This window comes from Microcoleus sp. Pol14D4, assembly GCF_036701245.1.
Taxonomy (GTDB): domain Bacteria; phylum Cyanobacteriota; class Cyanobacteriia; order Cyanobacteriales; family Microcoleaceae; genus Microcoleus.
Genome location: NZ_JAUBQM010000005.1, coordinates 1 through 57,671 on the forward strand (window position 1 = coordinate 1; position 57,671 = coordinate 57,671).

Here is a 57,671-nt window from a genome sequence, read left to right on the forward strand (position 1 = left end):
TATAATGGAATTGCTCTTCGCTCCCAGATTAAGCTAACCATGAACAAATTAATACAGCCCCATTGACTGCGATCGATGGATCTTGATAAGCGAGTACCAACACGGCAATAAGTGGTCAACCAATAAGTAATTAATGGGAACCAAATTAATTCGATTGTTAAGTTCGGCAAATCTAAAAATCTTTGTAATTTACGTCGCCGACTTTCGGCTGTAATTAGACAGGGAAATACTCGGGAAAGCCGCTCTAATCTCACTTGTTTTTCTGATTGCATCAAGGAGAGCAAAATTGTCATCACCAAAAACTGAGATGGCGTCAGGTGTTTTTGTAAATGAGTCTGGTAGAATCTTGGTATCATTATTTTTTTGGATAGGCAAGCGTGTAACAACTCTGCTGCCTATCTTTTTTTACCACAAGTTGGCTCAATCCTTACTAACTATGGGTTTGGGGCGGGTCGTCACCCCCCCAGGGACTAAAGTCCTCACGACAAACCGCGACTCTTATCGGAAATGCGATCGCACTTTAGGATTGTTCGATCGGTTGTTCGATCGGCAATTCTATGATAAACTCTGCTCCGTGGCCGAGTGCAGACACGCAGCTAAGTTTACCACCGTGTTCTTGGACAACTTTGTAGGAAATTGACAAGCCTAAACCGGTGCCTTTGTCGGCGGGTTTGGTGGTAAAAAAAGCCTCGAATAACTGCTGGGAAACTTCTTCTGGCATACCGGGGCCGTTGTCAGAAATCCTAATTACAGCGTTGGAGTTTTGGACTTCTGTCCTAATTTTAATCTTGCTGCGGTTAGCTTTGACTTCGGCAACTGAACGCCCTTCATTGTATTCCTCGATCGCGTCGATCGCATTTCCGATCAAATTCATAAATACCTGATTGATTTTGCCGGCATAACACTCAACCAAAGGCAAATTTCCATAGTCCTTAATTACCGCAATTTCGGGATAGTTGCCTCTGGCTTTCAGGCGACTTTGCAGAATCAGCAACGTTCCTTCAATCCCTTCGTGCAGGTTAACTTTGCTCATTTGAGAATCGTCTTTGCGGGAGAAATTTCTGAGCGATCGCACGATTTCCCGAATGCGATCGGCCCCAACCTGCATCGAAGACATCGCTTTCGGCAAATCTTCTAACAGAAACTCTAATTCGATATCCTTAATTTTATTTTGAATTGCTGCAGGCGGCTGCGGGCAGTGCTGCTGGTACATATCGAGCAAATTCAGCAAATCTTCCGTATAGTGGCCGACGTGAACGAGATTGCCGCAAACGCTGCTAACGGGATTGTTAATTTCGTGAGCGACACCGGCTACCATTTGACCCAGAGTAGACATTTTCTCAGTGTGAATCAATTGAGCTTGAGTTTGCTGCAATTCGTGCAAAGTATTTTCGAGTTGAAGTTTTTGTTGGGTTAACTCGGTTTGCGATCGCCGCAAAGCTTCTTCACTGCGTTTCTGCTCGGAAATATCAGTAATTAACCCTTCCAAAGCTATCAATTCTCCGGACTCGGAAAACACTCCCAAACCTTGCTCCCAAACCCATTTTAATTCGCCATTTTTAGACGTAATTCGGTAATTTAGCTGATAGGGTCGATTTTCTTGCAACGCAACTTGTACGGCATTCCACAAATTCTCGCGATCGTCCGGGTGAGTCAGTTCCGAGAGAGAAATTTGCCGAGTGCCGATAAATTCTTCAGGAGAATAGCCGGCTAACTGATAGCAACCTTCGCTGACAAACTCCATACTGCGATCGGCATCGTTGCGAAAACGGTAGGCCATCCCCGGCAAATTGCTCATTAGCGTCGCCAGGGCCCGCTGGCTTTCCCGTAGGGCTTCTTCGGCGTGTTTGCGATCGGTAATATCCGTCATCACCGCCAGCATACAGAGTTCGCCGTCCAAATTAATCAACTCTGCTGACAGCAAACACACCACCACCGATCCCGACTTCATCCGAAACTCGCATTCCTGATTGCGAACAACACCTTGTTCGTGCAAACTTTGCCTAAAATCAAGTCGGTCTTGAGACCTTACCCAAATATTTAACCCCGGTACTGTATTGGAGGTCGTTTCTTCTAAAGCGTAACCAGTCATCAACAAAAAACTATCATTAACTTCAATAAAACGACCCTCTGCAAAAGTAGTAATAATCATCGGATCTGGACTTGAGCGAAAAGCCTTAGAAAACTTTTCTTCCGACAATCTCAACTTTTTAATAGCCTCTTCCAACTGACTTGTCCGCTCTTTAACCCGGCATTCCAGTACCTCATTAGCCTGCTTCAGGGCCTCCTCAGCCTGCACCCGATAAGTGATATCGCGCACCACGCCTTGCAGCCCTATTTTGCCGCCGATATCCATAGAAGTTAGCAGCACTTCCGCAGGAAACTCAGAACCATCCAAACGGCAGTGCCTCCAGTCAAAACGGCAATTTCCCGATCGCAGAGCCGTATTAATTCGCTCTTGAGAAAGACTCATAGAATCTTGTCCGTCCGGTTGCAACGGCGGGCTGAACTCCGAAGGATGCTTGCCGCAAAACTCCGACTCAGTGCTGCATCCAAATAACTTTAAAGTCGCCGGATTGCAATCCAAAAAACCCTCTTCGTCTAACAGCATTACCGCATCAGTCGTCGATTCGTACAAAGTGCGAAACTTTTTTTCCGATGCCTGCAAAGAAGCAATCAACTGCATCTTTTCTTCAGCCGCCCGCTTTTGTTCAGTAATATCCTGCATTACTTGAGAAAAGCCTTGCAACTTTCCCCTTTCATCGCGCAAAGGAGTAACAATAATATTCGCCCAAAATCGCGATCCGTCTTTGCGAAGCCGCCAGCCTTCATTTTCGTATCGACCTTCTGCCACCGCCCGGATTAATTTTTCTTTGTGCTTGCCGATTTCAAGATCTTCTTTAGTGAAAAAACACTCCGAATTATTGCCTACTATCTCATGAGCTCTGTATCCCAAAATGCGTTCTGCACCAGAATTCCAGCTAGCTACATACCCATCAGGATCTAACATAAATATAGCATAATCCTTAACGCCTTCAATTATTAAGCGCAGTCGTTCTTCGCTTTCTCGAAGTGCAGATTCTGCTTGCTTGCGCTGGGTGATATCTTCTACAAAACCTTCGTAGTAGAGCAATTTCCCTGCTTCATCGCAGACAGCCCGCGCATTCTCAGCAATCCAAATTATTGTTCCGTCCCGCCGATAAATCTGCGACTCAAAATCGGATACGATGCCCTGTTCTTGCAAAGCAGAAACAAACTGATCGCGGCGATCGGGATTGACGTAAAGCTGATCGCTAATATCAGTCAGACAGGTCATCAGTTCGGCAGCGGAATTGTATCCGTAGATGCGAGCCAAAGCTGGATTAGCGCTGATGTAGCGACCGGACTGGGTTGTTTGAAAAATACCCGACACAGCATTTTCAAACATACTATAATATTTTGCTTCCATTTGGTGCAGTGCCTCCGCGACATTCAGGCATTCTATCGCTTTATTTCCTAATTTTTGATTTCCCACTTGTCAATACCCTGCTCTTGTGTGTGAGTTGAATATTTTGGTCTACCGCCTGTTAAATTTGAGCCATTAGTTAGGCTAAAAGATGGTGTGTCGCAGCCGGAGACGAGTGTGTTTATTCATCTGTCCTACTGGGTTGTTAGTTGTTAGTAGTTGCTGCCGAAAGTTTAGCTGCTCCGGTATTTAGTTGAGGCTTGAGTGGCTGTTACGCTCGCATTGGCATATCGATCGGCCCGGGGTGCAGGTGTTCGAGCAAAACCCGCTCCTTGAAATCTTCCTGAATATATTAGCAGTTGAATACCCTGAAATAAGTTAGTAGCAAGGATGTTGTTACAATAAAAGGCAGCGACTTCTACAACGGCAAGAGCCTATTTTTAGGATTTGGGTGAGAGTGCGATCGACTCTTACCCTAGGCAACTAACCCGCCTGCAAGAGCTAAACGCTCGCTGTCCTTGCTGTCAGTCGATTTGAGATTTTAGATTAAAGAATTGACTCCACAGATGAATCTGGGGTTCTCCTAATGTCTAAAATTTTTGCTCTCCACAACTCCTGTCGGAAACTTTTATCGGTCTTTGGCTGCTCTGAGTTACTGTTAAGTATTATTGCTGATAGATAATACAGCAGACTGCTGGCAGTTGTACGATATGGAGTTTCTATGTAAAGTTGGCACAACAATAGGGTAATTGTTGTATCAAAAAATTCATATCCTGCTGCTGCGGGGGGAAAAATTCTGTAGCGGTGCTGGCATTTGGGCAAAAATCTGGGTCCGATCGCGCAAAATGTGGTCAGCCAGTCTGGTAAAATCCCGATCGATTCTCGGTTTTGCCGCAAAGCTCGATCGGGCTAAATTTGACTAGAACTAATAAATGACAGATTCTCCTCTCCTAGCAACGCCAGAGTTATCCCCAGCTTCAACCCAGGTGGCGGAATCTCCTGTGTGGCCAGTCCTCCTGCAACAACTATTAGACAGACAATCTCTCTCACGCGCCCAAGCAGCCGACTTGATGCAGGGATGGCTAGCAGAAGCTATTCCCCCCGTCCTCTCAGGAGCAATTTTAGCGGCCATCCAAGCCAAAGGCATCTCTGCACAAGAATTGGCAGGAATGGCTCAGGTATTGCATTCTCAGTCGCTTGCAGGCGAGTCGGAGAGCGTTTTCGATCCCAAATCCTCACTCTCCAATCTCAAATTAATTGATACTTGCGGCACCGGGGGCGACGGCGCTTCTACGTTTAACATTTCCACTGCTGTAGCTTTTGTGGCCGCCGCCGGCAAAGTTCGAGTCGCGAAACACGGAAATCGCTCCGCATCAAGCAAAGTGGGTTCTGCTGACGTGTTGGAAGCACTCGGAGTCAACCTCAACGCCGATCCCGCGAAGGTGAGATCTGCCGTAGACGCAGTAGGCATCACCTTTTTATTTGCGCCTGGGTGGCATCCGGCACTTAAGGCTGTAGCGTCGCTCCGGCGCACGTTGAAGGTGCGGACTGTTTTTAACCTTTTAGGGCCCCTTGTCAATCCGATGCGCCCTACAGGGCAGGTAATTGGGGTGTTCGATCCTAGTCTGGTATCAACTATTGCCCAAGCTTTGGGCGAGTTGGGAACTGAATTAGCTGTAGTCGTTCACGGCAGAGAAAAATTGGACGAGGCGGGTTTGGGTGATGTGACTGATTTGGCCTTTTTGTCGGATGGCAAAGTGGAACTCACTACTTTAGACCCGGAAAAGGTAGGATTGACACCAAGTGCGATCGGCTCATTAAAAGGCGGAAATGTTGAGGAAAACGCCGAGATTTTGCGGAACGTTTTGCAAGGCAAAGGTACGCCCGCACAAATGGATGTTGTAGCTTTGAATGCCTCTTTGGCTTTTCAGGTGGGAGGTGCAATTCCTATGGGTTCCCACGCCGCAGGAGTTTCTATGGCTAAGGACATTTTATTGAGCGGCGAATCTTGGTTGAAGTTGCAGCAGTTGATTGAGTTTTTGAAATGAAGTCAGTTGTCAGTTGGGAGTTGGCAGTTGGGAGTTGGCAGTTGGGAGTTAACAGTTGTTATATCATCTTCGGTCGATTGACCATAATTCCTGTAGGGACGGGTTCACCAGCAATAGTCGCCTAAAACCGACAATCTCAAAAACCCGCCCCGACTATGTATGATAGACGATCGCTCGGACATGATATTAGTTGTTAGTTGACCCGAAAGCAGTTGGTAGTTGTTAGGAAACCAGTTGCTACAAATAACCAGTAACCAATAACCAATAACAACTAACTGCTGACTTATTGTTAAGAGCGCGATCGAAATTCAATGACATCTTGCTTAATAGTCACATCTTTATTACCAAAAAAGTCGTGACCCAACAGTCCGATATCTAGGGATGGCGAGACTGCCACAACTACATTGTTAACTGCCAGACCACCTGCTTCAATAGAAGTCAAGCGACCGAGGGGAAAAGTAGCAACTCCGTTGGGAGTTTGTGCTTGCACTGTTCCCTGAAGAACAACGCCCAATGCTTTAGCCATTGCTGGTGTAATTACTGTGCCACTAGCTCCAGAATCTACCATCATCTCGAACTTTTGTTTGCCGTTAAACGTGACTTCTATGACGGGTATATTAGCCTCTCGGCGTTTGATTTTTGCCTGAAATACTCCCGACTTTGCCGCCGCCGAAGTGGTGGGAGTCAATTCTTTGGGGAGAAAACCGCAGACTGATTGGCTGAGGTTGATGGTTCGGCCTGACGAGCTCCTCATGAAGCATCCCTCACTTTCTTGAGCCACTGCTCGCGAGGAGTTGGCAACAGTCCCTACTAAAATTGAACTGCTCAGAGAAATAACCCCTGCTAAAACCAGTAAAGGTTGGTGCAGGTTGTTAGGGCTCAGAAGAGGCTTTTTTGAGTTTGAGAGTAAAGGCAAGGGAGATTTGCTGGGCATAGTTTGATTAAACGCTGTAGCTCGATCGTAACAGCGACAACTGCCTTTTGGTATAGATTTAGACTTTCGATCCTCATAAGCTGTTGGCAGATAAATTGCTGGCGCGGGGGGAGATGGAGAATTTGCACTTGTTGCAGCTTTTTGATTATCTGTTGCTTCTGCCTCCGGCATAAGTGCCTTGCTTTGCCGAACCCCTGCACAAATTCAAATAATATCTGTATATTGCCGACTAGCATCAAATCCCTGGCAGTGGTAAGAATGAAACCAAACGAAAGTAATTAAGGATGCCATGTCACTTTCAACTGCACAACCCGCTCTCCTAGTCCTGGCTGACGGTACTGCTTACCGCGGCTGGTCGTTTGGCGCTGACGCCACCGTCGTTGGCGAGGTAGTATTTAATACGGGAATGACGGGCTACCAAGAAGTATTGACAGATCCCAGCTATTGCGGTCAAATTGTAACTTTTACTTATCCAGAATTGGGCAATACCGGGGTAAATCTCGAAGACGAAGAATCCTCGCGCCCACAAATTCGGGGTGCGATCGCCCGGAACGTATGCAGCCGCCCCAGCAACTGGCGCTGCTCGCAATCTCTGCAAGACTACCTGAAACAGTACGATATCCCCGGCATTTACGGGATAGACACCCGCGCCCTCACGCGCAAAATTCGCACGGTGGGAGCGATCAACGGCGGCATTTCGACCACGATTCTCGACCAGGCGGAACTTTTGGAGCAAGTTCAAGATGCCCCCAGCATGGATGGGCTGAATCTAGTCCAGGAAGTCACCACTCGCGAGGTTTACGAGTGGTCTGAAGCCACGGACTCGGTTTGGGAGTTCAGTCCTACAGTCAAACCTGCTAAGGGCAAAATGTGGACGGTGGTAGCGCTAGACTTTGGGATCAAGCGCAACATCCTGCGGCGTCTGGCGAGTTACGGGTGTCGGGTAATTGTTGTCCCCGCTGACACGTCGCCGGAGGAAATCCTCAAATACAACCCGGATGGGATTTTTCTGTCCAACGGCCCCGGAGATCCGGCGGCGGTAACGGAAGGGATCGCTACTGCGAAAGCTTTGTTAAAGTCGGACAAACCCGTATTCGGCATCTGCATGGGACACCAAATTTTGGGACTTTCCTTGGGCGCAGAAACTTTTAAACTTAAGTTCGGCCATCGGGGATTGAATCATCCAGCGGGTTTAACTGAGCAAGTAGAAATTACTAGCCAAAATCACGGTTTTGCGATCGACCCCGATTCCCTAGCCCCCGAAGTAGAGATTACTCATCTCAATTTGAACGATCGCACCGTAGCCGGATTGAAGCATAAAACCCTGCCGCTGTTCTCAGTGCAGTACCACCCAGAAGCCAGTCCGGGCCCGCACGACGCCGATTATTTATTCGATCGATTCGTGCAGTCAATGCGAGACAATCAGAAAGTAGCCAGCAGTAAGTAGTCCTGAGTCAGCAGTCATTAGTCAGTAGTCATCAGAGGCTGTTTGTGTCGATCGCTTCTGACTAATAACTAATGACTAATGACTGCTGACTAAAAAACTGTAGACAAAAGACCAAAAAACTCCTATAATGAAGCCTCGACTTTAAGCCATATCTAGCTAGGAGGGTGTCATTCCTGAGTCATTGACCCTGACCGTTAGCCTCAGAGGCACTCGCGAAGTCAAGAATAACTATCAGTTATTTCGCCTGACTGGCCTGCTGGACGCTTTTTCTGAGGCAACTTTTCGGAAGGTAATAAGCAAATGTATTGACGAGGGCCCAAAACACGTAATTTTGGACTTGTCTCAGATAGACTTTGTGGATAGTTCAGGCTTGGGCGCACTTGTGCAACTTGTCAAAAAAGCCCAAACCTTGGAAGGGACATTGCAAATTGTCTCAAATCCCCGCGTAACTCAGACTGTTAAACTGGTTCGCTTAGAGAAATTTTTGTCTTTGCAGCCTTCGGTTGATGAGGCGGTAAAAAACGTCAAGGATGCTTGACGCCAAAGTGAATTAAATTAGCTATCCGGTTCTCAACGCTGGATAGCAAATTTTTATTTTTGTGTTGGTAAAACAATACCGATTTTCCCAGAAGCTGCGACACTCGCCAGCCGCTATTTCCCCGATGCTTAGAGTTTCGGTGGATGGGCAGTAAAATATGTGTGGCAAACACGCGGAAAAATGGTATAAGAAGTAGAGCATCCCGATGACTGTAAAAAGCCTTTTTTAGGAGTGCGATCGTCACGCCAACCTTTGCCTATATATCTCGCTTCGCGATCTGACAGCGAACACTCCTGGGAAAGCTATAATTGCTGAAGTAGCGAAAGACTCAATAAGTTAAGTGACTAGAAAAACCAAGCTGTGCGGAAGTTTTATTTAAAAAAGTATGTCGCCGATCGCAGATGACGGGCTCAAACTGAGTCTGACGGATATCAGTTTAAATCGAGTGCATCCTGCGAGGGCTACACCAGCAGAAATAGAAAGAATTTCGCCCGCAGCCTGGGCATATTTGGGAGATGCAGTGTACGAACTCTACGTTCGGAGTTCGTACTTAGTGCCACCCAAAAGATTGCAAGCTTATCACGAATTAGTGGTGGGGCAAGTACGAGCCGAAACTCAAGCGCGTCATTTGCGATCGCTCTCTCCTTACTTGAACAGTACAGAATTAGCAATTGTCAAGCGCGGCCGCAATGCTGCAGCGGGCCGTTCTAAGCGAGCAGATCCAGAGATATACCAACAAGCCAGCAGCTTAGAAACCTTGGTCGGATATTTGTATCTCACCGATCCCGAAAGATTGACTGAACTTCTGGCACTTTTAGATCTTGAGACTTAAAGGATGTAGCAGTTAAGAGTCGGGCATGGGGAGGGATTAATTAACCATCCTGGCACGGCTAACATAAAACCGCAAAAATCTCGATGGCAAAACAGGATTTATCAGTTATTAACTAGCTATTTGAACATAGCAAAATCCTTGCTCCCTCACTAGAATATCTAAAATCTAAAAGCCCAAAGATTGCTTCCTCACTCAAGAATCTCACATCTACAATCTACAACCGATTAGCCTTCAGCCAAAACGTTTTGACCACAAGAAACCAATGAGAAAATTTACCAGACCAAATTCCGACAGCAAGCCATTCAAAAGCGAAGGCCGCCGTCAGGACTCACAACCATCCTCTCCCCGCTTTGAACGCAAGCCCCGTCCCGACACTCGCGGAGTAGACGCGCCTCAAAAGCGATCGACCTTTGCCCCGCAATCGCGAGAAATGCCCGTGAGAGCAATTTTCAAACGGAGAGTTGATGCCGACGGCCAACCGGAGATTCGCAGAAATAATCATTTCAAAGACAGAGACAGCAGCCCGCAGGAATCCAGGGGCAATTATTACCAAGACAGAGACAGAGATAGCAGCCCGCAGCCGGCCCGTAACAATTTCCGAGACAGAGACAGAGATAGCAGCCCGCAGCCGGCCCGCAACAATTTCCGAGACAGAGACAGAGACAGAGACAGCAGCCCGCAGCCGGCCCGCAACAATTTCCGAGACAGAGACAGAGACAGAGACAGCAGCCCGCAGCCGGCCCGCAACAATTTCCGAGACAGAAACAGAGACAGCAGCCCGCAGGAATCCAGGGGCAATTATTACAAAGACAGAGACAAAGACAATAGCCCGCAGGAATTCCGGGGCAACCATTTCAGAGACAGAGACAAAGACAGAGACACTCGCCCTGTGGACACTGCCTCCAATACAGTCGTGCAACCAGACGCAGACACAGACGACATGATTTACGGCCGCCATGCGGTGCAAGCAGCTTTAGAAACAAACCAAGTCCTCAACCGGATCTGGGTTGTTCCCCACCTGCGCTACGATCCCCGCTTCCATAGCTTGCTAACCGAAGCCAAAGCCAACGGCAGCATCATTGACGAAGTTGACGATTTGCGCCTCGACTACATCACGCGCAAAGCAAACCACCAAGGCGTAGCCGCTCAAGTATCAGCCTACGAATACCTGGATTTGAGCGAACTGATCGCAAAGGCTAAGTCGGCTTGCGAAGATCCAGTAATTGTGGTAGCAGAAGGACTCAACGACCCGCACAATCTAGGGGCGATTATTCGCACCGCAGAAGCATTGGGATCTCAGGGCATGGTGATTCCACAGCGGCGGGCTGTTGGGATTACCTCGGCAGTGAGAAAAGTAGCAGCAGGGGCATTGGAAAGCCTGCCCGTGGCGAGGGTTGTCAATCTTAATCGGGCGCTGGAAGAACTCAAAGAGGCTGGATTTTGGATTTATGGCACTGCAGCAGGCGTCGGTCAATCTATAGAGACAGTCAAGTTCTCCGGGCCCACTGTTTTAGTGGTGGGTGGTGAAGCTGACGGTTTGAGCCTTTTGATACAGCGCGGATGTGACGGATTAGTTTCAATTCCTTTAAGGGGCCATACTCCTAGCCTGAATGTCTCGGTAGCAACGGGGATGGCTTTATACGAAATTTACCGCCAGCGCGGGCCCCAAAAGTTTCACGTACACGGATCGTAAAGGTGGTTGAAAAAAAGAGCACAACAGAGTAGCTTATTGTGAATGCCGCCCAGAATGGAGTGGCATCACACCTAGAGCAAGTAAGGATAGCCGATCGACTGTCGTTACTTGTTTAGGCGAAAGTAGAAGGGGCCTTGCCCCTAGGTTCAAACAGGAATTCGACACCCATCTATTTAAATATCACCTTTAAATAGTTTTGGATCGGTTCTTGGCAGCAGTTAGCCACGTGTAAATAACAAAAGCCTAGGCGTGTTCGCAGCACCCTGAAAACACCGTCAAATACATTAGAAAAGCAGATGAAAGAATTCTTGATTAGCTTGCTCAACTTTTTCGGATTGGCTTGGTGGGTTGAAGTTAAAACTTCAGCGCCGCGGTGCATTTACTATTTTGGCCCGTTCTTAACCGATGGCGAGGCGGAAGCTGCAAAAGCAGGATATGTAGAAGACATAGAAAATGAAGGGGCAGAAGGTGTTAGTGTTTCGATTCACCGCTGCAAACCACTTACTTTAACTGTTGCAGAAGATTTGGGAAAGCTTGGTGATGGAGGGCTCTGGCCGGTTTTGAGCGGTCAGTAGAAGCAGGGGGAATTTTAAGTTTTGAGATGGCTACGTTTCCCTCGCAACGCTGTGCGGTTTTGAGTTGTGAGTTGTTATAACTTCAAAACTCTTGAGTGTTGGGTAATAAATTACTTGTGACAAACTCAAAACTCAACACTCGCAATTGCCAACTGCTTCTGGGTGACTCTCAATCCAGCGATCGATGTCTGCGAGTACCCGATCGGGAATTTCCCAGGGGAACAAGTGGGCTGTATTGGGATAGCACTGCCACTGACAATCGTGGAGGTGGCGGGCGGTTTCTAAACTGGATGCTGAGGTGATGTGCCGATCGCCCTCTCCGGCCAACACCAAGCACGGACAATGAATGTCGCCGAGGTGCATCAGTCGATCGTATCCAGCCCTCAGAGCGGTATTTAACGCCTTGGTGGCCGTGTTGGAAGTCTTGAGGTAGGCGGGGGTACCTGCCTGTGCTAAGTAGCGGTAAGGGGTGGCTTTATGCTGCTGTATCAAGTAGCGAAAGAGCGATCGCCTAGCAAAAGTATCAATATTCCACTGCCAACCGGGTATCGCCCAATTGATAATTCCGGCTAAACCGGTGTAAAGGTTATCTTGCCAAGAGATGGGAGGATGGCTTCCTCGCGGTTTGGCTGCAGATGCAAGGAGAATCAAACCGGTGACTCGCTGGGGATATTTCATGGCTAATTCCAGCGCTAAAATCCCTCCCAAAGACCATCCGATCACCAAACACCGATCGACTCCTAATCTGTCTAATAGTGCTTCTAAATCGACCAGATGATCGGTCATTTCAAAGAAAGTTGAGGTGCGGCTGTTGCCGTATCCGCGCAAGTCAGGGGCAATAGTCTGGAACCGCTTTGATAGGTGTTGTGTGAATACCGACATACAATCGCCGGAACCTGGATGGCCGTGCAAGCAGAGAATTGGAAATCCTTTGCCTTTGACGGAAACACTGAGTTGTTGATGCGGCATTTTTTAAATGTTTGGGCGGTGCGTTCTCCCCCGCTATAAATTGCATATTCCAGCCGTTAAAAGCTGGGGTTTCGGACAATGTAATCGGCAATTTTAGAAATAGACTGGCGCATTGGTAGCTCGCCGCTGCGGCTGTCAATCACAGTAATCACATAAGCCTCGTCGTCAATGCTCATCGCTAAAGTTGTGCCGAGTACCAGGGAATTTTGGCCGGTTTTTTCGCCCAACCACTGAGCTTTAGTTCCTTGCAAGGCAGCAAATCCCAGAGCATGATCGTACTGGCGGTTGAGAGTTTCTATTAATAGTTTAGCACCGGGTGTTTCGCCGTTGTAAATTTGCACCATCATTTCGGTGAGTTCGTTAGCAGTCAGGCGGTTGCGACCAGAACCAGGGTTGGAGGGCATAATTCTTTCCCCCATTAATTTGAAGTTGACGCGGGTGACTTCGTAGCCGCTATTATCTAAATATTGATTGATGTAATCCGAACCCAAATAATCGATTAGTTGATTGGTGGCGATATTGCTGCTGCGATAGATCATTTCTTCTAACAGTAGCTTTAGCGGGTAATTGCGATTGGAGGTAATCTTTTCCGATGCGTCTTCGGTGAAATTACCGCGATTGACGAATACTTCCTGGTTCAGACTAATTTTTTCTTTTTCGACTTTTTGCATCAGGGCAACAGCAATCGGCAATTTAATTAAGCTGGCCGGACTGACAGGAGGCACATCGCCCCGGAGGTTTACGCATTCTCTAGAAAGGTTGCAAACACCGATCGAAGCTTCAGCCGACAAACCGCTTTCCCGGGCAAGCGCACCCAAAAAATCTGATTTTGCTTGCTGTACTTGAAAGGTTGCTGCGGTTAAATTTTCCCGGTATTCTTGAGTTTTTGAGGCAGTGAGCGAAGCTAAAAATGAATTTTGAGGAACTTCCTGCAAGTTGTTGAGTGCCTGATGCCATAAAAATTGAGTTTGCTGCGAAGATTCGATCGACTTATTTGGCTGCCGTTGAGTTTCTACAGCTCGGTTGGCTAAACGGACTGCTTGCTGTAAGTCGTCCTTAGCCCTCTGTTCTACTAATATTTGAGATTCCACCGCTTGCAACTGCTGTAGCAGTTGTTCTTGAGGATTGGCGGCAACAGGAACTAAGCGCGAGAGCAGGGTTGGTTCTGGGGAGGGAGAGGAGGGTTGTTCTAATTCGGTGATCAGCCGATCGCGAATTTTGTAGAGTTCGTCTAGCGAACGCGGGTTAGATGATTGAGAAAATGAACTTGCGATGGTTAACATCTGAACCAGTCCAATGCCGGCTACTACTGCCGCCATCTTGTTGGCGATCGACAAAAAACGCCTGATATCTCGCATATTTAACATCCTCAACACCACCACATTCAATATAAGCAGCTATTGTTACATCAGTCAAACAGTTTTAGATTTTAGATAAGAGAACAAATCTAAAATCTAAAATCTAAAATCTAAAATCTAAAATGGTTTTGATCGCGCTAATGTTGCAAAATATTACCAAAATAAAGGGAGCGATCGCACCAAAGCAATCAACCCCCTTTAAATATGGCGAACTATCTACTTTTTGCGCCGCCGTCGCCAGTCAGCACCCAACCGCTTGAGGTAATCCCAGCCGCGTTGGGGCCAGACATGATCGCTACCGATTTTTTCGGCAATCCAGCGAGCGACTTTGGGGCCTGTCCAGTCTCCGCCGTCGGGGGCAGGACCTTGCAGCGCTTGTCGCAGTTCTTCTTGCTGTTCAGGATTCAGCAAGGATTTCGCAGGAGGGGGCTGGCGGTCTCCGCTGCGATTTCTCACAGAGTTAGGCCCTTCTCGGTTGTAGCGCTGGACAATTTCTTTGGCGTAGTCATAGTTGAGGCCTACGACTTGGGCTGCTTGTTTGATAGTCCAATTTCGGGAAACTAAAAGCAGCAAGTGCCAGCGGCGCGACTCTGTGGTGTTTTGTGCCTGCCGGTAGCGAATTTTGAGTTCCTCTGCCGTCAGGTGGGATTCTAAGTGAGCTTTAGGTGGCATTCCTCCAACGGGGCATCGGGAACTTCTTACCATATATCTTTGGTTTTGGGGATAATTCCGGATGAAATTATTTTCCTGGGGATCGTTCGGACAAATAAGTAGCTTTTTTTACCCCAGATGCACGCAGCTAGTCGCACTTGAGGAAGGACTGCTGTTTTTTGCAGGTGCGCGCAACAAAAGACCTCGGCGTGGCGGTGAGCGTTTCAAGCTTTTTTGTCAACCCCAGATTTCTGACAGGCTTTTTGACCGAAAGCATCCAGGATACAAGCCCCGGATTCATCCGTGGAGAAATAAAAAATCTGTATCCGATGAAAATTGCTTCCCGAATTTATCTGTGGGGTGAAGGCTTCAATCTAAAATCTAAAATCTAAAATCTAAAATCGATTGACCTCTGGCACAAGGGGCGTGTATCGGAAAAGGTCGATCGCTATTTTCTTCGATCGCACAGCCCCCATTAATTCACTCGAATGACTGATAACTTTCAGTCATTTTTGACTGAAAAACTTTTCTTCATAATCTGACCCTAATTCTTAGGGTATCGACCCCCATCATCTAATCTTTTATTATCATATCTTTTTATTTCATTTTATGTACTTCGGGATTTACAGGAGGCGATAACTCTCCTAAATAATCAGCTTTAAATGCGATTATTTATGCTATGTTACAATAACTTAAATCTAATAATTATGTATGGGCAACAACTTTAATAGTCTGAATATTCCCTGGAATAAAGCAGTCATAATTTTGGATTAATTTATTTTTAATGCCATCGTTTTCAACCGTAATTCCTGGGTGGTGTCGAAGAGAAGCTGGGTTCTAATCTTTTATCATTTAGATTACATAATTGGGAATGACTGCTTTCCTAATGAGTGTGATGTTGCATACACATTCTTGGAGAGAAAACCTAATTATGTAGAGTCCGGATTGCCCACCTTACCCCTTACTCATATAATTCTCGCGTCCAACCACTTGTTGCATAAGTTTTGATACAGTTGCCTTCTTGGTTTGTTAAAAGATGAGGTAAAAAACTCGATCGCTATTTAGTGTTCGGTGGGATTTGGGCAATTTAATCAATTGTAGATAAAATGACCGATCGCGCGTTAGCGGAACCCTCTTCGAGGCTCGAACTTTCGCCACAAAAATAGCCGACTTTGCCTTCGGGCTGTAAGCAGGTACAATTGCCAGCTATATTAACTGTATTGTCTCAAAGTAGAAATGATAAAGGTACGAGCATGGCATCCATCCGCGAGTTGCACCGACAACTGGTCAATAAAGAACGCTCTGCTGTGGAAATTACTCAAGAAACATTAGACCGAATTACCCAGCTAGAGCCGAAGTTGAAAAGCTTTCTGTGCGTGACGGCAGACAGCGCATTGGCGCAGGCCCATAAAGTGGATGCCCAAATCGCAGCCGGAGAGCAAATTGGCCTATTGGCCGGCATCCCGATCGCCGTTAAAGATAATATGTGTACCGAGGGCGTTCCCACAACCTGCGCCTCTCGAATTTTGGAGAATTTTGTTCCTCCCTACGATGCCACTGTCGTCTCCAAACTCCAAGCAGCCGGTGCGGTGATTGTGGGTAAGGCGAATATGGACGAGTTTGCAATGGGGAGCTCGACAGAAACTTCTGCCTATCAAGTTACCGCGAATCCTTGGGACTTGGAGCGCGTGCCCGGAGGGTCTTCTGGCGGTTCTGCCGCAGCGGTAGCCGCCGAAGAATGTGTCGTGAGTTTGGGTTCGGATACAGGCGGCTCAATCCGCCAACCTGCTGCTTTTTGCGGTTTGGTGGGGCTGAAACCGACTTATGGATTGGTTTCTCGCTACGGTTTGGTCGCCTATGCTTCTTCTCTCGATCAAATCGGGCCCTTTGGCCGGACTGTTGAGGATGCGGCGATTTTGTTGGGGGCGATCGCGGGTTACGATCCGAGAGATTCCACGAGTCTGAATGTTCCAATTCCTGACTATGCCCAAGCTTTGAGACCCAGTTTGCGACCGAAGGGTCAGATTAGAATTGGTGTAATTAAAGAAACTTTTGGTGTAGGGCTGGACTCGGGGGTTAAAGAAGCGGTTACTAAGGCGATCGAACAATTTCAACAATTGGGAGCAGAAATTCAAGTAATTTCTTGTCCTCGGTTCCGCTACGGTTTGCCCACTTACTATATCATTGCTCCCTCGGAAGCTTCGGCGAATTTGGCGCGATATGATGGAGTCAAGTACGGTTTCCGGTCTCCAGACCCCGATAATCTTTTGGATATGTATGCCAAAACTCGCTCTCAAGGGTTCGGTGCAGAAGTTAAACGCCGGATTGCGATCGGCACTTACGTACTCTCGGCTGGATATTACGATGCCTATTATCTAAAAGCTCAAAAAGTTCGGACTTTGATTAAAGAAGACTTTGAAAAAGCTTTTTCTCAAGTTGATGTTTTAGTCTGTCCCACTGCTCCTACTACCGCATTTAAAGCAGGCGAAAAATTCAATGACCCCCTGAGTATGTATTTGTCAGATTTGATGACTATTCCCGTGAATCTTGCTGGTTTGCCAGCTTTGAGTTTGCCCTGCGGATTTGATGATAAAGGACTGCCAGTGGGTATACAACTGATTGGTAATGTTTTGCAAGAATCTCGGTTGTTTCAAGTAGCTCACGCTTACGAACAGTCTACGAATTGGCACTTATACCACCCGGAATTGGATTAATTTTTGAAAATCGGCGGAATGCTGCGGCGGAAGTTAGTAATCGATCTTGGCTAATTGTCTGAATTAATCATTTGCCATTAGCTTTTGAGCGATCTCTAATTTCCCGCGTGCTCTATCTATGAACAAGTTGCTAGTATTCCTTTTGTCTAAATCGCTAATAGCTTTTGGGATAGTTTTGGCCGTTGCTTATTCTGCTGCTTGTGTATTCCTATTTGTAGCACAAGGTAAGTTTATCTTTTTTCCCGCGCGGGCGATCGAAACTACGCCAGATGATTTTCAGTTGAAATATCAAGATGTCTGGTTGCCAATTCCAACTAAAACAGGCGCGGTGAACAGCGTGCACGGGTGGTGGATTCCTGCCTCGGGAAATCCCCCCAGCCCCCCCTTAGCAAGGGGTGGAGCAAGAAAGGGGGAGTCATTTCTGGCTACCCCCCAAAGTGACAAACGGGCCATCGCTACGGTTCCCGCCCTTAATAAGGGATTAGGGGGGGTAGTTTTGTACCTGCACGGCAATGCTTCAAATGTGGGAGCAAATGTCGAACACGCTTATCGATTTCATCGATTAGGTTTGTCGGTATTTGTGATGGATTATCGCGGTTATGGAAAAAGCCAGGGCGATTTTCCGAGTGAATCTCAGGTTTATGAGGATGCTCAACTTGCTTGGGATTATTTGGTGAAACAGCGGGGGATTAACCCGAATCAAATTTATCTCTACGGTCATTCTTTGGGAGGCGCGATCGCGATCGATCTAGCCGTGCGTCACCCGGAGGCGGCGGGGTTAATCGTAGAAGGCTCTTTTACTTCGACGCGGGCGATGGTTAATTTCCAAAAAGGGCTGTTTTGGATGTTTCCGATAGATTTGTTGCTGACACAGCGGTTTGATTCTCTTTCAAAAGTCGCTCGCCTGCAAATGCCCGTGCTTTTTATTCACGGGACTGCTGACCATGTAGTTCCAGTCGAAATGAGCAAAAAAATGTTTGAGGCAGCACCTGAGCCCAAACAGTTGTACATAGTTCCTGATGGAGGTCACACTAATGTGGCACAGATCGGGGGCGCAGAATATCTGCAAATACTGAGCCAATTTTTAGGTTCTTCAAAGTAGATAAAAGCTATTGGCGGTAACAGGTTTAGTTTAATATCTGTACCGCCTGCTCGCACTTCTGACAGTACATATCTGAAGCGGAGCAATTAGGGCGATTATACCGTTTAGTAAAATCTTAATACATTCAGCCACCAGTCATTCAAAGCATAGCAGTAATTGCAGTAATTGTTCGTGCTTATCGCTTGTTCTTTCTTAACTTCGCAGCCTCGCCGAGATATTTTTCTGTTCGGCATCCGGGCCCCGCAGAGATTGGCATCTGTGAGATTAGCTTTGTTCAATCTCGCATCCCTCAAGTCGGCAGATCTAAGGTCTGCACCGCTGAGATTTGCACCGCTTAAATCGGCTTCTTGGAGGTCTGCACCGCTGAGATTTGCACCGCTTAAATCGGCAGTTCTCAGGTCAGTTCTACTTAGTTTAGCGGCGCTCAAATTACTGCATTTTAAATTAGCCAACTGGAGGGATGCGTCTCGCAGAAAACTCTCGCTGAGGTTGGCATTTTCTAAGTTGGCTCCCCTGATGTCTGCCCTGCTCAGGTCGGCTTTGCGGAGGTCGGCGTCAGCTAAAAAGGCGTTTCTCATGTTGGCGTTGTTTAAATTAGCTTCCATTAAGTCAGCCGCAGTCAAGTCGGCATCAACTAAGTCGGCCCTGCTGAGAGTGGCGCGGCTCAAGGAAGCGCCAAACAAATCTGCACGGCTCAAGGAAGCGCCAAATAAGTCGCATCCGGGACATCCTCTGGTTTCTAGCAGCCGCTTGACTAGAGACAGATTTTGAGCTTCTAAGGGAAGTGCGGCGCAAAATGGGAGTAGCATTATAGCTGCCGTCAGAATTTTCTGTTTAATTTTGGTCATAGTCTGGGTAAGTCCTGTAACTGCCTTTCATCACCGATTTGTCTGCTGGACTTACGCGCGGGGGACCAAAAACCCGGTTTCCTCGTTAATTCCTGGCGGCCAAACCCAATATTCTGAGCAGAAACTGGGTTGTTTGCGTAAGTCCTAGTCTAGTGGATGGACGCGACTCAACGGTGTAAGGTTCGTAGGCGTAAGCCGGGCCGTAGCCATCGCGCTCACGCATATTACTTACGCGTTGGGGATGGAAGCCCGCACATCAAGGCTCCCTTGCAGCGAACGCCGATCGGCCGAAGGCGCTAAATGCCTGGGATTCTGGAGCTTGCGACGGCTGCGACAAGTGGCAGACTCGGACAACGGATAAGTATTTGTAAGCGATGCAGTTGGATTTTGCTGCCGAGGGCGATCGTTCTCCGTACAGGCGATAGGTAAATAAGCCAATTGGCTTAGAGTCTTAAGACATATTGCTGATGCGCTGCCTTCTCTAAAAAAGATAGCATTTTTGTACGATCCCCGAAATAATACCGAGCCAGCAAGTATAAAAAAAGTACCAAATGTCTCGGCGGGTGGGAAAATAGGGTACAGCTAATACTTTCAGACGAGGAAAATAGATGTCTAACAGCATAGATCAACTTGCAGAAGGCGGCAGGGGGATCAAACTCATGTGGCAGATTGCAGACGAGCTCAGTTACACCCGGACTCTCGACAATCGAAATTGTTTGTCGCTGAGTAAAACTTACGAAGTAGAAGGTCGCAATCGATCCCAAAATATAAAAAAAGCTAGCGTTTTAGATGGGTTAATGAATTTATTAAACACCTGGGATTGGCAGAATGAAACAGAGCAGGAAGAAGAGCTGCATGAAACTTGTGTTCAACATATTAGCCTGCAAGTCAAAACAGATGTCAATGCTTTAACTCAAGTTTTGTTGTGGTTTGAACTATTGTTGAAAGATTTATCGCTCCCCAATGAAGTTTGGTGGAACTTACAGTTGGCGTTGGCTGAAGGTTTCACTAATGCAGTTCGCCACGCTCACAAAAATCTGCCAGCAGAAACTCCTGTTCAACTGGAAATTAGGGTGTTCAACGGACGGTTGGAACTCAAAGTTTGGGATTGTGGCCCGTGTTTTGATTTCGATGCTAAGCTGAAAGAAATTCTGGCAGCAGATAGAAATAACGGCTTGGATTTAGAGGTTTTGAACGATGCTTGCTTGATGCCTAGCAGACAGAAAACTTTGGAACCGTCTCTATTTCTGATTGCTGGGTAGCGTGGGAGTGAGGGACAAGTAACAACTGGCACGGTAAAAAATGTGTTATGGTAAAAACGGTGTTAGGGGAAAAGTTACGGGTTTTGTCTCCGCGTGGGTAAGGGGGTTTTGAATACTGCCAACCTGCTGCGGATTGGGCTAAGAGCTATGGTCTTGGGTAATTCTATAGCGGTTTGATAGAAACGGGTGCATCTGTCTAATTAAATATTAAAAACTCAACATTAAAAGTTAAAAATTATTCACACTAATTTTTGATGTTTTAATTTATCATAGTATCTGGTCGCTCACCAATTACTAATGATTTCCAAAGAAACTTTATTTGTTCTGTCTCTATTTCCTTACTTGGGATTTCTCTGGTTTTTGACTCGATCGGGAAAAACGCCCCGTTTAGCTCTGATGGGATTTTACGGCACTCTCGTTTTTGTAGCGGTGACTATTCCCGCCGCAATTTACGCAAAAGTTGCCTACAACGAGTCACTAGCAAATGTCGATTGGCTGCACGGTTCTGCGGAACTATTCTTAACACTTGCCAATATTTTATTAGTTTTAGGCTTTAGAGAAGCAGTGATTAAAGCCAAAGCATCCTCACAGAAGGGTGGCGAGGAGCCAGAGGGTCTTTTAGATGGGGGAGAATAGCCGAGCTCATCTCAGTTTTGCATTTACTCTCCGCATAAATGCTCCAGAATAGCCGTAGTTAACAGTTAATTAACTGTTGACATACCAGTTTGTGAGCCGCCAACCGGCAAAATTTTAGGAAAGCATTAGAATATATGGAAACTCACATCAAGCACTTCTAGTGTCCTCACCTTGGTTTCTTGCCACGAGCTCAACTTGAGAGCGGAGATTTTGGGTTAAGAAAGCAAGTTTCTCAGGTATTATCGAGAATGGTGCTCTGGGCGTGAGTGGAAACAGACTACCATGTTGCTAAGTTTAGCTGTGGTGGGAATCTCCAGGCCGGAAAAAAGATGAGCTATTGCCTCAATCCCCATTGCCAAAAGCCGCAGAATGCTGACTCAACCAATTTTTGTCTGGCGTGCGGCTCTAAATTGCTACTGAAAGAGCGTTACCGCGCCATTCAACCTATCGGTGAAGGAACATTTGGCAGAACTTTTTTAGCTGTCGATGAAGATAGGTTGAAAACTCCCTGCGCCATCAAACAATTTTTCCCCCAAGTTCAAGAAAAAGCTGAATTAGAAAAGGCAACTGCACTGTTTAAACAAGAAGCTCACCGATTGCACGAACTCGGAGAGCACCCGCAGATTCCAAGTTTGCTGGCTTCTTTTGAACAAGCAAAACGTCTGTATCTTGTGGAAGAGTTAATCGAGGGAAATAATTTGTTTCAGGAGTTGCAGCAGCAGGGAGCTTTTAGTGAGGAACAGATTTGGGAATTGTTGATCAATTTGTTGCCTGTTTTGCAATTTGTTCACGAGCAGCAGGTGATTCATCGGGATATTAAGCCGGAAAATATTGTGCGGAGAACTCCACAAACCTTGTGGGCTGCGGCGGGATATAGCACCTCAATTCCTGGTAAAGGAAAAGCAGGGGCAAATTTACCTCAATCTTCTGCTGGTATGAAAGGGCTAATTGTCGCTGAATCTCCTGCTGTACAGGGGAAGCCCAGAGGCGGTCAGTTTGTGCTAGTAGATTTTGGAGTTGCTAAGCACATTACCGGCCTTTCTGAGGCTCAAACTGGGACGATAACTGGAACTGCTGGCTATGCGCCCATCGAACAAATTCGCAGCGGCAAGGCGTATCCGGCGAGCGACCTTTACAGTTTGGGCGTTACCTGCATTCACCTGCTAACTGGGGCGGTATTGAAGGATTTGTTCGATGCTTTGGAATGCAAATGGATTTGGCGATCGCACTTGGCGCAAAAAGGCATAAAAGTCAGCCAAAAATTAGCAACTATTTTGAATAAATTACTCAAAGATTCGGTACGAGAGCGATATCAATCCGCTGCTGAAGTGTTGCAAGACTTGGTAAATATTGGGCAATATCCCCGCTCTCAAATTTCTTATAATTATAGAACCAAAATCGCTATTAATTCGCCAGTAACTAACTCGCAGCCAAATACAGCAACCGCCGTCTCTGCCGCGCCGCCCCAGAAGATTCATGTTGTACCATCCGCTGGCAATCCGAGATTATTGTCGTCTAATAACTGGCGGTGCGAACGCATTCTCCAGGGTCATTCGGCCCCGGTTAATGCTGTGGTTATTAATCCTCAAGGTAATATTCTCGCTAGCGCCAGCGACGATAAAACAATTAAGCTGTGGAACCTGCAAACAGGTGAATTCATCCATACTTTTTTCGGACATTCCGCAACGGTTGATGCTGTGGCAATTAGCCCAGACGGGAGAATGCTGGTTAGCGGCAGTTTTGACAGAAAAGTTATTGAGTGGAAGCTGGATAAAAAGGCGATGATTCGCGAGTTTTACAGCGATTTTGGGTCGCCGTACAGTCATCGTTACGGCTCCGTGTACTCGGTGGCTTTTAGTTGCGACTCTGGAGCGATTGCTAGTGCTAGCGGCGACCAGAGTATTAAATTGTGGAACCAGCGCAACGGAGAATTGGTTCAAAAACTTTCGGGACATTCTGACAAGGTTTTATCTGTTAGTTTTCGTCCTCAAAGTATGATGCTTGCCAGCGGCAGTGCTGACACAACTATCAAGATGTGGCTTGTAGGTATTGGGGAGAGTGTACGGACTTTTGTCGGTCATTCAGATTGGGTTTATGCGATCGCATTTAGTCAAGACGGCAAAATGATTGTCAGTGGAAGTGCCGACGCTACTGTTAAATTGTGGAATGCCGATACAGGGGAATTGATTAATACTTTGAGGGGGCATTCTGATGCGGTGATTTCGGTGGCGATTAGTCCGGATCGCGAAACTATGGCTAGCGGCAGTCGAGACGGTACGGTTAAACTCTGGAACCTGGAAACAGGAGAATGTTTGTGCAGTCTGGCTGGGTGCAATCCGGTGGCTTTTAGTCCTGAGGGTCAAACTTTAGTCACCGGTGGAGATGGCGGCGAAGTGTTAATTTGGCGCGCGTCTGTTTAGTTGGGCGAGATAAGTGACATACTTGTGAAGGCGATCGGTGTCAGTATCAAGTAAACGACTGGCCCAAGAATGTACATTAAGTTGCGATCGCATTTCTCGAAATACCGCAGCATCCCCGCGATTGTCTAGAGGAAAAACCCAAGCGTCAAATTTAGCCGACTTGAGACGGCTAACAGTTCCCTCGCCATCTTGCACCCACAATTGACGGTTAATGCGAAAGGGTTGACAGGAATATTCACCGACAACAATTCCCCCCACAGAAACGCTAGCATCTTCTCCCCCATAGGAAAGTTCTTCCAAAAGGGCTTTGAGGTCATTGAGTTTTTCGCCGTCTTGTACTTGCTGCGGTGTAAACTTGACAATCACCATTTCTAAAACTTCCACAGGTTTTGTCGATCGTACAACGTTGACTGGTTCCGCCGCCCAAGAATTTTGTGTTTCCGGTGGCGCCCCCCAAGAGTTTTGTGTTTTCGGTTCCGTCGCCCAAGAGTTTTGTGTTTCCGGTTGAACCCTCTCGATTTCCTCTGCAACCTCTACTGTTTCTACTGGCTTGGCAGTGTCTACAATTATTTGAATTTCCTCGCCATCTTTCTCGATTTTTCCGCTAATCAGCAAGACAGCATTCTCTATAATATGCGGTTTCACTTGTTCGTAAGTCTTGGGAAAAACCACAGCTTTGATTTGATGTGTCAAATCTTCTAATTGCAAAATTGCCATCTGCTCGCCTTTCTTTGTCACCACAGGTTTGATAGCGCTGAGCATGACAATAACTGATACTTTTCCTTTTTTATCTATTAGCTGTTCGAGAGTCAGGACATCTGGGTCTTGATTGACTTGGAGCAGAATTTTCAAGGGATGTTCCGATACATAAAAGCCGAGCAATTCTTTTTCTAACTGCAACTTTTTCTGTGTATCAAAATCTTTTACAGTCTTTGATTTGGGGGCAGAATCATAGGTACTTGCAGACTTTCCGAAGCTCGTACCCAACAAGTCAAACAGATTACCTTGGCCGCTTTCTCTATCTTTCTTGCGGTCTTGCGCCCATTTCATCACCCCTTCGAGGTCGTTTACTAATTGATTGCGGTTCGGCTCAATTTTATCAAAAGCTCCGCATTGAATTAAAGCTTCCAAAGCGCGGCGGTTGACAGAATGGAGATTTACGCGATCGCACAAATCAGCCAGCGATTTAAACTTACCCCCTTCTTGCCGCGCCGCCAAAATATTTTCAATTGCCGCTTCTCCCACATTTTTAACAGCAGAAATTCCAAACAAAATTTTATCTTTTGCGCCTCCAGTCATCTGTTTGGGCAGCGGTGTAAAAGTAAGTTCAGAGCTATTAACATCTGGCGGCTCAACCTCAATACCCAGCTTGAGACAATTGGCAATATATTTCTGTACTTTATCCTGATCGCCCCTGTTAGCAGTCAGAAGTGCAGCCATGTATTCTAGAGGATAATTCGCCTTTAAATATGCCGTCTGATACGTGATATACGCATAGGCCATTGAATGGGATTTATTAAAACAGTATTCCGCAAATTGCAGCATCTGCGCGAACAGTTTATCAGCAATTCTTTGACTGACTCCATTCTTAGTTGCCCCGTCGATAAACGTTTCTTTTTGCTTCTGCATTTCATCAGCTTTCTTCTTGCCCATTGCGCGCCGCAGCAAGTCAGCTTGACCCAAAGAATAGCCCGCCAAATCTTGAGCCATCCGCATAATTTGCTCTTGAAAGCAAAGCGTTCCGTAAGTCTCTTTTAAAATCGGTTCTAATAGCGGATGATCGTACTCAACTGTTTTACCGTGCTTGCAGTCAATAAACTGAGGAATCAAACCTGCATCCAGCGGGCCAGGTCGGTAAAGTGCCAAAATAGAAGAAATATCATCCAGACAAGAAGGTTTGAGTTTTTTCACTACATCCAGCATTCCCGAGGATTCTAACTGAAAAATACCTTCTAAATCTCCTCTTTCTAAAAGTCTATAAGTTTTATCTACATCATTTGGTAACTTTTTGATTCTGGCAAAAGCCTCTTGAGCTCTGCGTTCTATATCAGAAGGTAGCATTTCTGGATCGACAATTTGATTTTGGGTTTGCTTAATATAATCAACTGTTTTCTGGAGCGTTGTTAAATTTTTTAATCCCAAAAAGTCCATTTTCAGCAGCCCCAAAAATTCCAAATCTTCCATGAAATATTGGGTAATTACAGCACCCTCATTATTCTTTTGCAGCGGTACAATTTCATCCAACGGCTCTGAAGAAATTACTACACCTGCCGCGTGAACGCCATAGGTTTTGTTGGTTCCTTCAATGCGAATTGCCATGTCAATCCACTGACGAACTGGGACTTCTGTCCCTGTTTCTTCATTAATGCAAATAGTCTTTTCATAGTTTTCTTTAAATTCCTGTGCAGGTGTGTCATCGGAAATCATCACTTTAAGTTTTTCCGGTTTTCCCCGAGACACGGGAATTAATTTTGCCATTTCGTCTGCTTTTTTGTAGGGAATACCTAACACTCTGGCAACATCTTTCAAAACAGCTTTTGATGTCATTCTGTTGAAAGTAATAATTTGCGCTACGCGGTCGCTACCATATTTTTCAGTAACGTATTTAATCATGTCATCTCGCCTTTCTATGCAGAAATCGCTATCAATATCTGGCATAGATTTGCGTTCGGGATTGAGAAATCGCTCGAATAGTAGTCCGTGGTGTACGGGGTCTATATTGGTAATTTTGAGGACGTAAGCAACTAGAGAACCTGCTGCAGAACCGCGTCCTGGACCTACGGGGATATTGTTATCTCTAGCATATTTTATGTAGTCCCAAACTACTAAAAAGTATTCTGAAAAGCCCATCTGCTGAAGCATTTTCAGCTCGTATTCTAGCCTTTGTTTGTAGACGGGAGGGATTTCATTTCTGGTGCGGGCTTTGAGGCGTTCTAAGAGTCCCAGCCATGATATTTCTTCTACATAAGTATCGGCTGTATGTTCTGGAGGAATTGGGATTGTGGGAATCCGAGCTTCTCCTGTCAGCTCGTATCTCGATACTTTATTTGCTACTTCTAAAGTGGTGTCGATCGCCTCTTTGATTGTTTCATCATCCAAATGGTCTCGAAACAGTTGCGCCATCTCGTCTGCGGACTTAAGATATTCAGTACCGCTGTAGCGCATCCGCTTGTCTTCTTCAATCAGTTTGTTGGTGTTAATGCACAGCAAAGCATCGTGTGCTTCTACGTCGTTGCAGGAAATATAGTGAGAATCATTGGTGGCAATTATTTTAATGTTGAGTTCGCGGGCAATTTTAACGAGTTCAACATTAACAATCCGATCTTCCGGGGAACCGTGGTCTTGAATTTCTAAATAGTAATCTTCTCCAAATACTTCTTTATACCATCTGGCTACTTCGCGGGCAGTATCTAGCTTGTTTTGCAGAATCATTTGGGGAACTTCGCCGCCCAAACAAGCACTGGTGACAATTAAACCTTCGGAGTATTGTTTTAGCAGTTCCTTGTTAATGCAAGGGCGGGCAAAAATACCTCTTTCAGGCATTCCCTTTAAGTGGGAAATTGTGGTTAGTTTGACGAGGTTTTTATAACCTTGGGTATTTTTAGCTAAAACAACTTGATGGTATTTTCTTCTACCTCGAACTTTTACTTCAATGTCGCCGTTGACGACATACATTTCGTTGCCAATAATCGGCTTGATATTTTTATTTCGGCAAACTTTGATTAGTTCGATCGCCCCGTACATCACCCCGTGGTCTGTAAGGGCGATCGCGGGCATCCCCAATTCCACCGCCCGTTCTGCGAGCTGTTGTAGCTGAGAAGCCCCATCTAGTAAGCTATAATCGCTGTGAATGTGCAAACCAACGAAGGACATAGGGATTTAAAATATAAGATTTGAGAATTTAGATTTTACACCATTGGCGTGTCAAAGGGTAAAATAAAAAACAAAGCTTTATATCACTCTTGAGCTGGTTTGTGCTGGGGCTTCTAGAAGTGCAAAAGATGAGGTTGTCGCGGTATTGATGATCGAATGGGTAAATTATTCTCCCTCGCGATCGAACTTTTACAAATTTGCTTGTTTCAAATAACCTTCCAAATCTTTAATCCGTTCTTGCGTCACTCTTGCCCTGCAATAACCGTAGGTAGAAGCAGCCAAACTACCACCTTCAAACTGCCCTTTTGCATAATCACAATTTTCATCTCGAAATTTTATCCAAGTACGCTGTGCCGCAGTCAATCTCTGCTTTTGTCTACTGCTGATTTTTGCTTGCAGTTGCTTATAGACTTGATTGAGCTTTTTTTCTGCAGCCTCAAACTCTTGACTGGAACAGACATTCATCTCTAGCGTGGTTTGAGGATTTTTGCAGTTAGGCTGTTGGGCGACTTGTACGGGAATGTTGCTGGCTTTGCTGGGGAGCAAAAATCCGGCTGTCAACAACAGCAAACTTGCGACAAATTTTACCCAAACAGTGCTATTTTTCACTTCGTTTCTCCTTTTTTTAATCTTTAATTTTCTCTGCTGGCTGAACCGATCGCCAAATCCACCAAGCCGCCGCCCACAGAGTAAAATTGCCAATGAGAGTCATCGCCGCTTGGAGGGTAACTATCCATTCTAGGGCGGGAGAGTTGTCAAAATAGTGCCATGTACAGGCACACATAGCGCTGACGAGAGCGGGCAGCATTGCGGCGGAAAGGGCCCACCAGGCTCGGTTTTGAGTGACTTCGCCGTAAGTCCAAATTAACCAGATTGCGGCAATCCACTCGACGACGCTAGAGACGTGAATAATCCAGGTGGGAATTGACAAAGCGTGCATTTTTTGTATTGTGAACGAAGATGAAAGATTTATCGATCGGGACTTACGCAACTGTCATATAAAGTATGATGCGTCATACAATTTTAGATTAGCGCTTTGAGATTTTATTAGATTTGCGATTTGAGCTGACTGATGACGTAAAGCCTTGAAGATTGGTGACAGTAGCATTTTTTTGGTAGTAGGATCAAATCTCAAATCTCAAAAAAATCTAAAATCTAAAATCTAAAATCTAAAATAGTTAGATTCCCCATCACAAACAAACAAAAGAGTAGAAATGCGAGCAATTTTGTGCGGCTATTACGGTAAAGGCAACGGCGGCGACGAGGCGCTGTTGGCATCGCTACTGCAAATGTTACCAGATGGCGTGACCCCGATCGTCCTGTCTGGCAATCCTGTCGAGACAAATCAGCGGTACGGGGTAGCTGCGCGCGATCGCATGAATGCGTTCCAAGTTCTCGAAGCACTCCGCACCTCTGACGCGCTAATTTGGGGCGGCGGTAGTTTAATCCAAGATGCTACTAGCATAGCGAGTCCTTTCTATTATGGGGGTTTGATGGGATTAGCGCAGCGGATGGGCTTAAAAACTGTTGCCTGGGCCCAGGGAATTGGGCCTTTGAAGCGCGACATCACTCGCAAGTTATCTCAGCGCTGTTTTGCTGGATGCACCGCCGTCAGCGTGAGGGATAAAGGTTCAGCTACTTTACTTGCAGATTGGCAAATTCCCTTTACTTTAGCACCCGATCCCGTGTGGGCTTTGGAGAATTCCCCCGTGTCGGGTTTGTGGGATTTACCGGCGCCCAGAGTGGCTGTTTGTTTGCGTTCTCATTCTACACTAACTCCCGCGCGTTTGTCAATTTTAACTCAAGCTTTAGTTGACTTTCAAAAAGCAACTCGCACCTTAATTTTGCTGCTGCCTTTTCAAGCGTCTCACGACTTAGAGATTGCTCAACATTTGCACGAATCCCTGCCGAAAAGGAGTCGCATCCTCAGTTTAGACGACCCTAGAAAATTGAAAGGAGTGTTCCGGGGAGTCGAAATGGCGATCGGGATGCGCTACCACAGTTTAATTATGGCAGCATCCGAAGAATGCCGCTGTTTTGCCCTCAGCTACGATCCCAAAGTCAGCCAGTTAATGGAAGAGCTAGAAATGCCGGGATACTTATTATCAGAATTGCCAGACGATCCTTATTTAATCAGCAAAACCTGGATAGAACACTATGCTAACGGCGACGCCTTATCGCCAGACAGGATAAAATTTATAGTAGGGCGATCGCTCTTTCATCGCGAAGTATTGCGAGCCGCGCTCCAGTAATCTCATTCAGAGGTGAAATACAATGACAGTCAGTACAGCAGACTTAAAAATTACCTGGGAAAAATTGCCCGACGACTTCATTTTAGATGAGGAACCTGTGGAAAATATCGACCAGCCCTTGCTCGCTGCTGCCTTGCGAGAAATCTTAGAAATCGCAGGGCTAATTGTAACAGGAATATTAGTTGCCCCAAATATGGGAATTTGCGCTACATTAAACGGCAAGCTAGTTATTAAAGCTCCAGATTGGTTTTATGCCCGCAACGTACAGCCGCTGGAAAATCAAGAAATTCGCCGCAGTTACACTCCCAATTTAGAAGGAGACATTCCGGCGATCGTCATGGAATTTTTGTCAGCTAGTCCCAACGATGAATATTCTAGTAAACAAACTTATCCCCCCGGCAAATGGTTTTTTTACGAACAAGTATTGCGAGTGCCCGTCTATGCACTTTTTGAGCCAGCCGCCGGAGTGTTAGAAGTCTACCAGTTGGATTCATCAGGAAAGTATGAAGTACAACCACCAGATTTAAACGGCCGTTATTGGATTGCAGGAGTTGGGTTATTTTTGGGGGTTTGGCAGGGAACAAAGGCCGAAAGAACCGGATATTGGTTGCGCTGGTGGGATGAGAGCGGACAGATGTTATTGTGGGGAGCAGAGATGCTAGAAAGGGAAAGGCAGCGGGCCGATCGACTAGCCGCGCAATTAAGAGCAGCAGGCATTGAACCAGAAGCCTAATGCAATAATGAGCAATTAAAAATTGTCCTTCTGCAATTTAAGATTGCTCATTAATTAAAAAGTATTGAACAACCTCGCAAAAATCAATATTTATCTGCGTTAATCCACGTTAATCTGCCTTCATTAGCGGTTAAAAAATACATTCAGGAGAGAGCAAAGTTGGCAAGAGTAAGAGTGCGGGAACACGTCAATCCCCTATCAATTAGATATCAAGCATCTGCAAGTCCCCCGGATTGGACAAAAATTTATGCTGACTTAAATTTACCGCTGCATTTAGATATCGGCTGCGGCAGAGGACGGTTTTTGTGGCACATGGCGCAAATCCAAACAGACTGGAATTTTCTAGGATTAGAAATTCGGGAACCTCTGGTAGAGGAGGCGAATCTTTGGCGGGACGAAAAAGGCTTGACAAATTTGCACTATTTGTTTTGCAATGCGAATAGTTCCCTGAAACCAATTTTAGAAACTTTACCCGCAGGTATTTTGCAGCGAGTTAGCATTCAATTTCCCGATCCGTGGTTCAAGAAAAAGCACCACAAACGCCGGGTGGTGCAGCAGGAATTAGTCAACGAATTGGCAACTTATATGGCAATTGGCGGCGAAGTGTTTATTCAGTCAGATATTGAGGAAGTAGAAAGGGAAATGTGCGATCGCTTTTCATCTCACCCCAGTTTTAAACGTCAAAACGGCTACAACTGGCTAGCCGAAAATCCCCTACCTGTTCCTACTGAAAGAGAAATTGCTACCCTGAAACGGGGCGAACCAGTTTATCGAGCACTCTATCAAAAATAATGCTCGCTTTTGCAAACTCACCTTTGTCATAAATGTTATAACTTACATCTTTCACCTTGGTTAGGAACAGGCAAGATGCCTGTTCCACAAAACTTTATTTTCTTGTGGAACGGGCATCTTGCCCGTTAATAAAAGAATTATTTCTAACTTAAACCCAAGACGGCAGCCACATCCGAAGATTCCATTCCATTTGCGACAAAGGCAGTCCCAAATAGATAGGCATCCAGAAAATAAAAGCACCCAAAACCAGAAAAATAATTGTTACCCCCATCCCTCGGAGTCGAGTTTGAGGGCTGTGCAGCCACCTGTCAACCCACCACGCAAGTGCTAAAGCTGAAAACACAGAACAGCCCATATAATGGTACAAAAATATGCAGCGAGTCACCTTCACCCAAGGCAGCAAATTAGCGGCCCAATTAACTATTAAATATAACCCCAGCCACATTTCAGCAGTCGGCGGAAACAAAATCGGCCGCTGCTGTTCGATTAGTTCCACAGAAGACTCGCGACGCGTTTTCACCCACACGGAAATCCGGTGAACTAAAACTCCTATTACTAGCAGTAAAGCTAAGGTTGACAGCCACCAAAGCAATGGATTTCCCATTGCGTGAACGTCAAAAATTACCTCAGTTGCACCTTCAGGTAAAGGTGGCAAAACCGGATCTGGTTGGGCATTGTTGCTAGCTTTTTTGAAGAAGTAAACTATCGGGCGCAGCATCAACGGCCAACTGTACCACGTGGAACAGTAAGGATGTACATCTGGGCCGCTTTTAATCCGCTGGTGATAAGTCAAAATTTCCGTTTGCATCTGCCAGAAGTTGGGAGTTGGATTAAAGTGCAGGTGAGGAATCCAAGAGATGCTGTAAACTAGAATAGGAATAATAGCTAGACTCAAGCAGAGTTCTATAAAATTGAGTTTAGTCAGTTTTTGTACTGGGCTTTCGGCAGGAATTAGAGGTGAATCTACCTCGCGGCTTTGTTCTTCATTTCCTCTGTTACCCTGGATAAAACGAACTGCCCAAGCACAGATTAAAATTAGATAAGTACCGAAAAGAAACCATAATCCGTTCCATTTGATAGCAGCAGATGCGCCGAAACCTATTCCGGCGAGTACCAGCCAAAGCCAGCGCTTTTTGCCTTCGGCTTCTACGGATTTTAAAATAAATAACTGACCTAAAATTCCTAACAAAACTAGATAAATGTTGTTCAGCGCGTAGCGAGACTCAACTAAAAACAGACCGTCGCAGGCGATAAATAAAGCAGCAATAAAAGCAAAGGTGCGGCGCCGAACTAGCTGATAAGCTAGCCCTCCCACAACTAGCGGAATAAAGGAACCCGTGAGAGCATTCAGCCAGCGGTAATCCCAAGGGGAAAGCAGGGAACCTGCCATACTGTTGACGGCTGTTTTGCCGAAGGGAAGATGAGTGCCGATCCAAATGCCGATCGCAATTATGTACTGGCTCAAAGGCGGGTGAGCATTGAAAAAGGGAGTTTTTGTGAGATAATCGTTGGCAAATTTAGCGTAATAAACCTCGTCAAATACTAAAGTGTTAAATCGCTCTAGTTCCCAAAAGCGGAGAGTTAAGGATAGGAGGAACACACCGAGCATTGCTAGGGAAAAAATAACATTCGATTTATTAAATTGTTTTTTCTTGATTTTCATAAAACAGCAGCAAATAATAAATACTAAATTTGAGGGCGATCGCTAATTTAAAATTCCTGAGTTGAGAGTAACGTAAAATAGGACTTGTGCAGAAACCGCATTTTTTAGGAGGAACCGGGTTTTTTGGAAACACCCGGTTTCTTAAAGCCGGCTTCTAATAATGCTTGGAGAGTGCAGCGAGAAGCAGTAGCGACTATTGTTTCACCAAATGCTCCCGATCTAATTGGCAAGCAGGAAGGAAAAGCGCGAATCACAAGGTGCGATAGATTATGATAGCAGCTAATCATGTCTTTTTTGAGCGAGTGCTTATGAATCCCATACTTTCGATTTGGGGGCGTTGGGGCTTAGCTGTAGGTGCGACTATCCTGATGAGCTCTGCCGCCGCCCCAAATCCCAAGACATTTGAAAGTTTTGCTGATTTCTGTACCAACAAAGAGAATTTGCCCCCTGAAACCAGACATACGGTGGAGGTGTTGCTATTAAAAGCAAAAACACAAGAGTGCGATCGCGCTCAAAAAACCCTGACTAATCTCACAGAACTTTCCCTGATTCGCAATCAAATAGTCGATATCAAACCATTATCAAAATTCACAAATCTGAGAAAGCTCAACCTCAGTTTAAATCAAATAACAGATGTGCAACCCTTATCGAGACTGACTAATCTGAGATTTATCGTCCTCAATTTCAATCAAATCTCAGACGTGAAACCATTATCGGGACTGACTAATCTGACAGAGCTTTTCCTCGAAGCCAATCAAATCGTAGATGTCAAACCTTTAGCTGGATTGACTAATATAACAGGGCTGTCCCTCGCATCTAATCAAATTGTAGATGTGACACCTTTATCGAGAATGACTGAGTTAAATTTTCTTTATTTGAGTGGGAATAAAATCGCAGATGTCAAACCTTTAGCGGCATTGACAAATCTGATACTGCTTTTTCTCGCATCAAATCAAATCGCAGATGTCAAACCTTTAGCGGCATTGACAAATCTGACCGCCCTAGACCTCAGTAGAAATCAAATCGCAGATGCCAAACCTTTAGCGGGATTGGTAAATCTGACAACCCTCGATCTCAGTAGAAATCAAATCCCGGATGGGGAAGCCGATCGATTAATTCAGAAAAACAAACAACGATTAAATCAAAAAACAGATGAAGCCGAGCGATTGGTTCAGGAAGCTAGGCGACTATTCGCTCAAGAAACAGCAGAATCTTACCAGGAAGCCTTGCAAAAGTTTGATGCAGCGCGTTCGCTTTATCAAATGCTTAGAAATCGGGAGAAGGAAGCTTACACGCTGCATCAAATGGGCTTCATTACTAATAGATTAGGAGACAGACAGCAAGCCCTGAACTACTACAAGCAAGCCCTTTTTTGGAATCGGACTTTAGCCGATCGCCCTAAACAAGCCGTCATCCTCAACAACATCGGCGCCGTCTACTATGCTTTGGGAGAGAAACAGCAAGCCATCGACTACTATAACCAAGTCCTTTCCCTAATTCGGGAAATGGGCGATCGCCCTGAAGCAAGTATCAACCTCAGCAACATCTCGAACATACCCGCAAACAGCGACACATCTTTGGGCGATCGCACTGCGGAAGCCACCACACTCAACAACATCGGCTTAGCCTACAGCGATTTGGGAGAAAAACAGAAAGCAAAAGAGTATTTCAACCAAGCCCTTCCCTTATTCCGGGCTGTGGGCGATCGGGCTAAGGAAGCAACTACCCTCACCAATATTGGCTTAGTCTATTCAGATTTGGGAGAAAAACAAACAGCCCTCGACTACTACAAACAAGCCCTCGATTTGAGACAAAAAGCGGGCGATCGGCGTGGACAAGCCCTCACCCTCAACAATACAGGTACTACTTACTCAGAATTGGGAAAACAGCAGGAAGCAGAAGAATATTTCAACCAAGCCCTGCCGCTGTTTCGCGCTGTGGGCGATCGTCCTGGGGAAGCTCTCACCCTCTACAATATGGCTAATATCAAAGGCGATCGAGGCAATTTAATCGCAGCCCTCACTGACATTGAAACCTCCATCAAAATCATCGAAAACCTCCGCACCAAAATTACCAACCACGAGCTCCGCATATCATACTTTGCCACCGTGCAGGACTATTACCAGTTCTACATTGACCTGTTAATGCAACTGCACAAAACGCAACCCAATTCTGGTTATGATACTAAAGCCTTTCAAGCTAGCGAACGCTCCCGCGCCCGCACTTTATTGGAACTTCTTCAAGAAGCAAACGCCGATATTCGCCAAGGTGTCGCCCCGGAATTGTTACAGCAAGAACGCAATTTACAACAGCAACTCGATGCCTTAGAAACACGCCGTATCGAAACTATAAGCCGCCCCAATCATACCCCGGCAGAAAAAGTAGAATTAGACCAAAAACGGCAAACTTTACTAGCACAATATCAGGACCTTCAAGCCCAAATCCGCTCCACCAGTCCCCGGTACGCTGCCCTCACCCAACCGCAACCTTTAACCCTGGCCCAGATTCAACAACAAATCCTCGATGAGAATACAATTTTACTCCAGTATTCTCTAGGGAAAGAACGCAGCTATCTGTGGGCTGTGACTAAAACCAGTATCACCAGTTATGAATTGCCCAAACAGGTTGACATCGAAAAAGCCGCCCGCAATTTCCGTGATTCTGTGACTAACCCGCGCTACCGAAACATTCCCGATCGAGTTGCTGAAGCTAACAACACGCTCAGTCAAATTATTTTACAGCCCGCAGCAGCACAACTCGCTCAAAAACGCCTGCTGATTGTTGGCGATGGCATTCTCAATTACCTTCCCTTTGCGGCCCTCTCGCTCCCCGAAACACCCGGTAAAAATCGGAATCCGCCTTTAATTGTAGACCGTGAAATTGTGCTGCTGCCTTCCGCTTCCACCTTGGGAATCTTAAGACAAAACTACAATGACAGACAACCCCCAACTCGGACTTTAGCAATGCTCGCCGATCCAGTTTTTAGCGCTGATGATGAACGAGTCATAACCCAGTCTAATAGCGCCAATCCCCAAGCAATAGAATCAGTAAATCTCGGTTTAAGCCGCTCTAGCCGCGACAATAACATACACTTGAGCCGTTTAAAATTCACTCGCCAAGAAGCTCAAATCATTCAAGCGTTAGTACCAGCTAATTCTAGCACCGAATCTTTGGATTTTGCAGCCAGCCGCGCCGCAGCAACCAGTCAGAATTTAAGCCAATATAAAATCATTCATTTTGCCACTCACGGTTTAGCAAATAGCACTAACCCGGAACTATCGGGAATCGTCATGTCGCTGGTAGATGAAAAGGGCAACCCTTTAAACGGATTCCTGCGACTTACTGATATTTTCAATCTGAAGTTAGCAGCAGATTTAGTAGTGTTAAGTGCCTGTCAAACCGGATTAGGGCAGAACATTCAAGGCGAGGGGATGGTAGGATTGACACGGGGATTTATGTATGCAGGGGCTCAGCGAGTGGTGGTGAGTTTATGGAATGTGGATGATGAAGGAACAGCTACGTTAATGTCGAGTTTCTATCAGGGAATGCTGCAAAAAGGGTTAACACCAGCGGCGGCATTGAGGGCGGCGCAACTGGAAATGTGGAAGCAGGAAGAGTGGCGTTCTCCTTATTATTGGGCGGCTTTTAACCTTCAGGGGGAATGGCGATAAATTTTAGGAAAAACCAGCATCAATTCTCATTGTGGGCGAGTGTAAGTGGGGCGAGAAGTTTTTGCGGTGAATCAGGATACCAAAAAAAAGCGGCTCCGCTTGTCGCAGAACCGCCGTCACAGAGGATGAAAAATCAAAACTTAACGCACAGCGCCCTGTACTGAAGGTGATTCAATTGTTTTCATGAAGTACAGCTTCACTAATTGCCAGCCGTTCGACAGATACAAAGGCAATTTTTGGAAGAATTGCAAGAATTTCGGAGTTTCAGAAGCAACAATTGCGGTCAACTTCTGATTGTTCTTGAGGCAAATATCCAGGCGTTCGTAAAACTCTGGGTTGTTCACGTCCAGCATGACGGGGAATACGCGGCCTGCTGTTTCGTTGGTCTTTTTAATCACTTCGATGTCGTATTCGCGAGCATCGAGACCGAGCGATCGATAAAAACCGGCGCGTTGGATATCATTGAGATACATTGTCGCGAACACTGACAGCAAGAAGAAACGGCACCAAAGCTTAGCGCGCCAATCGTTCAACATCTGAGGCTGAGCTCTCATCACCGCATCGAAGAAATCTCCGTGGCGGTTTTCATCCTGGCACCAATTTTCAAAGAATCGGAAAATCGGATAAATCTGGTCTTCAGGATGCGCTTTTAAGTGCTGATAAATCGTGATGTAGCGCCAATAACCGATCTTTTCCGACAAGTAAGTCGCGTAGAAAATAAACTTCGGCTTAAAGAATGTGTAACTGCGGCTCTTTGTCAAGAAACCCAAATCCAGGGACAAATTAAAGTCCGAGAGAGCTTTGTTGAGGAAACCGGCGTGCCGCGCTTCGTCCCGCGACATCAGGTTGAAACCCTCGGCGAGCACTGGATTTTTGTCTTTGAGCCTGCGTCCCAATTCTTTGTAAAGCAAGAACCCAGAAAACTCAGCGGTGCATGAACGTTCTAGAAACTCAATGAACAACTGGCGTTTTTCGCCGTCAATGTGATCCCAAGATTGAGCGAACTCCTCATCCCGCACGAAGTGGTTTTTGTTGTAGTCAACGCGGAACTCTTGGATAATTGCTTCTAGTTCGGCTTCATTTACCGAGATGTCCATTTTGGCCATCTCGTCAAAGTCGGTTGTGTAAAATCTCGGCGTGAGAATAGTTTCTTTGGCTGGGGCTTTCACTCCCGGCCGCAGTTCTTCAAAAGTGGGTTTTTTGAGGGAATCTACCATATTTTTATTGGATTTCTGCTTATAACTACTCGCTTGTTTCAATTGTCGGGTACTGCGGGCGATCGCGCTCGTGTATTTCCGGCCAGCGCTGGCGGCGCGCTTGGTTTGGCGCTCCGTGTGGAATCCCGGTCTAAGCTGCTGTAATTTCCACGCCCTCCAGTTTACCAAGCTCTCGCCCGCGCAAATATGTTACTGGCGTTAAGAATTGCTACGCAAAATTACTCATGGGCTTCCAGACAAGGTATTGGGAAACCAAATTCTGCCTTTTGTCAGTTTATTAGGCTACCACACAAATAAATTCCCATGTCAACCTGTTTAAACACCAGACAGAAAGTACACAATGTATAGAGGGACTCCAATTCTTAGAATAACCAGGCAGGACGGTCAGAAAATGAGCAATTTAGGTGTTAGTTACCTTTTATGGGCAGCTTGTTTTTTCGGCCCATTCGGACTCCACCGCCTCTACAATGGCAAGATTGGTACGGGTTTGCTGTGGCTGTTTACCTTTGGTTTGTTTGGGTTTGGGCAATTGTTTGACTTGCTGCTGCTGCCGAACATGGTGGACGAACGCAATGCCAGTCTCAGGGGCAAACTCGGCGTATCTCCCGAAGGTATACCGCTATATCCAGTCAGCGGGGCGATCGCCGCGACATACCCCAAGCAAACTCCAGACCAGTTAGGGGTTAAACTCCTGAAGGCAGCTTATACCAAGAACGGAAGATTATCTGTCACCCAAGGGGTGATGGCAACCGGCGCTACCTTTGCCGAAGTGGAAGAGGCTTTCACGGCAATGCTCAAAACGGGTTATGTGAGTATCGAGAACGATGCCGTAACTGGCGTCGTGATCTACCACTTTCACGAACTTTAGCTGCTGCGGGTGCGTTGCCTAGGGGATTTTGTCTATTTTTCCAGAAGCTAATCGCTGACGCACCCTACTACTTGATATTGCTGACCGAGCAGTTGTTGCCGTTTTTCGAGTAAGCATTGCCGGCAAAATCGGCTAGAATGTTTGTTTGTCTATATAAGCAAGCAGAAAGTATTTAGCGTCATGGCAGTCCCTAAGAAGAAAACCTCCAAATCCAAGAAGAATATGCGTAAGGCCACATGGAAGCGCAAAGCTGTAGTGGCAGCTCAGAAAGCTCTGTCTCTGGGCAAATCTGTTCTGACTGGACGTTCCAACAGCTTCGTGTATCCCGGCAATGAAGAAGAGGAGGAAGAATAGAAACGGAATACCGGGCATGGGGCGAACCCGATGCCCGATCGATCAATCCTTTTTTGCTGTTGGTAAAATCAGCATGGCATCGCCAAAGGAATAAAAGCGGTACTGTTGCTCGATCGCTTCTCGGTACAAATCCAACAGCCGAGGCCTTCCAATCATCGCACTTATCATCATCATCAAAGTAGAGCGGGGCAAGTGAAAATTGGTAATCATCCCCTCTACAACCCGCCACTTGTAACCAGGGTAGATAAACAAATGGGTCGGGCCACAAAAAGGTTGCAAGGAAAAATCGCCACTCGCGGCCGCGGCTCCCTCTAAAGCTCGCACTGCTGTTGTACCCACGGCAACGATCCGCCCGCCTCTGGCTTGAGTTTCCCGGATTTTCTCAACGGTGACGGGGGGTACTTCCACCCATTCGCCGTGCATTTTGTGAGCCGTAACGTCTGCCACCTCCACCGGGCGAAACGTCCCTACTCCAACGTGCAGGGTGACAAAAGTTTTTTCGATTCCCCGCTGTTCCAAGCGGCTGAACAATTCTTCGGTGAAGTGCAGGCCTGCTGTGGGGGCAGCCACCGCCCCAAGCCGCTCGGCATAAACAGTCTGGTACTGTTCCGCTGAAGCTTGGGAATTTTCGATGTAGGGCGGCAGGGGTATGTGGCCGTATTCGTCCAAAAACTTCGCCAGATTCTCATCTGTGGGGATGTCAAACTCCAGCAGCCGTCCCCCTGTTGCGTCGTCCCTCTCTATAACTGTTGCAGTCAATCGACGACGATCGGGCATCGTGGCATCGGGAAGGCAAGAGCAAGGAGCTGTGGTCGAGTCCTCACAGGCAGGGGCGATGGGATCAAACTCAATTTTTGCTCCCAACTTTAAGCGTTTCCCCGGTTTAACCAAAGCCAGCCAACAGTTGTGTTGCCGTTCTTCCATCAACAATATCTCCACAGCCGGGCCGTTGGGTTTGTGCCCGTAGAGCCTCGCTGGCAGCACGCGGGTGTTGTTCAGTACCAGTAAGTCGCCCGGTTGCAGCAAATCGGGTAAATCCCTAAAAATCCGGTGTTGGTGGCTGCTGGGAGAATCTACAGCCAGTAAGCGAGAACTGTCCCTCGGCACTACGGGATTTTGGGCAATGCGCGAGGGCGGAAGTTCGTAGTCGTAGCCGTCCAAAGACCAGTCCATCTCTGTCATCAAGTGAATTCCTGTGCGATCGATCTGTCAACTGGGTAACAAATTGGGTAAAAACCCCCATGCAAAGTCGGGTGCTTTTCCCCTTGTGGTGGCGGGTATAGCCCGCGAGGATAGAGGTGTAGCATCAGCTTTGCTCATAAGGATCGTTATGGAATACCTCTACTACATCGCCAATACTAGCCTTACTCTGAGAGTCGTGGATTACCTACGCACGGCTCATCATCTTCCCTTGCAATTTATCACTGTTATTCACCAAATTGACGGCTGGGTGGTAAAGGTGAAAATGAGCCAATATTTAACTCCCGAAATGCACGGGGATTTTCGGGCTTTTATGAACGAACTCGGGATTCCTTACGATCCTGAAATTCGCTTGCAAATGGCGCTTTGGAGTTTGGAAACCGGACAGTCGCCGCTGAGCGTGATGCGCCGCTACCAGGTGGCCGTGGTTTGTCACGGCAGCCCTGACCGTAAGGAAATTGAAGCGTTTCGCCAGCAGTTTGTCAAGGGTCTGGGATATTGCCCGGAAACTCTGGCCTAGATTGCTACGCATATAAATTAACTGTGATGACAGAACAGGAGAGGGAGAGAAGGGGAAAGCGGGAGAAGATTTAACGCTTTTTTCAGCTCCGTTAAAGCTCAATAGAGAAATGCGCCACAGCCTAGGCAAGTTAACAATTAAAAATTACCTAGTGGCATTGGTTTGAGATTTTACCCTCTGAATTTTAATTATATATTTTTAAATGCTAAAAGCCGATCGAATGTATTCTTGCAGGGTGAATCGGTAGTTTCCTGCAAGGGCATATTGAGAACTCGCTGCTGTTAATGGTGGTAATATTTGCTTAGTGTTTTGTTGTGAAGGTTCGCACCTGACTAAGGCGACATCAAAGCGACAAGAATTATTTGCTAAATCTGGGTGAGTGCTTAAAAATATTTCGGCTGTCTGCCAAAGTTTGGCTTGTTTTGTGGTAGTAACAGCCAGCATTCCACCAGCATCCCAATTTCCCCGGCGGCGAGTTTTCACCTCTACAAATGCTAATGTTTGGGAATGGGGAATGGGGAATGGGGAATTTTCGTTACCTCTGTTGATTTCGCTTTCTTCATCTCTTCCGAGGGCGATGATGTCAATCTCTCCCCACCGACAGTGCCACTGCCGGTGCAGGATTTCCCAACCTTGCTGCTGCAACCAGTCGGCGACTAAGTTTTCTCCCAATGTGCCGATATCCCTAGAGTTTGGGGATTGGGGGGAATTGGAGTCAGCCGTCGCTAACGGGCCATTCCCTACGGGATAGCTACGCTTGACGCGCTTTCTGGTAGAATTCAATTCTGAACTGTCACGACTGCCCATTAGCTTGAACTTGTATGATGATTTCTCGAATTCGCCAACATATTTATACTTTCTTGCTGAGTTTTGTTATTTTAGCAGTAATTGCCGCTGGGGCGATCGGCATTAATCCCGCACCTGCTTTCGCTTTGGATCACGACAAAGAAATCCTAGTCGGCGCTGATTTTACTGGCCAAGTTCTGACTGACGACAGTTTTAATAAAGCCAATCTTCGCAACAGCAATTTTACTAATGCAGATTTGCGGGGCGTCAGCTTTTTTGCTGCCAATATGGAAGAAGCAAATTTAGAAGGCGCTAATTTCACGGGCGCTACTTTAGATTTAGCTCGCATGATGAAAGCGAATTTAACTAATGCTATCCTTGAGGGTGCTTTCGCTTACAATACCAGGCTGGAAGGAGCTATTATTGACGGTGCTGATTTTACAGAGACACTGCTGCGAGACGATATGATAGAAAAACTTTGTAAAGTGGCAAAAGGTACTAATCCGGTGACGGGTAGAGATACTCGCGAAACTCTTTTTTGCGATTATTAAAAGGCTCGTTGAATAAAGGAATAAAGTCCTTACTACCAACCATTTTGTAGTAAGGACTTTATTCTTTATATCAGTTTTAAAAAATGTAACCGCACGCAAGCTTCCAACCTATATCGAACGAGTCATCTCCAATCTCCAATCTAAAATCTAAAAGGGTATTAGCCCCAAGGCACGGATGTTAAATCGTAAAAATTAACTTGACGCAGCCGCTCTAATTCCTTGAGCCATTCTTGTTCGGCACAGAAGAGTTGGTGATATTCTATAGCCTCTTCGCCACTGCTAGCTGCCTTGGCTTTTTCCCACATATTGAGGGCAATTCGGCGGCGCTTCATGCTGATAATTTGCTCGATACAGGCGAGGGCTGATCTAATTACTAGAGGTGCGCGATAAACATTTCTTTCTGAGAACTCATTTAAGTGAAATAAATGCGAGATTTGATTGAGTTGGTTGGGATATTCAATGAAGCTATCTTGCAATTTTAATATTAACTCAGAAGGCGCTACTTGTAAAGACATTTTGTGCAATATTTCTGCATTCACAATCTGGTGCCACAAAAATCTGTGGTGAGAAAGGCTAAACTGCACGTCTCTAGCTTCTATTGCTTCTCTGACATCTTGGCGGTATTCGGGACAGTGCAAATAAATCTGCAATAATTGCGCTTCTGCTTCTTCTAAAAGACTGCGGGCTACGGCAGATAAGCTGGATTTTGAGTTTTTGTTTTCGCCGCTTGCACGCTGTTTTTTATATTGTTTGGTCGGCTTCAGCTTGTTTCTAATTAACAGGGGCATTGTCAATGATTCGTCTTGACTCTGCCGCTTTGCCCAATCGCTGACCACTTGATTTAGCAAGTTTTCAGCAATCATTTTGGTGAGTCTAAAATCTCCTTTACTGAGAATTTCGGCGCACTTTTGCAGGTAATGTGCTAGCTGATTGTCGTCACTGATATTGGTTAATAAATTAATTATTTTTTTTGTGACTTGCTGGGAAGTATCGGCTTGCTTCAAATCTTGATTGACGAGCATTTGTTGCAGTTGCCAGTCGATCCACAACGGAGCATTTTCGAGCAATTCTCGATATTGTTCTGGGGAGTAGGTTTTGAGGTATTCGTCGGCATCTTTGCCGTCGGGAATGTTGAGCACCCGCAGTTGCACTTCTCCTTGATAAGCGAGTTTTTCTATTTCTCCAATAGCGCGTTCTGCTGCTTGAGTTCCTGCTTTGTCGGCGTCGAAGTTGAGGATAATTTGTTTGGAGTCCGTGTAGCGCAATAACTGCCGTACTTGGTTTAAACTTAAGGCTGTGCCGAGGGAAGCGACGGCGTTGGAGATGCCGGCTGCCTGAAGTGCGATCGCATCAAAGTACCCCTCTACGACCACTGCGCGATCGGCTTTGCTAATGGCTGTTTTCGCCGTATCTAAGGCGAATAATGTTTTGCCTTTATCGAAGAGTTCTGTTTCGGGAGAATTGAGGTATTTGGGCTGTTCGTCGCCGAGAGCTCTGCCGCCAAAACCGATGACTCTACCTTGGGTGTCGCGTATGGGAATCATAATGCGATTGCGGAAGCGATCGTAATAACCGCTGCCCCCATTTTTTCGGGGTACAATTAATCCAGCTTGTTCTACTAATTGCGCGGGATAGTTTTTCTGTTCTACTAAATAACTGTAAAGTGCTTCCCAACCTTGGGGTGCATAACCTAATTGAAATTGTTGGATAGTTTCTTCGCTTAGCTGGCGTTCTGATTTGAGATATGCTAAGGGTTCTTCTCCTTGGGTTTGTCGCAAAGCGTGTTCGTAAAAGTTGGCTGTTAGTGCTGAAATTTCATAGAGTTGTTCCCGCAGGGAAATTTGCCGCTGCAATTCTTGTCGGTGTTCTGGTTCGACTGTTTTGACGGGGACTTGATAATTTTTAGCTAATTCTAATACTACTTCGCTGAAAGGGCGTTTCTCCAATTCCATGAGAAACTTAAAAGCATTGCCCCCTGCACCGCAGCCGAAACAATAATACATTTGTTTGCCGGGACTGACAGTAAAGCTGGGAGATTTTTCGTCGTGAAAGGGACACAAACCTACGAATTCTTTCCCGCGTTTCCGCAAAACGACGCGACCGGAAATAACGTCTACTATGTCGGCTCTTTGTTTGACTTCTTCGATTGTTTCTGGATGCAGGCGGGGAACTTGCATAGGGCTATTTTAGGCAAATTGAAAGTATTGGAGAAGGAAAGCACTACACGGATGAGGACACGGATACACGGATGAATTATCTAGTCTGAGTGATTTCTCATGAGATTCAAAATCCCCGCCCCCTTAAAAAGGTGAAATAATCAGTGTCAAAGTCCCCCTTTTTAAGGGGGATTTAGGGGGATCTCCGGGGATATAAAACACGCCCTAGGGCATAAATTTATTGTAAGATATTTACACTAACTGTAAGGAGCATCGAAAATAATGCGAATTTTAATGATGGGCGGTACTCGGTTTATCGGGGTTTATCTTACTAAGATTTTAGCAGCACAAGGACATGAAGTGGTGCTGTTTAACCGGGGCCACAAGCCTGTACCGGTTGCGGGCGTAAAACAGATTCAGGGCGATCGCACAAATGTCGAACAACTAAAAGAAAAGTTATCGACGGTGGAGTTTGACGCGGTTTTTGACAACAACGGCCGCGAACTCAGCGATACAAAGCCTTTAGCTGAAATATTTAAAGGGCGGGTGCAGCACTTTGTTTACATGAGCTCTGCGGGGGTTTATTTGAAGTCGGATCAAATGCCTCATATCGAAGGGGACGCTACCGATCCTAAAAGCCGGCATTTGGGTAAATGCGAAACCGAAAATTACTTGGCCGCATCGGGTTTGCCTTGGACTTCGATTCGCCCGACATACATTTACGGTCCCCAAAATTATAACGATTTAGAGGCTTGGTTTTTCGATCGCATTGTGCGCGATCGACCGATTCCGATTCCCGGTAACGGAATGCACTTCACGCAGTTGGGGCACTGTCAGGATTTGGCTAAAGCAATGGCGGCGGTTTTGGGCAACTCTAGGGCGATCGGGCAAATTTACAACGTTTCGGGCGATCGATTTGTCACCTTTGACGGTTTAGCCCGCGCCTGCATTCAAGCGGCAGGCAAATCCCCTGATGCTATTAAGATTGTACATTACGATCCGAAACAATTTGACTTCGGCAAAAAGAAAGCTTTTCCGATGAGATTGCAGCACTTTTTCGCTTCAGTGAATAAAGCTGTCACCGATCTTAACTGGAAGCCTGAATTTGACTTAATTTCTGGGCTAAAAGATTCATTCCAGAATGATTATCTAATTTCCGGACGGGACAAAGCCGAGATAGATTTTTCAGTCGATGACGAGATTTTGAAAGCCGTTTAAAGTAAAATTAAAGTATGGTGTGCAGCGCGCACCATACCAATGTTTAGGGAGAAAAATAACATGAGATTTATCAATCCCAAAATTGATTTTGCATTCAAGAAAATATTTGGCTCGGCCCAGAGTAACGACATTTTGATTAGTTTCTTGAATGCCATACTATATGAAGGCAGATCCATCATTGAAAGCTTAGAAATCCTTGACCCTTATCTTTCCCCTCAAATAGCCGGAGTAAAAAACAGCTACTTAGATGTCAAAGCGCTACTTAACGATGGCACATTTGTGATTATCGAAATGCAAGTTTTGAAGGTGCAGGCATTTGGGAAGCGAGTTTTGTACAATGCAGCAAAAACTTATGCACTGCAACTAACAAGGGGAGAATTATACCAGCAATTGCGACCTGTGATTGCTTTGACTATCACAGATTTTGAAATGTTTAGCGGGAATCAAGATGTAATTTCGCATTTTGTCTTCAAAGAAAGAACTCGCTTGTCTGATTATCTACAGAATGACATTGAGTTAGTATTTGTAGAGTTGCCCAAATTTAAGAAAGAATTAGATCAACTAGAAAATCTTACAGACAAGTGGATTTACTTTATCAAAACCACTGGCACTTTGGATGAAGTACCTCAAACAATGGCTACAGTTCCGCAAATTCAGAAAGCTTTTGAAATTGCCAACGAAGTTAGTTTGACATTGGATGAATTGAACACCTTACAGCAGCAAGAGTTCTTTGCTCAAGATCAGGAAAGTTCAGTGGCTGTAGGTCGGGAAGAAGGCAGACAAGAAGGCAGAAAAGAAGCACAAATAGAGTTAATCATGCTTTCGCTGAATCGCCTTTTAGGTCAACTAAACCCCGATATAGAAAGGCGCATTCAGCAGTTATCGAGCGACCAATTAGAAGATTTAGTAAACGACCTCTGGGGTTTTTCAAACTTGGAAGAGTTGAGTGATTGGTTGGAAGATAATTCTCAATAAGTTGATAACGCACCCTACCAGTTAAAAAAAAGTAAGGTGCGTAGTTCACCGACTAAGAAATATTAGGTAAATCTCATGCTTGGAATCACACTCAGCAATCGCTACAGTATTATCCGTCACTTGGGAGGCGGCGGATTTGCTCAAACTTATTTAGCTGAAGATAAGCAGCTACCAGGCAATCACCTCTGCGTCGTCAAGCAGCTTAAACCTCAAGCAACCGATCCGGAAACTCTACAGGTAGCTAGACGTTTATTCGATACCGAAGCACAAGTTTTGTACAAATTGGGAAATCACGATCGCATTCCCCGACTTTTTGCTTTTTTTGAAGAGAATCAAGAGTTTTATCTCGTTCAAGAATTTATAGAAGGTCACGATTTAAGTCAAGAAATTACGCCCGCTTCTCCTGGGAATGCGGGAGTCATGCAGGAAGATCGAGTTATTTGTATATTGCAAGAACTTCTGGAAATTTTAGATTTCGTACACCAGCAAAATGTGATTCACCGCGATGTCAATCCCCGCAATATCCTCCGCAGAGATAGAGACGGAAAATTAGTTTTAATTGACTTCGGCGCAGTCAAAGAAATTACTACTCAAATTACCAATCCTCAGATCAAAAATAGCTTGAGTGTCAGCATCGGTACTCCCGGTTATATGCCCAGCGAACAAGCTCACGGCAACCCGAAACTCAGCAGCGATATCTATGCCGCAGGTGCGATCGCAATTCAGTTCCTGACGGGCATCAATCCCCACCAAATGCCAAGAAACCCCGATACAGAGGAAATTATTTGGCAGGACAAAACATCAGTCAGTCCAGAATTTGCCAAGATTTTAGATAAGATGGTAAAGTACGATTTTCGGCAACGTTATTCTAGTGCCGGCGAAACACTGCAAGCTATTAAACAATTAAAAAATTCTGGCAGCGCTACAGTTCCTGTATTGCCTCCGGTTGCTGCTGCGAATAAGTCTGTAAAATCCCGAAAAAAACTCTATTTAAAAATATTGTCGATCGCCAGTTTAATTGGCATCAGTATTATAGCATCTATTTATGGTGTAAACACTTTTAATTCTGCCAATGCAACTGATTTGTACAACCGAGGCAATACTCTTTACAATTTAAGCCGATTTGAAGAAGCTCTGGCAGCTTACGAGCGAGCTATAACTCTCAGGCCGGACTACGCGGAGGTTTGGCAGGAAAAAGCCAAAACTTTGTACGAATTGAAAAAATACCAAGAATCGCAGTCAGCTTATGATAAAGCCATAGAATTAAAACCGGAATACTTGGAAGCTTGGACGGGACGCGGTTATGCTTTGGAGAAGTTGCAACAGTCTCAAGAGGCGATCGCATCTTTTGATAACGCTTTGAAAATCCAGCCCGATTATGCCGCCGCCTGGGAAGGCAGAGGCGATACTCTGTTAGATTCGCAGCGGTACGAAGAAGCGATCGCCTCCTACGAAAAAGCGGTACAGTTTCAGCCAAATTTGTACGGTGCGTGGTACAATCGGGGGCAAGCTTACCAAAAATTAAAACAGTACGATCGAGCCGTAGAATCCTATCAAAAAGCAGTTGAAATTAAATTCGATAATTTTGAAGCTTGGTATAACTTAGGCAATGTTTTCCTAGAATTAAACAAAAATAAAGAAGCTTTTGAAGCCTACGAAAAAGCCGTGCGGTTTCAGCCAAATTTTTATCAAGCCTGGTACAGTAAAGGCATCGCTTTGCTAAAAATGCGCCGATATGAAGAAGCAGTAGAAGCTTACGAAAAAGCTGTTAAATTAAAACCGGATTATTATCAAGCGTGGTACAATTTAGGTTGGTCGTACCACGAATTACGCAAGTACGAACAAGCAATTGAGTGTTATAACAGAGCCTTAGATTTAAATCCGAAAGAATATCAGGCGTGGTACAATAGAGGAAATGCTCAGTACAATTTGAATCGGTACGAAGATGCGCTAGTGTCTTACAACGAAGCCGTTTATGTCAAGCAAGACTACTCCGAAGCCTGGTACAGTCGCGGTAATGCACTTGTAGCGGTAAAAAGATACGAAGATGCGATCGCCTCCTATGACAAAGCAATTCGCTACAAACCGGATTACGGAGCGGCAATGGAAGCAAAAAAGCGGGCAGAAAGTCAGCTAGGAAGCAGCCCGCTAGAATCCCAAAAACAACAACAACAATAATTGTTATTAGTCCCCCTCTGCTAGGACTTTGGGTGTAGTAGTTATTTCACGCTCCCAATAATCGTGGGGTAAGTTATCTTTTAGCGAACAGCGGGAGCAATTAAGGTAACTCGGCGGCTGTCTACTAACATCGGCCAAAAACCTCGATCGCTCAATGTTTTTACGGCGGCAGTAGCGGCGTTTTGATCCGTTGTATAAGCGACGAATAAAAAGGGACGCTGGCCGTAGGAAGCTAAGCCTACTTGCGCGCCTAATGCTTCCCTGACTTGGGCGGCTAATTCCGGTTGGTTGAAGTAATCTACTAACACTGCATAACCAGGGCCGAGGGGTTGGGGATTGAAGGCAAGATTGCCACTGGGAGGATTGGTGATTGGTTCAGAACCTGGTGCTGGCTGAGGGTTGTAGACTGGCAAATTTTGGGGTAGCGCCGCTGCGGGCGATCGTACTACGTAAGCTTGCAATCCGACAACATCTTCGATGTATTTCACCCAATCGCTGGCGATTTGCGAGTCCCGAAAGCCACCCACTCGCGTCACCGTGTCATTAATGTACCGACAAACTGTGTTGTTAGTATTTCCAGGGAAAGAGCGTTTTGCTCTTTCTTGCTGTTCGGGTGTTGGGGTGACAATTAACAGTAGATATTCATCGGACTGGGGCGGTTGGCAGCCCGACTGAGCTTTAACAGAACTCGATAAAATTGTCAATACCAAAAGGGCGATCGAAGTAGCAGAAAATAGGGGAAGAGACAAAATAAATTTGTACAATTTACCCCTAATTATTGTTAGTTGTTTCGTCTGATATTTTGCTATTTTGTTCATGCTGTCTGTAGGGATGCAAGGGCATCGGGAATAGTTGCTGACGGTGCTTGAAATTCACCTGTCAGTACATATTCTAATCGCAGTTTCAACCAGGTGATAAAGACAGGATCGGTAGAAACAATAGCGGCGGCTGGCTGAGGGCATTTTGCTTTAACTTCTGCCATTGTCGGTGCTTCTAGGAAAGCCGGCTGTTTGACCAACCAGAAGTCTATTTGTTTTTCTTGTTCGTTGTAGTTGCGAGTTCTTTCTTTAAACACTTCATCTAGGGCTTCTTCTTCTAGCAAAAAGCGTTGGCTGGCTAAAACGTAGTAGTAGGTTTGCATTTTTCTGGGTTGTTAGAGGTTGACGGTTAGCGGTTAAGGCCGCCTGTACCGACCTGTTTTGCTGGTCAGGGGCGGGTTTGCCGATTTGCGGTTGTTGGAGAGTTCTAGACTCTTGTGCCGTTTACTTTACCTTATTTGCTGTCATCTTGGGTAGATGCAGAGCAAGTCGCCTCAGAAAAATCGTTGGTGGTGAGTGTTGGGGGAGTTGTGAGAGTTGTGAGAGTTGCTGGTTTTTTGGGGATTTGGGCGATTATTTTTCGGGCTGGGGATTTTCGGAAAAATTTAGGTGACACTAGGAAATTAGATGGAATTGCAGGTTGAATAATTACTAATTATTGAGGTAAACAGAACGATGTTAAACCGGATTGGGAGTGGTTTGCATATGAAACTACTTCAGACAGTTTTTGATTGGGAACCCTAAAAAAAGGCTTTGATGGTGATCGATGTGCTCGCGGGAAAATCAAGGGTTTGTGACTACTCCCTAAAAAACAGTCCTAACTATTGTATTAAAAATGTAAAATGTGTGGATTGATTTCCTCTCGGCGGAACAGACATCGCCCCGCTGTCACTTCCCCCCTCCCACCAAAAGCGATCGCCCTCCGCCCCTGCTCAAATAAGCTCAACAAATCAGCTAAATTTGTTGCCCACGTACTGCGGCCAAAGGCTAAACTAATCTAAGTTTTACCATAAAATTTTCTCCCCGTTCATGAACATCGCTTATTTAGTCAACCAATATCCCAAAGTCAGCCACAGCTTTGTCCGCAGAGAAGTCCTAGCGGTTGAAAATTGCGGCATGAAAGTCGCACGTTTTTCGATCCGATCGTGCGAGTCAGAACTCGTTGATGAGGCCGACAAACTAGAGCAAGAATTGACTAAAGTAATCTTAGGAGTTGGTGTAAAGGGGTTAGCGTGGGGTTTGCTTCGCGTTGCCGCAACTAGGCCCATTCGATTCATCGAAGCTGTGCGGTTAATGTTCAAAGTTGGCTGGCACTCGGAACGGGGGATTTTGCTGCATCTAGCTTATTTAGCAGAAGCTTGCATTCTTTTAAATTGGTTTGCAGAATCGGGTACAGCACACGTTCACGCTCACTTCGGGACAAATTCCACAACAGTTGCAATGCTGTGCCGCGTGCTTGGCGGCCCGACTTACAGTTTCACCGTTCACGGCCCTGAAGAATTTGATAAACCCACACTTCTTTCTTTAGACGAAAAAATTAAGCGATCGACCTTTGTAGCAGCAGTTAGTTCCTTCGGTAAAAGTCAGCTTTTTCGGTGGTGCGATCGCACTTTTTGGTCAAAAATTCACGTCATACACTGCGGCGTAGATGCCGCATTTTTAGCTGCACCCTACGTCCCCATACCCGCAGCACCGCGCTTAGCTTGCGTTGGCCGGCTCAGCGAACAAAAAGGTCATTTGTTATTGCTAGAAGCTGCTAACTTGCTAGCAGTTCAAGGCTTAGAGTTTAAGTTGGTACTCGTAGGAGACGGGCCGCTGCGATCGGATATTGAAAAGCAGATTCTGCAACTCGGCCTGCAAAATCATATAGAAATTACCGGGTGGGCCAGTGGCGATCGAGTTCAGCAAGAGATTTTAGCTTCACGGGCAATGGTATTGCCGAGTTTTGCTGAAGGTTTGCCCGTCGTAATTATGGAAGCCCTCGCTCTCAATCGGCCCGTAATTAGCACTTATGTTGCTGGCATCCCGGAGCTCGTAGAACCCGGTGTTTGCGGTTGGCTAGTTCCTCCCGGTTCCGCAGAAGCATTAGCCGTAGCGATGCGCGCGGTATTGGAAGCACCTTTAGAAAAGCTAGAACAAATGGGGAAAACAGGAGCCGAGAGAGTTGCTCAACAACACAACGTTGATTTAGAGGCCCAAAAATTAGTCGCGCTGTTTGATAGTGCTATTAAGGCGTGATTAAAAAAGTAGTAAGGCAATGCTGTTTCCCTACCCCAAAATAATCATTAGCCCTCCTCGGATGTAACTCTCGCCCTATTAATGGTAGGGAAACGGCAGTGCCGTTTCCTGAAGGTGGGTAATATTAATTCCGATGCCACCGCATTTGATATAACAAGGGCGAGCATTATGCCTGTCCCATAATAAAAATCATTCTTTGTGGAACAGGCATCTTGCCTATTTATTTAATTAGAACGACCTACTTACAAACTTTTTAAGGAATAGGAACAGAGCGCAACAATCGATCTACAATTGCCTTAGCCCTTCTTCCCCCCGCCGGAATTAAACGGTGAGATAGTACGTGCGGCGCCACATACTTAACATCATCATCAGTAGCAAAATCCCGGCCCTCCATAAATGCCAAAGCCTGGGATGCCCGGTGCAAAGCCACCGCACCCCGGGGACTCACCCCCAGAGTAATCTCCTCATCCTCCCGCGTCGATCGCACCAAATCTACAATATACTGTTTCAAAGAGCCTTCTACCTTCACCGCAGCGCACAAACGCCGCAATTCCTGCACCTGTTCCAAAGAAATACAAGGCTGCAAATCTTCCACTGCAAAACTATCAGAAAGCCGTTCCAACATTTGCAATTCTTCCACCGCAGCGGGATAGCCCAAAGTCAAAGACAAAGTAAACCGATCCATCTGCGCTTCCGGCAGCGGAAAAGTGCCTTGATATTCGATCGGGTTCTGAGTCGCAATCACAAAAAACGGCGCCGGAACATTCCGAGAAACTCCGTCTACTGTCACCTGCTTTTCTTCCATCACTTCCAGCAAAGCTGACTGAGTTCGCGGCGTCGCCCGATTGATTTCATCGGCAAGCAAAACATTAGCAAAAACTGGCCCTGGCAAAAACTCAAACTCTCCGCTGCGCGGATTCCAAATATTAGTACCGGTGATATCCGTCGGCAACAAATCGGGAGTGCACTGAATCCGCTGAAACTTCCCATCGATCGATCGCGCCAAAGACTTCGCCAGCAGCGTTTTTCCCACACCGGGCACGTCTTCCAGCAGCGCGTGCCCACCCGAAAGCACGGCTACCAGCACCAAGCGAATAGCATCCGCTTTGCCGACCATAGTTTTGCTTAGATTTTGTTTGAGCCGCTCAATATGTTGTCTCATATCCCTGATTACTAAGTGCTAATTGCTAATGGTTGATCGAACATCAAACTGCCAAAATCTTGAGTCTTTGCCTTGCGGACTTCGTATTTGTAAAACTACAATTGTTCTGACTCATCTTCCACCATTTTTAAACCTATGACGCTGTTCTAGATCACATAATTATTAGACTTTAGCAGTTAAGAGGCTTCTAGCAATATCGCAATCTGCCTGAATTTGAGTTTTGAGAGCATCCAGAGAAGCGAATTTTTGTTCGGGTCGCAAAAACTCTACTAAACTCGCGCTCAAGGTTTGACCGTACAAATCCCCAGACCAATCTAACAGGTGAACTTCCACAGTGGGTTGCAGCCCGTCTACTGTTGGGCGACAGCCAACATTCATCACTCCATTGACAAAAGATAAATTGGATGATGTACCCGAAATTAGAGATTTGGGATTTTCCCGCTGATAGAAAGAACTTTTCTCTTTCATCTTTTCCCATCCATGCTTCAGCGAGACTTGCACCGCATACACGCCAAAACGTGGCAAAAATTTTTCCGGTGGCAGTTCGATATTAGCAGTAGGAAATCCGATCGTCCTACCCAGCCGCTGTCCGCCAACCACAGTCCCGACTAAACTGTAAGGTCGCCCCAGCAACTGATTCGCTCTTGTGAGGTCGCCGGATGCCAGACCTTCGCGGATTGCAGAACTGCTGATCCGATCGCCCCCACCGCAATTGTGCAGGGGTGCAAGAGCAACATCAATACCGTAACCGGCGGCGATCGACTGTAAATCCACAGCCGTTCCAGCGCGTCCCCGTCCAAACCGAAAATCAACCCCCACACTAATTCGACTCGCTTTTAGTTGCCGCACCAAAATTTCCTCGACAAACTCACAAGCAGTCAAAGCCGCCAATTCTCGATCGAACGGCAGCAGCACAAGTTGCTCGACGCCCATTGCTGCGAGCAATTCTACCTTTTCTGCCAGAGGGGTCAGCAGTTTTTTCGGTTGACCCGTAAAGAATTCTTGCGGGTGCGGATCGAATGTCACCACAGTGCTGTAAAGTCGATCGACCCCATCAGAATCGATCCCAGAGAGGCTGTTGCGGTCAGCCCTAATGCCTATCAAACCCTCGAAATTATGGCTGCTGCCAGCTCGATCGGGCGGTGCTGCTGAGTCATTTTCGCAGGTCGCCGGATGTTCCCTTGGCAAATTTTGATCTGTGCCAACGTTTGAGCGCGTGTTTTGCCCCGACGCAAAAACCGTCGCAGAATTTTGCCCAGGCGATCGATTTAAAATTGGCTGCACGACTTGTCGATGCCCTAGGTGCAAACCATCAAAGTTTCCCAAGGCAACAGAAGTTGGAGTCAGAGCAGCGGTACAAGAAGAAGTTACCCACACGCTTAAAATTTTGACATACTTAGTCAGATTGCGATCGCCAGTCGATGTTAGATATTAGATTTTAGATTTTAGAATTGACTCCACAGATAAATCTGGAAGTTTGAACTTTGGTCTAAACTTTTTGGTTTTCCACGACAGGAGTACGTGGCACGGTATCTGTCTTTGAGTGAGGTCAGCCCTCGCTTAAATTTCAGATTTCACCGATCGAGATTTCAGAACCACCTGACAAGCTCAAATCCCTCAGACAGACACTTGAGGCGCTTGCACCGACGCTTCAGACAAATCGTTATCAGGAGGCAGCAATTGTAACGACAAACCTTCCCGCGCCATCAAGCTATTCGGGAACCTTTGAGCCACTTGTTCTCCCACCCTGTCTAAAAACTCGTCATTGTGCAGCGGGTCGTGGTGAAAAATCACCAACTTTTTGACATTAGCAGCCTTTGCCACCTTCACTGCTTCCTGCCAAGTCGAATGTCCCCAGCCGACCTTGCTGCTCTTCTCGGCATAATACTCCTCATCGGTATAAGTAGCGTCGTAGATCAGCACCTCAGCATCCTGAGCCAAATACAGCACATTTTCGTCTAAACGATCGGGAAAATGTTCGGTATCAGTCACGTAAGCAGCCGCATACCCCCGCCAGTTGACGCGGTAGCCTATAGCTTCCCCCGGATGGTTCAACAAAGCAGTTTCCACCTTAATCTCTCCGAGTTCCAGCGGTTTGCCCACTTCTATATCGTTAAATTTCAGGTCTGCCCCCATAATTTGCAGGGGTACCGGAAAATTGGGGTGCAGCATCTGGTCGTGGAGGCGCTGCTGGATAGTAGCCTTATTAGGAGCAATAGCCCCATAGATGTGAAAGCAGTTCCCAGGAATAAAAGCTGGGACAAAAAAGGGGAATCCTTGAATGTGATCCCAGTGAGAGTGAGTAAAAAACATATGAGCTTTTACGGGCATCTGGGACAGGAGAGTTTGTCCCAAAACCCGCAATCCAGTACCGCCATCGAAAATTAGGCGGCTGTCACCCACTCGCATTTCTACACAGGGCGTGTTGCCCCCGTAACGTACTGTTTCTGCCCCGGGAGACGCTATGCTACCTCTAACGCCCCAGAAGTGAACCGTGAATTGGTTTTGCATACTAGACATGGGTTTTCTTGCAAGATTGTTCCGGCGAGTTATCGATAATAAGGTGTTTACATATTACTAAGGGCTTTACCATCAAACCCAAGCTCTTTGATGGTCGAGTTCCCCACTTGTTGGAAGTGCCAAGAGTCTCGCTCATCGCGAGAATGTAAAACTGTTGGGCTTGACAACTGAGCAATAAATTACAAGGTAGACTAATGAAGTCTCGATCGTAACTATTCTTTTCTTCTCTTCACTAGCCTAACCTCCACAGACACACTTTGGGGCCGCAGTTATGTCTGAGTTTGGTCAAAAGCCGCTGTTTTTCCAGCCTCTGCACTTGCCGAACACGATCGCGCGGTCGGTTGTTTGGCTTGCTGCTTTACGGGTTGGAACCTGGATGATGGCTTTCCTGCTATCTAGTCCGGTTGATCGACCATAATATGCAGGTGTCGGGGCTGTTTTGCGGCGATATCTGGCAGATCTTGCCGATCGGGCGTGAAGGCGCCTATACAAGAATGACGGTTAGTTTATCAGACTTGAGATGCTCTCGCCATTTAACCCCTGCCCACGAGCATCAGGGAGTCCTTTTTGCCAGAACTCGGTTTAATTAACTCAACTCCCATTAATTCAAAAATCTTAGCAGTTTAGGAATGCTTCTGCTATTAATTATCAACCAATACTGTCTGGATTCTCGACCCGCCCAGAGGCTGCGGTTTGTCCAGCTAGCGATCGAGCTGAACCCAGCCTCATCTGACACCGGGGTAGCAGCGAGAGTCCGGGCCTGGGGGCAAAAGGCTAAATTTTCTCGTGCATTTCTTGGCGGACGAATTGAATCACTCAAAATTCCCTTCTTTTCTGAAATTAAAAAATTTCGATTTTTTGCCATCATGCCAACTCCGAGCGCCATTCTGTCTCAAGAGTGATGCAGAAATATTCCCTGTTAACCTGTGGTGCTTTTCCCAACAATCTTCAATAGCTCTATTTTGGGTAAGGATTTCTCGGAATTCCGCGCAGTTGCGGTACTCGTCACGGGTTTGAATTTCGGGTATCATAGAGTCTTAGACTCTTGTTTACCGAGAATCTAAATCAGTGCTAAAAAAGGCTAGATAACTTTAAGTTATTTTTCAAAAAAGTCAGTATGAATCAAGTTAAAAAAACTACAACCAAGCTGAATAGATCGCCTGTGAAAGTGTCCGATCGCACTTTGGAACTCGGCAATCTACCCTTGAGCGACCTGTCTTTAGAAATAACTGATGGCCAAGCTTTGAGGGAATTTAGTTCGGACGATCGTCGCCCGCCGGGAACCCCAACAGCCACAGGCCGGACTGCCGAAACAAGGCGTAGGAGGGCAGATGGTAAGACCTCCTGGGCCCGATCGCCTGTGGTTTCTACTGCTCTTCTCAAGTGGCTGCTAGAGCATTTGACTCGATCGAAAGGTTGGCTGGCAGTTGTCACCCTGGCAGCAGTTTGGGGGTGGTGGAACAGTCAGTTACTGTTTTCCACCGGCTTGGGGATAGCAGCGATGATGCTGGTTTACCGAGGGCAGTCGTGGGACTGGCAATTGCTGCGAGCAAAAGGCGAGCAATTTTGGGATGGCCCGAACCGCCGATTTGTTTTAGCCGTGGGTACGGGCGGCATTGCTACCTTGGGCGCTTACATGAGTTTGGCGATTTGGGCGGACTCCGAGAGCCACTGGATGGCTTTGAGCCTGATTTTGCAGAATTTGGGCACGATCGCAATTGCAGGACTGTTGCTGCGGCAAGGGTTGAGTCGCAGGGCCGAAAAAGATGAAGTGGCGCTCGATCGCATCTTAGCGGATTTGACTGATGCTGACCCCGTGAAGCGTTTGATTGCAGTGCGACAAATGACCGATTTGGTGAATAAGGGTGGGTTTGGTCCTGTAAGTTCAGTCAAAAGTTCGATCGCCCGTTCCCGCGCTGCCGAGTGCTTTCGCCTGATGCTGAGTCGGGAACCAGAAGCTTTAGTCCGCAATGCCCTTCTCGAAGGTTTGCAGACTTGGGATGCTACTTATGGCATGGCTTTAAAATCCAAACATCAAGTCATCGACTATTAGCTGACCGTCAAAAGCGTAAAAAGTAATTTTATGAATATTCCGAGCTTTTACGCGCAGGGGAGCCCTAGGAGCGATCGGAGAATTAGACCCGACCAGATTGGGCGCCGGCATTTCATCCTGAACAATTGGGTTGCCGTCAATGTCACAAGCAGATAAAACAGTTCGCCGCGAACTGGTGACAAGTCCCGACACCCAGCGAACTGGATACTTAAAAGTTACTTCTATCAGTCCGCTTTTGGGGGCCCCCATTAACACTGTTGCTCCAGAACCCGTGAAAAAGGCTGGGTTTGAAGGTTGGATGGCGACGGCATTGCTAAAAGTCACCCCCCAATGTGCAAACTGGTGTTCTACTACTTCAAAGCATTTCAAGTCTTCTAAAGCTACGCGGACGATCGCAGGTA

Annotated in this window: 49 protein-coding genes and 1 pseudogene (1 of these 50 running past the window's edge); 28 read left to right on the forward strand and 22 right to left on the reverse strand. The window is 46.2% G+C overall.

The annotated features are described in order from the left end of the window. Nucleotides 1–356 (reverse strand): annotated as a pseudogene (locus QUA33_RS03865) (IS4 family transposase); the annotation flags it as partial. Between the two features lie 164 nt (nucleotides 357–520). Beyond that, entirely contained in the window at nucleotides 521–3,514 is a 2,994-nt protein-coding gene (locus QUA33_RS03870; RefSeq protein ID WP_333146627.1) for a PAS domain S-box protein, read from the reverse strand. Between the two features lie 680 nt (nucleotides 3,515–4,194). Here QUA33_RS03870 and QUA33_RS03875 point away from each other — a divergent pair. Genes QUA33_RS03875 through QUA33_RS03885 form a run of 3 tightly spaced genes read left to right on the forward strand, consistent with a single transcriptional unit; the run spans nucleotide 4,195 to nucleotide 5,618 of the window. Further along, nucleotides 4,195–4,368 carry a hypothetical protein gene (locus tag QUA33_RS03875; RefSeq protein WP_333146629.1) on the forward strand — a complete coding sequence of 58 codons (174 nt, stop codon included), beginning with the start codon at nucleotides 4,195–4,197 and terminating at the stop codon, nucleotides 4,366–4,368. Between the two features lie 9 nt (nucleotides 4,369–4,377). Next, entirely contained in the window at nucleotides 4,378–5,493 is a 1,116-nt protein-coding gene (gene trpD, locus QUA33_RS03880) for an anthranilate phosphoribosyltransferase (protein WP_333146631.1), read from the forward strand. Next, complete coding sequence (locus QUA33_RS03885; protein WP_333146633.1) at nucleotides 5,490–5,618, forward strand: hypothetical protein; 129 nt, start codon at nucleotides 5,490–5,492, stop codon at nucleotides 5,616–5,618. The genes trpD and QUA33_RS03885 overlap by 4 nt, the downstream gene beginning before the upstream one ends. Nucleotides 5,619–5,782: 164 nt before the next feature. Here the strand turns inward: QUA33_RS03885 and QUA33_RS03890 are convergent, their stop codons facing one another. Further along, nucleotides 5,783–6,598, reverse strand: a complete 816-nt coding sequence (locus QUA33_RS03890) for a retropepsin-like aspartic protease (RefSeq protein WP_333146635.1) — start codon at nucleotides 6,596–6,598, stop codon at nucleotides 5,783–5,785. A gap of 118 nt (nucleotides 6,599–6,716) precedes the next feature. On the opposite strand from QUA33_RS03890, the gene carA reads away from it, so the two are divergent. From carA to QUA33_RS03915, 5 genes are all read left to right on the forward strand, one after another. Then, on the forward strand, nucleotides 6,717–7,874 hold the full coding sequence (gene carA / locus QUA33_RS03895) for a glutamine-hydrolyzing carbamoyl-phosphate synthase small subunit (RefSeq protein WP_333146637.1): 1,158 nt from the start codon (nucleotides 6,717–6,719) through the stop codon (nucleotides 7,872–7,874). Between the two features lie 181 nt (nucleotides 7,875–8,055). Continuing rightward, nucleotides 8,056–8,412 (forward strand): STAS domain-containing protein, encoded by a 357-nt coding sequence (locus QUA33_RS03900; RefSeq protein WP_333037230.1) that lies wholly within the window; start codon nucleotides 8,056–8,058, stop codon nucleotides 8,410–8,412. 385 nt (nucleotides 8,413–8,797) lie between these two features. Further along, entirely contained in the window at nucleotides 8,798–9,244 is a 447-nt protein-coding gene (locus QUA33_RS03905) for a Mini-ribonuclease 3 (protein ID WP_190662113.1), read from the forward strand. A 262-nt stretch (nucleotides 9,245–9,506) separates the two neighbouring features. Then, on the forward strand, nucleotides 9,507–10,937 hold the full coding sequence (gene rlmB / locus QUA33_RS03910) for a 23S rRNA (guanosine(2251)-2'-O)-methyltransferase RlmB (RefSeq protein WP_333146639.1): 1,431 nt from the start codon (nucleotides 9,507–9,509) through the stop codon (nucleotides 10,935–10,937). Nucleotides 10,938–11,233: 296 nt separating this feature from the next. Continuing rightward, entirely contained in the window at nucleotides 11,234–11,512 is a 279-nt protein-coding gene (locus tag QUA33_RS03915) for a DUF1816 domain-containing protein (RefSeq protein WP_333082740.1), read from the forward strand. A gap of 132 nt (nucleotides 11,513–11,644) precedes the next feature. Here QUA33_RS03915 and QUA33_RS03920 read toward each other — a convergent pair whose 3' ends face one another. From QUA33_RS03920 to QUA33_RS03930, 3 genes are all read right to left on the reverse strand, one after another. Further along, nucleotides 11,645–12,481: an alpha/beta hydrolase gene (locus QUA33_RS03920; RefSeq protein ID WP_333094856.1), complete on the reverse strand. Its 837-nt coding sequence runs from the start codon at nucleotides 12,479–12,481 to the stop codon at nucleotides 11,645–11,647. A gap of 56 nt (nucleotides 12,482–12,537) precedes the next feature. Beyond that, nucleotides 12,538–13,839 carry a serine hydrolase gene (locus QUA33_RS03925; protein WP_333146641.1) on the reverse strand — a complete coding sequence of 434 codons (1,302 nt, stop codon included), beginning with the start codon at nucleotides 13,837–13,839 and terminating at the stop codon, nucleotides 12,538–12,540. A 216-nt stretch (nucleotides 13,840–14,055) separates the two neighbouring features. Further along, entirely contained in the window at nucleotides 14,056–14,511 is a 456-nt protein-coding gene (locus tag QUA33_RS03930; RefSeq protein ID WP_039886916.1) for a helix-turn-helix domain-containing protein, read from the reverse strand. A 1,232-nt stretch (nucleotides 14,512–15,743) separates the two neighbouring features. On the opposite strand from QUA33_RS03930, the gene gatA reads away from it, so the two are divergent. Both gatA and QUA33_RS03940 read left to right on the forward strand, forming a co-directional pair. Next, nucleotides 15,744–17,204, forward strand: a complete 1,461-nt coding sequence (gene gatA / locus QUA33_RS03935) for an Asp-tRNA(Asn)/Glu-tRNA(Gln) amidotransferase subunit GatA (protein ID WP_333146816.1) — start codon at nucleotides 15,744–15,746, stop codon at nucleotides 17,202–17,204. A gap of 118 nt (nucleotides 17,205–17,322) precedes the next feature. Beyond that, on the forward strand, nucleotides 17,323–18,306 hold the full coding sequence (locus QUA33_RS03940) for an alpha/beta fold hydrolase (protein ID WP_333146643.1): 984 nt from the start codon (nucleotides 17,323–17,325) through the stop codon (nucleotides 18,304–18,306). 104 nt (nucleotides 18,307–18,410) lie between these two features. Here the strand turns inward: QUA33_RS03940 and QUA33_RS03945 are convergent, their stop codons facing one another. Then, complete coding sequence (locus tag QUA33_RS03945; protein ID WP_333146645.1) at nucleotides 18,411–19,154, reverse strand: pentapeptide repeat-containing protein; 744 nt, start codon at nucleotides 19,152–19,154, stop codon at nucleotides 18,411–18,413. A 228-nt stretch (nucleotides 19,155–19,382) separates the two neighbouring features. Further along, nucleotides 19,383–19,592, reverse strand: coding sequence for a hypothetical protein (locus QUA33_RS03950; RefSeq protein ID WP_333146647.1), 210 nt, complete (start codon nucleotides 19,590–19,592; stop codon nucleotides 19,383–19,385). 170 nt (nucleotides 19,593–19,762) lie between these two features. Between QUA33_RS03950 and QUA33_RS03955 the strand changes: the two genes are divergently transcribed. The 3 genes from QUA33_RS03955 (at nucleotide 19,763) to QUA33_RS03965 (ending at nucleotide 23,472) form a co-directional block, all read left to right on the forward strand. Next, entirely contained in the window at nucleotides 19,763–20,416 is a 654-nt protein-coding gene (locus tag QUA33_RS03955) for an ATP-binding protein (protein WP_333146649.1), read from the forward strand. 297 nt (nucleotides 20,417–20,713) lie between these two features. After that, on the forward strand, nucleotides 20,714–21,052 hold the full coding sequence (locus QUA33_RS03960; protein WP_333146651.1) for a DUF3593 domain-containing protein: 339 nt from the start codon (nucleotides 20,714–20,716) through the stop codon (nucleotides 21,050–21,052). Nucleotides 21,053–21,381: 329 nt separating this feature from the next. Beyond that, on the forward strand, nucleotides 21,382–23,472 hold the full coding sequence (locus tag QUA33_RS03965; protein WP_333094866.1) for a serine/threonine-protein kinase: 2,091 nt from the start codon (nucleotides 21,382–21,384) through the stop codon (nucleotides 23,470–23,472). Here the strand turns inward: QUA33_RS03965 and QUA33_RS03970 are convergent. The 3 genes from QUA33_RS03970 to QUA33_RS03980 form a co-directional block, all read right to left on the reverse strand. After that, nucleotides 23,449–27,345: a DNA polymerase III subunit alpha gene (locus QUA33_RS03970; protein WP_333146653.1), complete on the reverse strand. Its 3,897-nt coding sequence runs from the start codon at nucleotides 27,343–27,345 to the stop codon at nucleotides 23,449–23,451. The two genes, QUA33_RS03965 and QUA33_RS03970, sit on opposite strands and share 24 nt — an antisense overlap. Before the next feature lie 189 nt (nucleotides 27,346–27,534). Further along, on the reverse strand, nucleotides 27,535–27,954 hold the full coding sequence (locus tag QUA33_RS03975) for a lysozyme inhibitor LprI family protein (protein ID WP_333146655.1): 420 nt from the start codon (nucleotides 27,952–27,954) through the stop codon (nucleotides 27,535–27,537). Nucleotides 27,955–27,970: 16 nt separating this feature from the next. After that, the gene (locus QUA33_RS03980; RefSeq protein ID WP_333146657.1) at nucleotides 27,971–28,285 is read right to left on the reverse strand and encodes a DUF2499 domain-containing protein; all 315 of its coding nucleotides are present in this window, start codon (nucleotides 28,283–28,285) and stop codon (nucleotides 27,971–27,973) included. A gap of 274 nt (nucleotides 28,286–28,559) precedes the next feature. On the opposite strand from QUA33_RS03980, the gene csaB reads away from it, so the two are divergent. From csaB to trmB, 3 genes are all read left to right on the forward strand, one after another. After that, a complete protein-coding gene (csaB, locus tag QUA33_RS03985) occupies nucleotides 28,560–29,597 on the forward strand; it encodes a polysaccharide pyruvyl transferase CsaB (RefSeq protein ID WP_333146659.1) in 1,038 nt (345 codons plus the stop codon). A gap of 22 nt (nucleotides 29,598–29,619) precedes the next feature. After that, nucleotides 29,620–30,330 carry a Uma2 family endonuclease gene (locus QUA33_RS03990; protein ID WP_333146661.1) on the forward strand — a complete coding sequence of 237 codons (711 nt, stop codon included), beginning with the start codon at nucleotides 29,620–29,622 and terminating at the stop codon, nucleotides 30,328–30,330. Between the two features lie 159 nt (nucleotides 30,331–30,489). Beyond that, on the forward strand, nucleotides 30,490–31,122 hold the full coding sequence (gene trmB, locus QUA33_RS03995; protein ID WP_333146663.1) for a tRNA (guanosine(46)-N7)-methyltransferase TrmB: 633 nt from the start codon (nucleotides 30,490–30,492) through the stop codon (nucleotides 31,120–31,122). A gap of 148 nt (nucleotides 31,123–31,270) precedes the next feature. Here the strand turns inward: trmB and QUA33_RS04000 are convergent, their stop codons facing one another. Next, nucleotides 31,271–32,785: a phospholipid carrier-dependent glycosyltransferase gene (locus QUA33_RS04000; RefSeq protein ID WP_333146664.1), complete on the reverse strand. Its 1,515-nt coding sequence runs from the start codon at nucleotides 32,783–32,785 to the stop codon at nucleotides 31,271–31,273. A gap of 308 nt (nucleotides 32,786–33,093) precedes the next feature. Here QUA33_RS04000 and QUA33_RS04005 point away from each other — a divergent pair, with 308 nt between their 5' ends. Then, nucleotides 33,094–36,456 carry a CHAT domain-containing protein gene (locus QUA33_RS04005; RefSeq protein WP_333146666.1) on the forward strand — a complete coding sequence of 1,121 codons (3,363 nt, stop codon included), beginning with the start codon at nucleotides 33,094–33,096 and terminating at the stop codon, nucleotides 36,454–36,456. 140 nt (nucleotides 36,457–36,596) lie between these two features. On the opposite strand, the gene acsF is transcribed toward QUA33_RS04005, so the two are convergent. Then, nucleotides 36,597–37,673, reverse strand: a complete 1,077-nt coding sequence (acsF, locus tag QUA33_RS04010) for a magnesium-protoporphyrin IX monomethyl ester (oxidative) cyclase (protein ID WP_333146818.1) — start codon at nucleotides 37,671–37,673, stop codon at nucleotides 36,597–36,599. Nucleotides 37,674–38,064: 391 nt separating this feature from the next. Here acsF and QUA33_RS04015 point away from each other — a divergent pair, with 391 nt between their 5' ends. Next, nucleotides 38,065–38,541: a TM2 domain-containing protein gene (locus QUA33_RS04015; RefSeq protein ID WP_333146668.1), complete on the forward strand. Its 477-nt coding sequence runs from the start codon at nucleotides 38,065–38,067 to the stop codon at nucleotides 38,539–38,541. 180 nt (nucleotides 38,542–38,721) lie between these two features. Next, nucleotides 38,722–38,895, forward strand: coding sequence for a 50S ribosomal protein L32 (rpmF, locus tag QUA33_RS04020; protein WP_006632406.1), 174 nt, complete (start codon nucleotides 38,722–38,724; stop codon nucleotides 38,893–38,895). 42 nt (nucleotides 38,896–38,937) lie between these two features. Here rpmF and queA read toward each other — a convergent pair whose 3' ends face one another. Continuing rightward, nucleotides 38,938–40,077 (reverse strand): tRNA preQ1(34) S-adenosylmethionine ribosyltransferase-isomerase QueA, encoded by a 1,140-nt coding sequence (gene queA / locus QUA33_RS04025; protein ID WP_333146670.1) that lies wholly within the window; start codon nucleotides 40,075–40,077, stop codon nucleotides 38,938–38,940. A 148-nt stretch (nucleotides 40,078–40,225) separates the two neighbouring features. Here queA and QUA33_RS04030 point away from each other — a divergent pair, with 148 nt between their 5' ends. After that, entirely contained in the window at nucleotides 40,226–40,615 is a 390-nt protein-coding gene (locus tag QUA33_RS04030; protein ID WP_006632408.1) for a hypothetical protein, read from the forward strand. Between the two features lie 198 nt (nucleotides 40,616–40,813). Here the strand turns inward: QUA33_RS04030 and QUA33_RS04035 are convergent, their stop codons facing one another. Continuing rightward, complete coding sequence (locus tag QUA33_RS04035) at nucleotides 40,814–41,422, reverse strand: YraN family protein (RefSeq protein ID WP_333146672.1); 609 nt, start codon at nucleotides 41,420–41,422, stop codon at nucleotides 40,814–40,816. Nucleotides 41,423–41,436: 14 nt separating this feature from the next. Here QUA33_RS04035 and QUA33_RS04040 point away from each other — a divergent pair, with 14 nt between their 5' ends. Continuing rightward, the gene (locus QUA33_RS04040; protein WP_333042425.1) at nucleotides 41,437–41,952 is read left to right on the forward strand and encodes a pentapeptide repeat-containing protein; all 516 of its coding nucleotides are present in this window, start codon (nucleotides 41,437–41,439) and stop codon (nucleotides 41,950–41,952) included. Nucleotides 41,953–42,110: 158 nt separating this feature from the next. Here QUA33_RS04040 and dnaG read toward each other — a convergent pair whose 3' ends face one another. Continuing rightward, nucleotides 42,111–44,129 carry a DNA primase gene (dnaG, locus tag QUA33_RS04045; RefSeq protein ID WP_333146673.1) on the reverse strand — a complete coding sequence of 673 codons (2,019 nt, stop codon included), beginning with the start codon at nucleotides 44,127–44,129 and terminating at the stop codon, nucleotides 42,111–42,113. Nucleotides 44,130–44,390: 261 nt separating this feature from the next. Here dnaG and QUA33_RS04050 point away from each other — a divergent pair, with 261 nt between their 5' ends. The 3 genes from QUA33_RS04050 (at nucleotide 44,391) to QUA33_RS04060 (ending at nucleotide 48,479) form a co-directional block, all read left to right on the forward strand. Next, nucleotides 44,391–45,326: an NAD-dependent epimerase/dehydratase family protein gene (locus QUA33_RS04050; protein WP_333146675.1), complete on the forward strand. Its 936-nt coding sequence runs from the start codon at nucleotides 44,391–44,393 to the stop codon at nucleotides 45,324–45,326. A gap of 60 nt (nucleotides 45,327–45,386) precedes the next feature. Then, the gene (locus QUA33_RS04055; RefSeq protein WP_333146677.1) at nucleotides 45,387–46,301 is read left to right on the forward strand and encodes an Rpn family recombination-promoting nuclease/putative transposase; all 915 of its coding nucleotides are present in this window, start codon (nucleotides 45,387–45,389) and stop codon (nucleotides 46,299–46,301) included. Between the two features lie 75 nt (nucleotides 46,302–46,376). After that, nucleotides 46,377–48,479, forward strand: coding sequence for a tetratricopeptide repeat protein (locus tag QUA33_RS04060; protein WP_333146679.1), 2,103 nt, complete (start codon nucleotides 46,377–46,379; stop codon nucleotides 48,477–48,479). Nucleotides 48,480–48,559: 80 nt separating this feature from the next. Here the strand turns inward: QUA33_RS04060 and QUA33_RS04065 are convergent, their stop codons facing one another. Next, nucleotides 48,560–49,297 (reverse strand): hypothetical protein, encoded by a 738-nt coding sequence (locus QUA33_RS04065; protein WP_333146681.1) that lies wholly within the window; start codon nucleotides 49,295–49,297, stop codon nucleotides 48,560–48,562. Beyond that, nucleotides 49,294–49,620: an MgPME-cyclase complex family protein gene (locus QUA33_RS04070; protein WP_333146683.1), complete on the reverse strand. Its 327-nt coding sequence runs from the start codon at nucleotides 49,618–49,620 to the stop codon at nucleotides 49,294–49,296. The genes QUA33_RS04065 and QUA33_RS04070 overlap by 4 nt, the downstream gene beginning before the upstream one ends. 114 nt (nucleotides 49,621–49,734) lie before the next feature. Here QUA33_RS04070 and QUA33_RS04075 point away from each other — a divergent pair, with 114 nt between their 5' ends. Together QUA33_RS04075 and QUA33_RS04080 are read left to right on the forward strand one after the other, a co-directional pair. After that, nucleotides 49,735–49,941: a hypothetical protein gene (locus QUA33_RS04075; RefSeq protein ID WP_333146686.1), complete on the forward strand. Its 207-nt coding sequence runs from the start codon at nucleotides 49,735–49,737 to the stop codon at nucleotides 49,939–49,941. 385 nt (nucleotides 49,942–50,326) lie between these two features. Beyond that, the gene (locus tag QUA33_RS04080; protein ID WP_333146688.1) at nucleotides 50,327–51,535 is read left to right on the forward strand and encodes a glycosyltransferase; all 1,209 of its coding nucleotides are present in this window, start codon (nucleotides 50,327–50,329) and stop codon (nucleotides 51,533–51,535) included. Nucleotides 51,536–51,788: 253 nt separating this feature from the next. Here QUA33_RS04080 and QUA33_RS04085 read toward each other — a convergent pair whose 3' ends face one another. The 3 genes from QUA33_RS04085 to QUA33_RS04095 form a co-directional block, all read right to left on the reverse strand. Then, entirely contained in the window at nucleotides 51,789–52,697 is a 909-nt protein-coding gene (locus QUA33_RS04085; protein ID WP_333146690.1) for a MoxR family ATPase, read from the reverse strand. Nucleotides 52,698–52,859: 162 nt separating this feature from the next. Then, nucleotides 52,860–54,074, reverse strand: coding sequence for a bifunctional riboflavin kinase/FAD synthetase (locus QUA33_RS04090; protein ID WP_333146692.1), 1,215 nt, complete (start codon nucleotides 54,072–54,074; stop codon nucleotides 52,860–52,862). Between the two features lie 240 nt (nucleotides 54,075–54,314). Beyond that, entirely contained in the window at nucleotides 54,315–55,217 is a 903-nt protein-coding gene (locus tag QUA33_RS04095; protein WP_333042449.1) for an MBL fold metallo-hydrolase, read from the reverse strand. A 629-nt stretch (nucleotides 55,218–55,846) separates the two neighbouring features. Between QUA33_RS04095 and QUA33_RS04100 the strand changes: the two genes are divergently transcribed. Both QUA33_RS04100 and QUA33_RS04105 read left to right on the forward strand, forming a co-directional pair. Continuing rightward, on the forward strand, nucleotides 55,847–56,119 hold the full coding sequence (locus tag QUA33_RS04100; protein ID WP_333094892.1) for a hypothetical protein: 273 nt from the start codon (nucleotides 55,847–55,849) through the stop codon (nucleotides 56,117–56,119). A gap of 215 nt (nucleotides 56,120–56,334) precedes the next feature. Continuing rightward, a complete protein-coding gene (locus QUA33_RS04105; protein ID WP_333146693.1) occupies nucleotides 56,335–57,270 on the forward strand; it encodes a hypothetical protein in 936 nt (311 codons plus the stop codon). On the opposite strand, the gene QUA33_RS04110 is transcribed toward QUA33_RS04105, so the two are convergent. After that, a protein-coding gene (locus tag QUA33_RS04110) for a hypothetical protein (protein WP_333073219.1) crosses the window boundary here: on the reverse strand, nucleotides 57,238–57,671 show its 3' portion. Its footprint extends 184 nt past the window's final position; 434 of the gene's 618 nt are visible here — the last part of the coding sequence; the start codon falls outside the window, past its right edge — the gene reads right to left on this strand; it ends in the stop codon at nucleotides 57,238–57,240. The genes QUA33_RS04105 and QUA33_RS04110 overlap by 33 nt on opposite strands.

Excerpts from the sequence above, each read along its gene's own strand:
- trpD (WP_333146631.1), top strand. The coding sequence starts at position 4,378 with ATGACAGATTCTCCTCTCCTAGCAACGCCAGAGTTATCCCCAGCTTCA.
- QUA33_RS03885 (WP_333146633.1), top strand. The coding sequence starts at position 5,490 with ATGAAGTCAGTTGTCAGTTGGGAGTTGGCAGTTGGGAGTTGGCAGTTG.
- QUA33_RS03890 (WP_333146635.1), bottom strand. The coding sequence starts at position 6,598 with ATGCCGGAGGCAGAAGCAACAGATAATCAAAAAGCTGCAACAAGTGCA.
- carA (WP_333146637.1), top strand. The coding sequence starts at position 6,717 with ATGTCACTTTCAACTGCACAACCCGCTCTCCTAGTCCTGGCTGACGGT.
- QUA33_RS03905 (WP_190662113.1), top strand. The coding sequence starts at position 8,798 with ATGTCGCCGATCGCAGATGACGGGCTCAAACTGAGTCTGACGGATATC.
- rlmB (WP_333146639.1), top strand. The coding sequence starts at position 9,507 with ATGAGAAAATTTACCAGACCAAATTCCGACAGCAAGCCATTCAAAAGC.
- QUA33_RS03915 (WP_333082740.1), top strand. The coding sequence starts at position 11,234 with ATGAAAGAATTCTTGATTAGCTTGCTCAACTTTTTCGGATTGGCTTGG.
- QUA33_RS03920 (WP_333094856.1), bottom strand. The coding sequence starts at position 12,481 with ATGCCGCATCAACAACTCAGTGTTTCCGTCAAAGGCAAAGGATTTCCA.
- QUA33_RS03925 (WP_333146641.1), bottom strand. The coding sequence starts at position 13,839 with ATGCGAGATATCAGGCGTTTTTTGTCGATCGCCAACAAGATGGCGGCA.
- QUA33_RS03930 (WP_039886916.1), bottom strand. The coding sequence starts at position 14,511 with ATGCCACCTAAAGCTCACTTAGAATCCCACCTGACGGCAGAGGAACTC.
- gatA (WP_333146816.1), top strand. The coding sequence starts at position 15,744 with ATGGCATCCATCCGCGAGTTGCACCGACAACTGGTCAATAAAGAACGC.
- QUA33_RS03940 (WP_333146643.1), top strand. The coding sequence starts at position 17,323 with ATGAACAAGTTGCTAGTATTCCTTTTGTCTAAATCGCTAATAGCTTTT.
- QUA33_RS03945 (WP_333146645.1), bottom strand. The coding sequence starts at position 19,154 with ATGACCAAAATTAAACAGAAAATTCTGACGGCAGCTATAATGCTACTC.
- QUA33_RS03955 (WP_333146649.1), top strand. The coding sequence starts at position 19,763 with ATGTCTAACAGCATAGATCAACTTGCAGAAGGCGGCAGGGGGATCAAA.
- QUA33_RS03960 (WP_333146651.1), top strand. The coding sequence starts at position 20,714 with ATGATTTCCAAAGAAACTTTATTTGTTCTGTCTCTATTTCCTTACTTG.
- QUA33_RS03965 (WP_333094866.1), top strand. The coding sequence starts at position 21,382 with ATGAGCTATTGCCTCAATCCCCATTGCCAAAAGCCGCAGAATGCTGAC.
- QUA33_RS03970 (WP_333146653.1), bottom strand. The coding sequence starts at position 27,345 with ATGTCCTTCGTTGGTTTGCACATTCACAGCGATTATAGCTTACTAGAT.
- QUA33_RS03980 (WP_333146657.1), bottom strand. The coding sequence starts at position 28,285 with ATGCACGCTTTGTCAATTCCCACCTGGATTATTCACGTCTCTAGCGTC.
- csaB (WP_333146659.1), top strand. The coding sequence starts at position 28,560 with ATGCGAGCAATTTTGTGCGGCTATTACGGTAAAGGCAACGGCGGCGAC.
- QUA33_RS03990 (WP_333146661.1), top strand. The coding sequence starts at position 29,620 with ATGACAGTCAGTACAGCAGACTTAAAAATTACCTGGGAAAAATTGCCC.
- QUA33_RS04000 (WP_333146664.1), bottom strand. The coding sequence starts at position 32,785 with ATGAAAATCAAGAAAAAACAATTTAATAAATCGAATGTTATTTTTTCC.
- QUA33_RS04005 (WP_333146666.1), top strand. The coding sequence starts at position 33,094 with ATGAATCCCATACTTTCGATTTGGGGGCGTTGGGGCTTAGCTGTAGGT.
- acsF (WP_333146818.1), bottom strand. The coding sequence starts at position 37,673 with ATGGTAGATTCCCTCAAAAAACCCACTTTTGAAGAACTGCGGCCGGGA.
- QUA33_RS04015 (WP_333146668.1), top strand. The coding sequence starts at position 38,065 with ATGAGCAATTTAGGTGTTAGTTACCTTTTATGGGCAGCTTGTTTTTTC.
- rpmF (WP_006632406.1), top strand. The coding sequence starts at position 38,722 with ATGGCAGTCCCTAAGAAGAAAACCTCCAAATCCAAGAAGAATATGCGT.
- queA (WP_333146670.1), bottom strand. The coding sequence starts at position 40,077 with ATGACAGAGATGGACTGGTCTTTGGACGGCTACGACTACGAACTTCCG.
- QUA33_RS04030 (WP_006632408.1), top strand. The coding sequence starts at position 40,226 with ATGGAATACCTCTACTACATCGCCAATACTAGCCTTACTCTGAGAGTC.
- QUA33_RS04035 (WP_333146672.1), bottom strand. The coding sequence starts at position 41,422 with ATGGGCAGTCGTGACAGTTCAGAATTGAATTCTACCAGAAAGCGCGTC.
- QUA33_RS04040 (WP_333042425.1), top strand. The coding sequence starts at position 41,437 with ATGATGATTTCTCGAATTCGCCAACATATTTATACTTTCTTGCTGAGT.
- dnaG (WP_333146673.1), bottom strand. The coding sequence starts at position 44,129 with ATGCAAGTTCCCCGCCTGCATCCAGAAACAATCGAAGAAGTCAAACAA.
- QUA33_RS04050 (WP_333146675.1), top strand. The coding sequence starts at position 44,391 with ATGCGAATTTTAATGATGGGCGGTACTCGGTTTATCGGGGTTTATCTT.
- QUA33_RS04055 (WP_333146677.1), top strand. The coding sequence starts at position 45,387 with ATGAGATTTATCAATCCCAAAATTGATTTTGCATTCAAGAAAATATTT.
- QUA33_RS04060 (WP_333146679.1), top strand. The coding sequence starts at position 46,377 with ATGCTTGGAATCACACTCAGCAATCGCTACAGTATTATCCGTCACTTG.
- QUA33_RS04065 (WP_333146681.1), bottom strand. The coding sequence starts at position 49,297 with ATGAACAAAATAGCAAAATATCAGACGAAACAACTAACAATAATTAGG.
- QUA33_RS04070 (WP_333146683.1), bottom strand. The coding sequence starts at position 49,620 with ATGCAAACCTACTACTACGTTTTAGCCAGCCAACGCTTTTTGCTAGAA.
- QUA33_RS04080 (WP_333146688.1), top strand. The coding sequence starts at position 50,327 with ATGAACATCGCTTATTTAGTCAACCAATATCCCAAAGTCAGCCACAGC.
- QUA33_RS04085 (WP_333146690.1), bottom strand. The coding sequence starts at position 52,697 with ATGAGACAACATATTGAGCGGCTCAAACAAAATCTAAGCAAAACTATG.
- QUA33_RS04095 (WP_333042449.1), bottom strand. The coding sequence starts at position 55,217 with ATGTCTAGTATGCAAAACCAATTCACGGTTCACTTCTGGGGCGTTAGA.
- QUA33_RS04100 (WP_333094892.1), top strand. The coding sequence starts at position 55,847 with ATGCTTCTGCTATTAATTATCAACCAATACTGTCTGGATTCTCGACCC.
- QUA33_RS04105 (WP_333146693.1), top strand. The coding sequence starts at position 56,335 with ATGAATCAAGTTAAAAAAACTACAACCAAGCTGAATAGATCGCCTGTG.